This is a genomic window from Ruegeria sp. YTSC002 (genome assembly GCF_059609845.1).
Genome location: NZ_JBXWML010000003.1, coordinates 166,924 through 224,594 on the forward strand (window position 1 = coordinate 166,924; position 57,671 = coordinate 224,594).

General features: G+C 59.2%; 51 protein-coding genes and 1 riboswitch (2 of these 52 only partly in view). Of the genes, 18 read left to right on the forward strand and 33 right to left on the reverse strand.

The genetic code is table 11. The annotated features are described in order from the left end of the window. On the forward strand, positions 1-896 hold the 3' portion of the coding sequence (locus AC2FFD_RS08430; protein WP_257600206.1) for a tyrosine recombinase XerC. Its footprint begins 25 nt before the window's first position; the window shows 896 of its 921 coding nt (coding positions 26-921); the start codon falls outside the window, past its left edge; its stop codon occupies positions 894-896. A gap of 68 nt (positions 897-964) precedes the next feature. Continuing rightward, the gene (locus tag AC2FFD_RS08435; RefSeq protein WP_170344959.1) at positions 965-1,660 is read left to right on the forward strand and encodes a CDP-alcohol phosphatidyltransferase family protein; all 696 of its coding nucleotides are present in this window, start codon (positions 965-967) and stop codon (positions 1,658-1,660) included. Between the two features lie 21 nt (positions 1,661-1,681). On the opposite strand, the gene AC2FFD_RS08440 is transcribed toward AC2FFD_RS08435, so the two are convergent. Together AC2FFD_RS08440 and AC2FFD_RS08445 are read right to left on the reverse strand one after the other, a co-directional pair. After that, positions 1,682-2,149 (reverse strand): hypothetical protein, encoded by a 468-nt coding sequence (locus AC2FFD_RS08440; RefSeq protein ID WP_170344958.1) that lies wholly within the window; start codon positions 2,147-2,149, stop codon positions 1,682-1,684. A gap of 76 nt (positions 2,150-2,225) precedes the next feature. Further along, the gene (locus AC2FFD_RS08445) at positions 2,226-2,681 is read right to left on the reverse strand and encodes a methylated-DNA--[protein]-cysteine S-methyltransferase (protein WP_496872817.1); all 456 of its coding nucleotides are present in this window, start codon (positions 2,679-2,681) and stop codon (positions 2,226-2,228) included. 134 nt (positions 2,682-2,815) lie between these two features. Between AC2FFD_RS08445 and AC2FFD_RS08450 the strand changes: the two genes are divergently transcribed. After that, on the forward strand, positions 2,816-4,774 hold the full coding sequence (locus AC2FFD_RS08450; RefSeq protein WP_496872818.1) for a lipase family protein: 1,959 nt from the start codon (positions 2,816-2,818) through the stop codon (positions 4,772-4,774). Between the two features lie 42 nt (positions 4,775-4,816). On the opposite strand, the gene ileS is transcribed toward AC2FFD_RS08450, so the two are convergent. The 6 genes from ileS to AC2FFD_RS08480 form a co-directional block, all read right to left on the reverse strand. After that, complete coding sequence (ileS, locus tag AC2FFD_RS08455) at positions 4,817-7,729, reverse strand: isoleucine--tRNA ligase (protein ID WP_496872819.1); 2,913 nt, start codon at positions 7,727-7,729, stop codon at positions 4,817-4,819. A 165-nt stretch (positions 7,730-7,894) separates the two neighbouring features. After that, the gene (locus tag AC2FFD_RS08460) at positions 7,895-10,603 is read right to left on the reverse strand and encodes a DUF2339 domain-containing protein (protein WP_496872820.1); all 2,709 of its coding nucleotides are present in this window, start codon (positions 10,601-10,603) and stop codon (positions 7,895-7,897) included. A gap of 178 nt (positions 10,604-10,781) precedes the next feature. Continuing rightward, on the reverse strand, positions 10,782-11,492 hold the full coding sequence (locus tag AC2FFD_RS08465; protein ID WP_496872821.1) for a VIT1/CCC1 transporter family protein: 711 nt from the start codon (positions 11,490-11,492) through the stop codon (positions 10,782-10,784). A 60-nt stretch (positions 11,493-11,552) separates the two neighbouring features. Next, positions 11,553-12,542 carry a YcjF family protein gene (locus AC2FFD_RS08470; protein WP_425079804.1) on the reverse strand — a complete coding sequence of 330 codons (990 nt, stop codon included), beginning with the start codon at positions 12,540-12,542 and terminating at the stop codon, positions 11,553-11,555. Further along, on the reverse strand, positions 12,535-12,990 hold the full coding sequence (locus tag AC2FFD_RS08475; RefSeq protein ID WP_496872822.1) for a GNAT family N-acetyltransferase: 456 nt from the start codon (positions 12,988-12,990) through the stop codon (positions 12,535-12,537). Before AC2FFD_RS08475 ends, AC2FFD_RS08470 begins: the two co-directional genes overlap by 8 nt. Beyond that, positions 12,987-14,402: a YcjX family GTP-binding protein gene (locus AC2FFD_RS08480; RefSeq protein WP_496872823.1), complete on the reverse strand. Its 1,416-nt coding sequence runs from the start codon at positions 14,400-14,402 to the stop codon at positions 12,987-12,989. Before AC2FFD_RS08480 ends, AC2FFD_RS08475 begins: the two co-directional genes overlap by 4 nt. Positions 14,403-14,509: 107 nt before the next feature. Between AC2FFD_RS08480 and truA the strand changes: the two genes are divergently transcribed. Then, complete coding sequence (gene truA / locus AC2FFD_RS08485; RefSeq protein ID WP_496872824.1) at positions 14,510-15,277, forward strand: tRNA pseudouridine(38-40) synthase TruA; 768 nt, start codon at positions 14,510-14,512, stop codon at positions 15,275-15,277. A gap of 1 nt (position 15,278) precedes the next feature. Here the strand turns inward: truA and AC2FFD_RS08490 are convergent, their stop codons facing one another. From AC2FFD_RS08490 to AC2FFD_RS08505, 4 genes are all read right to left on the reverse strand, one after another. After that, the gene (locus tag AC2FFD_RS08490; RefSeq protein WP_496872825.1) at positions 15,279-16,214 is read right to left on the reverse strand and encodes a nickel/cobalt transporter; all 936 of its coding nucleotides are present in this window, start codon (positions 16,212-16,214) and stop codon (positions 15,279-15,281) included. Next, positions 16,199-16,846 carry a DUF1007 family protein gene (locus AC2FFD_RS08495; RefSeq protein WP_496872826.1) on the reverse strand — a complete coding sequence of 216 codons (648 nt, stop codon included), beginning with the start codon at positions 16,844-16,846 and terminating at the stop codon, positions 16,199-16,201. Before AC2FFD_RS08495 ends, AC2FFD_RS08490 begins: the two co-directional genes overlap by 16 nt. Before the next feature lie 72 nt (positions 16,847-16,918). After that, positions 16,919-17,725 (reverse strand): thioesterase family protein, encoded by an 807-nt coding sequence (locus tag AC2FFD_RS08500; protein WP_496872827.1) that lies wholly within the window; start codon positions 17,723-17,725, stop codon positions 16,919-16,921. A gap of 56 nt (positions 17,726-17,781) precedes the next feature. After that, complete coding sequence (locus tag AC2FFD_RS08505; RefSeq protein ID WP_496872828.1) at positions 17,782-17,961, reverse strand: hypothetical protein; 180 nt, start codon at positions 17,959-17,961, stop codon at positions 17,782-17,784. Positions 17,962-18,091: 130 nt separating this feature from the next. Here AC2FFD_RS08505 and AC2FFD_RS08510 point away from each other — a divergent pair, with 130 nt between their 5' ends. Next, positions 18,092-19,027 (forward strand): 2-hydroxyacid dehydrogenase, encoded by a 936-nt coding sequence (locus AC2FFD_RS08510; protein WP_496872829.1) that lies wholly within the window; start codon positions 18,092-18,094, stop codon positions 19,025-19,027. A gap of 15 nt (positions 19,028-19,042) precedes the next feature. Here the strand turns inward: AC2FFD_RS08510 and AC2FFD_RS08515 are convergent, their stop codons facing one another. Continuing rightward, positions 19,043-19,399 carry a hypothetical protein gene (locus AC2FFD_RS08515; RefSeq protein ID WP_257600193.1) on the reverse strand — a complete coding sequence of 119 codons (357 nt, stop codon included), beginning with the start codon at positions 19,397-19,399 and terminating at the stop codon, positions 19,043-19,045. A 326-nt stretch (positions 19,400-19,725) separates the two neighbouring features. On the opposite strand from AC2FFD_RS08515, the gene AC2FFD_RS08520 reads away from it, so the two are divergent. The 4 genes from AC2FFD_RS08520 to AC2FFD_RS08535 all read left to right on the forward strand — a co-directional run bounded on the left by AC2FFD_RS08520 (position 19,726) and on the right by AC2FFD_RS08535 (position 27,132). Further along, on the forward strand, positions 19,726-20,049 hold the full coding sequence (locus AC2FFD_RS08520) for a hypothetical protein (protein ID WP_496872830.1): 324 nt from the start codon (positions 19,726-19,728) through the stop codon (positions 20,047-20,049). A gap of 54 nt (positions 20,050-20,103) precedes the next feature. After that, on the forward strand, positions 20,104-21,090 hold the full coding sequence (locus tag AC2FFD_RS08525) for a type I glyceraldehyde-3-phosphate dehydrogenase (protein WP_496872831.1): 987 nt from the start codon (positions 20,104-20,106) through the stop codon (positions 21,088-21,090). A gap of 193 nt (positions 21,091-21,283) precedes the next feature. Next, entirely contained in the window at positions 21,284-23,047 is a 1,764-nt protein-coding gene (locus tag AC2FFD_RS08530) for an autotransporter assembly complex protein TamA (protein ID WP_496872930.1), read from the forward strand. Beyond that, positions 23,044-27,132, forward strand: coding sequence for a translocation/assembly module TamB domain-containing protein (locus tag AC2FFD_RS08535; protein ID WP_496872832.1), 4,089 nt, complete (start codon positions 23,044-23,046; stop codon positions 27,130-27,132). The genes AC2FFD_RS08530 and AC2FFD_RS08535 overlap by 4 nt, the downstream gene beginning before the upstream one ends. A 269-nt stretch (positions 27,133-27,401) precedes the next feature. Here AC2FFD_RS08535 and fdhF read toward each other — a convergent pair whose 3' ends face one another. The 3 genes from fdhF to AC2FFD_RS08550 form a co-directional block, all read right to left on the reverse strand. After that, on the reverse strand, positions 27,402-30,185 hold the full coding sequence (gene fdhF, locus AC2FFD_RS08540) for a formate dehydrogenase subunit alpha (protein WP_496872833.1): 2,784 nt from the start codon (positions 30,183-30,185) through the stop codon (positions 27,402-27,404). Positions 30,186-30,198: 13 nt separating this feature from the next. Next, positions 30,199-31,902, reverse strand: coding sequence for an NAD(P)H-dependent oxidoreductase subunit E (locus AC2FFD_RS08545; protein WP_425079816.1), 1,704 nt, complete (start codon positions 31,900-31,902; stop codon positions 30,199-30,201). Positions 31,903-31,987: 85 nt separating this feature from the next. Next, positions 31,988-32,869, reverse strand: coding sequence for a LysR family transcriptional regulator (locus AC2FFD_RS08550; protein ID WP_170344938.1), 882 nt, complete (start codon positions 32,867-32,869; stop codon positions 31,988-31,990). 214 nt (positions 32,870-33,083) lie between these two features. On the opposite strand from AC2FFD_RS08550, the gene AC2FFD_RS08555 reads away from it, so the two are divergent. Further along, positions 33,084-33,476, forward strand: coding sequence for a GFA family protein (locus tag AC2FFD_RS08555; protein ID WP_374041595.1), 393 nt, complete (start codon positions 33,084-33,086; stop codon positions 33,474-33,476). A 78-nt stretch (positions 33,477-33,554) separates the two neighbouring features. Here the strand turns inward: AC2FFD_RS08555 and ychF are convergent, their stop codons facing one another. Then, positions 33,555-34,652: a redox-regulated ATPase YchF gene (gene ychF / locus AC2FFD_RS08560; RefSeq protein WP_170344936.1), complete on the reverse strand. Its 1,098-nt coding sequence runs from the start codon at positions 34,650-34,652 to the stop codon at positions 33,555-33,557. A 202-nt stretch (positions 34,653-34,854) separates the two neighbouring features. Between ychF and AC2FFD_RS08565 the strand changes: the two genes are divergently transcribed. The 7 genes from AC2FFD_RS08565 to AC2FFD_RS08595 all read left to right on the forward strand — a co-directional run bounded on the left by AC2FFD_RS08565 (position 34,855) and on the right by AC2FFD_RS08595 (position 40,883). Next, positions 34,855-35,343: an acyloxyacyl hydrolase gene (locus AC2FFD_RS08565; RefSeq protein WP_257600188.1), complete on the forward strand. Its 489-nt coding sequence runs from the start codon at positions 34,855-34,857 to the stop codon at positions 35,341-35,343. Between the two features lie 78 nt (positions 35,344-35,421). Beyond that, complete coding sequence (gene trpA / locus AC2FFD_RS08570; protein WP_170344934.1) at positions 35,422-36,213, forward strand: tryptophan synthase subunit alpha; 792 nt, start codon at positions 35,422-35,424, stop codon at positions 36,211-36,213. 147 nt (positions 36,214-36,360) lie between these two features. Further along, complete coding sequence (locus AC2FFD_RS08575; RefSeq protein ID WP_480685335.1) at positions 36,361-37,527, forward strand: alpha-hydroxy acid oxidase; 1,167 nt, start codon at positions 36,361-36,363, stop codon at positions 37,525-37,527. Positions 37,528-37,776: 249 nt separating this feature from the next. Then, complete coding sequence (locus AC2FFD_RS08580) at positions 37,777-38,430, forward strand: 50S ribosomal protein L25/general stress protein Ctc (RefSeq protein WP_170344932.1); 654 nt, start codon at positions 37,777-37,779, stop codon at positions 38,428-38,430. Between the two features lie 141 nt (positions 38,431-38,571). After that, positions 38,572-39,252: an aminoacyl-tRNA hydrolase gene (pth, locus tag AC2FFD_RS08585; RefSeq protein WP_170344931.1), complete on the forward strand. Its 681-nt coding sequence runs from the start codon at positions 38,572-38,574 to the stop codon at positions 39,250-39,252. Positions 39,253-39,335: 83 nt separating this feature from the next. Continuing rightward, a complete protein-coding gene (locus AC2FFD_RS08590; RefSeq protein WP_257600186.1) occupies positions 39,336-40,499 on the forward strand; it encodes a serine hydrolase domain-containing protein in 1,164 nt (387 codons plus the stop codon). 9 nt (positions 40,500-40,508) lie between these two features. Further along, positions 40,509-40,883 (forward strand): DUF2237 family protein, encoded by a 375-nt coding sequence (locus AC2FFD_RS08595; RefSeq protein ID WP_170344929.1) that lies wholly within the window; start codon positions 40,509-40,511, stop codon positions 40,881-40,883. A 52-nt stretch (positions 40,884-40,935) separates the two neighbouring features. Here AC2FFD_RS08595 and AC2FFD_RS08600 read toward each other — a convergent pair whose 3' ends face one another. The 10 genes from AC2FFD_RS08600 to AC2FFD_RS08645 all read right to left on the reverse strand — a co-directional run bounded on the left by AC2FFD_RS08600 (position 40,936) and on the right by AC2FFD_RS08645 (position 51,101). Next, complete coding sequence (locus AC2FFD_RS08600; protein WP_496872834.1) at positions 40,936-42,588, reverse strand: Ig-like domain-containing protein; 1,653 nt, start codon at positions 42,586-42,588, stop codon at positions 40,936-40,938. 282 nt (positions 42,589-42,870) lie between these two features. Then, on the reverse strand, positions 42,871-43,221 hold the full coding sequence (locus tag AC2FFD_RS08605; protein WP_496872835.1) for a hypothetical protein: 351 nt from the start codon (positions 43,219-43,221) through the stop codon (positions 42,871-42,873). A 45-nt stretch (positions 43,222-43,266) separates the two neighbouring features. Beyond that, positions 43,267-44,514 carry a tryptophan synthase subunit beta gene (gene trpB / locus AC2FFD_RS08610; protein WP_170344927.1) on the reverse strand — a complete coding sequence of 416 codons (1,248 nt, stop codon included), beginning with the start codon at positions 44,512-44,514 and terminating at the stop codon, positions 43,267-43,269. A 235-nt stretch (positions 44,515-44,749) separates the two neighbouring features. Then, complete coding sequence (locus AC2FFD_RS08615; protein WP_496872836.1) at positions 44,750-45,391, reverse strand: phosphoribosylanthranilate isomerase; 642 nt, start codon at positions 45,389-45,391, stop codon at positions 44,750-44,752. 11 nt (positions 45,392-45,402) lie between these two features. Beyond that, positions 45,403-45,753, reverse strand: coding sequence for a lipopolysaccharide assembly protein LapA domain-containing protein (locus AC2FFD_RS08620; protein ID WP_496872837.1), 351 nt, complete (start codon positions 45,751-45,753; stop codon positions 45,403-45,405). 7 nt (positions 45,754-45,760) lie between these two features. Next, positions 45,761-46,045: an integration host factor subunit beta gene (gene ihfB, locus AC2FFD_RS08625; protein ID WP_050603110.1), complete on the reverse strand. Its 285-nt coding sequence runs from the start codon at positions 46,043-46,045 to the stop codon at positions 45,761-45,763. Between the two features lie 270 nt (positions 46,046-46,315). Further along, positions 46,316-47,992, reverse strand: coding sequence for a 30S ribosomal protein S1 (gene rpsA, locus AC2FFD_RS08630; RefSeq protein WP_170344924.1), 1,677 nt, complete (start codon positions 47,990-47,992; stop codon positions 46,316-46,318). A gap of 232 nt (positions 47,993-48,224) precedes the next feature. Beyond that, the gene (locus AC2FFD_RS08635; RefSeq protein ID WP_496872838.1) at positions 48,225-48,656 is read right to left on the reverse strand and encodes a DUF6525 family protein; all 432 of its coding nucleotides are present in this window, start codon (positions 48,654-48,656) and stop codon (positions 48,225-48,227) included. Between the two features lie 14 nt (positions 48,657-48,670). Beyond that, on the reverse strand, positions 48,671-50,356 hold the full coding sequence (locus tag AC2FFD_RS08640) for a tryptophan halogenase family protein (protein ID WP_170344922.1): 1,686 nt from the start codon (positions 50,354-50,356) through the stop codon (positions 48,671-48,673). Positions 50,357-50,564: 208 nt separating this feature from the next. Continuing rightward, positions 50,565-51,101 (reverse strand): hypothetical protein, encoded by a 537-nt coding sequence (locus tag AC2FFD_RS08645; protein ID WP_257600183.1) that lies wholly within the window; start codon positions 51,099-51,101, stop codon positions 50,565-50,567. A 217-nt stretch (positions 51,102-51,318) separates the two neighbouring features. On the opposite strand from AC2FFD_RS08645, the gene AC2FFD_RS08650 reads away from it, so the two are divergent. Beyond that, the gene (locus AC2FFD_RS08650; RefSeq protein ID WP_171726659.1) at positions 51,319-51,795 is read left to right on the forward strand and encodes a YHS domain-containing (seleno)protein; all 477 of its coding nucleotides are present in this window, start codon (positions 51,319-51,321) and stop codon (positions 51,793-51,795) included. A gap of 23 nt (positions 51,796-51,818) precedes the next feature. Here the strand turns inward: AC2FFD_RS08650 and cmk are convergent, their stop codons facing one another. The 6 genes from cmk to AC2FFD_RS08680 form a co-directional block, all read right to left on the reverse strand. Then, entirely contained in the window at positions 51,819-52,436 is a 618-nt protein-coding gene (gene cmk, locus AC2FFD_RS08655) for a (d)CMP kinase (RefSeq protein ID WP_170344919.1), read from the reverse strand. Next, on the reverse strand, positions 52,433-53,779 hold the full coding sequence (aroA, locus tag AC2FFD_RS08660; RefSeq protein ID WP_170344918.1) for a 3-phosphoshikimate 1-carboxyvinyltransferase: 1,347 nt from the start codon (positions 53,777-53,779) through the stop codon (positions 52,433-52,435). Before aroA ends, cmk begins: the two co-directional genes overlap by 4 nt. 68 nt (positions 53,780-53,847) lie before the next feature. Next, on the reverse strand, positions 53,848-54,558 hold the full coding sequence (trmB, locus tag AC2FFD_RS08665) for a tRNA (guanosine(46)-N7)-methyltransferase TrmB (protein ID WP_496872839.1): 711 nt from the start codon (positions 54,556-54,558) through the stop codon (positions 53,848-53,850). A 97-nt stretch (positions 54,559-54,655) separates the two neighbouring features. Continuing rightward, positions 54,656-55,837, reverse strand: coding sequence for a methionine adenosyltransferase (metK, locus tag AC2FFD_RS08670; protein ID WP_496872840.1), 1,182 nt, complete (start codon positions 55,835-55,837; stop codon positions 54,656-54,658). Between the two features lie 5 nt (positions 55,838-55,842). Further along, positions 55,843-55,892: riboswitch (SAM-SAH riboswitch) on the reverse strand. Positions 55,893-55,933: 41 nt separating this feature from the next. Then, a complete protein-coding gene (lnt, locus tag AC2FFD_RS08675; protein WP_496872841.1) occupies positions 55,934-57,439 on the reverse strand; it encodes an apolipoprotein N-acyltransferase in 1,506 nt (501 codons plus the stop codon). Next, positions 57,436-57,671 carry the 3' portion of a hemolysin family protein gene (locus tag AC2FFD_RS08680; RefSeq protein ID WP_170344914.1) on the reverse strand. 652 nt of this gene lie beyond the right edge of the window, so the window shows 236 of its 888 coding nt (coding positions 653-888); its start codon lies beyond the right edge, outside the window; the stop codon is at positions 57,436-57,438. The genes lnt and AC2FFD_RS08680 overlap by 4 nt, the downstream gene beginning before the upstream one ends.

Below are 57,671 nucleotides of genomic sequence, written 5' to 3' on the forward strand. Positions count from 1 at the left end.
GCGACGCGCTTCAGCATTGGCTGGACAGCCTGGGCGCACTTGCCGGACGATCCGAGAACACGCAAAACGCCTATCGAGGCGATGTCGTCGAGTTTCTGTCGTTCATGACCCTGCATCACGCCGAACGGCATGGCCTGAAAGCGCTGGAACGGATCACGGTGTCGGATATGCGCGCCTGGATGGCGGATCAGCGCGGCGCAGATGTCAGCGCGCGGTCTTTGGCGCGCAAACTGTCGGCGGTCAAAAGCTTCTACCGTTGGCTGGCAGAGCGTGAGGGGTTCGAGCCCACCGCCGTTCTGTCCACCCGCGCGCCAAAATTCACCAAGAAACTGCCCCGTCCACTGGCCGAAGACGCAGCCCGCGCCATGATCGATACAGTGGAACTGCAATCCACGTCGGACTGGGTCGCAGCCCGCGACGTCGCGGTTGTCACGCTGCTTTATGGATGCGGACTGCGCATATCCGAGGCACTGTCCCTGACCGGTTCGGACGCACCTTTGCCCGCCACGCTGCGCATCGTCGGCAAAGGCGACAAAGAGCGGGTCGTACCGGTTCTTCCCGCGGCTCGGGAAGCGGTCGACAGATACCTGAAGCTATGTCCCCATCCACAAGCACAGGACAAAGCCCTGTTTCGCGGCGTCCGAGGAGGGGCACTGAACCCGCGCGCGATCCAAGGGGTCATGGCCAAGGCACGTATGCAATTGGGCCTGCCATCTACTGCAACGCCCCACGCCATGCGGCACAGCTTTGCCACCCACCTGCTTACAGCCGGAGGCGACCTGCGTGCCATTCAGGAACTTCTGGGCCACGCCTCCTTGTCGACGACGCAGACCTATACGGCAGTGGACACAGCGCGGTTGATGGAGGTCTACAACCGCGCGCATCCCAAAGCCTGACTTACCCATCATTCGAAAACCCGGGCTTTTGGTTTGCATCTCGGACGCGCATCGGTCATGACGCTTGCATGACACTCAGATTTAAAGCTCTTTCCGTTCATCTCTTCACTGCAACAGGCGCTGTTTTTGCCATGCTGGCCATGCTGGCTGCCGTCGAAGAGAAATGGAGCCTTATGTATCTTTGGCTGGTCGTGTCTTTCATCGTGGACGGTATCGATGGCCCGCTGGCGCGACATTATCACGTCAAGCACAACGCGCCCGAGTTCGACGGCGTTCTGCTGGACCTGATTATCGATTACCTGACCTATGTGTTCATCCCGGCCTTTGCCCTGTTCAAGTCGGGGCTGATGGACGGCTGGACCGGATGGTTCGCGATCATCGTCATCACCTTTGCCAGTGCGATGTATTTCGCGGATACACGCATGAAGACCAAGGACAATTCCTTTTCCGGCTTTCCCGGGTGCTGGAACATGTTCGTCATCGTGATCTTCGCGCTGGAGCCGAATTTCTGGATCATCCTGCTGCTGGTCACGCTGCTGTCGCTGGCCATGTTTCTGCCACTGAAATTCGTTCATCCCGTCCGCACCGAGCGCTGGCGCAGCCTGACCTTGCCGATGGCGCTGGCATGGACGTTCTTCGCGGGTTGGGCCGCCTGGGTCGATTTTCACCCCGAAAGCTGGGCCCATTGGGGGCTGGTCATCACCAGCCTGTACCTGACCTTCGCAGGCATCGCCCAACAGGTTGTTCCGCAGCGCCACGCCTGACGCAGCGCTGCCCGTCCCGTTTTACAGAACGTCCTGAACCTCGAATTCGGTGCCGTTATGGGTAAAGACGTCGCCCTTTTGCAGACCTGCCATCGCCAGATAAATCGGGCTTTGGGTTGAAATGCCCATATAGGTCTTGCCGTCCACCTCGAACCGCGTCGTCGAAACACACACGACAAATCTGCGGTTGTTGAACTTGATCACGGCACCCGGCTTGACCGTGTCGGTCAGACTGAAATCGGTGTTTTCGATGACGTCAATCTTGGCATGATGCGCATGGACCGGGGCGTCAAAGGCAGCCGCCAGATCGGCGTTCTCACGCGATGCGGCAATGTCATCCTTGTCGTGACCTTCCCGGTCGTCCAATTGAGCATCTTTCAAAAACGCGTCGTAATGCGCCTGCGCTGTTGCAAGCTCTTGCGCTTCAAGCGACATCAACCGGTCGATAATGGCCTTCTTGCGGGCTGCACGGTCTTGTTCAGTGGTCATGCAATGCGGTCCTTCAAATTCAGCAACGGTTACAAGTTGTGTCTGCAAAAAGCGGATTGCAACCGAATTTCGACGCTCAGATCAAAAGACCTGCCGCCCGCTCATGCCGCAACAGGGCAACTTTCGTCTCAACACCACCGTCGCCCGAGAAACCACCCAGGCCATTTGCGGCCAGAACCCGGTGGCAGGGAATGATCACGGGAATGGGGTTTGCGCCGCAGGCCTGGCCAACCGGCTGGGCGGGCCGCCCCAGTTCTTTGGCGATATCGCCATAGGTGCGCGTTTCTCCTAGAGGGATGGCATACATCAGGTCACAGACCTGCTTTTGAAACTCTGATCCGTCAATGCGATACGGCAGATCGAAACGGTCAAGCCGCCCTTCATCATAGGCCGTCAACTGGGCGGCGGCTTCGCGCAGCAGCGCGGTCGGCTCTCCTTCGTCCCTGCCGTTCCAGACAAGCCGCGTAAGGGCCCCGTCTGTTTCTTCAACACCAAGTCGCCCGAACCGGGTTTCAACGGAAATCATCGCCATGGACCGACGGTTTCAGATCAAAGCGCCCAGCGCAAGCGCGGGAGCGTGCAAGGCTACGCAAAACGTCATTTTTGGGCATTGGTGCCATTCATGATATGCTTCTGTCGTTACTTAAAGAGATTTTGGAGAACGCAATGGGTCGGCATTTGATCCTCACGGTACATGGAATCGGTGAACAAAAACCCGGCGAAACCGTCGACCAGGTGGTCGGCGCGGCCACAACCTGGCTGGATGGAAACCCCAGACCACCGATCGAAGTCGAACGCGGCATGATCGAACTTGCCGAATCCACCTTCGACGGAAATCCAAGAAATGCAGAGCTGTTCGAAGTCAATCTGCGCACGGTGACCGACCCGGCCGTTCCTCAGGATAAGGCCCTGTTTGCCGAAGTGTATTGGGCTGATCGCTCTCCGGCCCCGAAAGGAGCGATCAAAACCGTGCTGGATCTGATCTGGGTCGTTCTGGCGTTGGGATATCTGGCGATGGACAATGTCGAGCAAACCCACAGCCGCAGGGGCGTTGCCTCGGACCAACCAAATGGCAGGAATACACTGGCGGCACAGCTGGTACATCTTTTCACATGGATCTTCTTCGGTGCGGTTGCGACGCTGAACGTCTTTTTGCTGATCGGTGCCGCAGCGGTCATGACCGACCGGATACCTGTCTCGGTTTTCCAGAACCCTACCCTGTTGTTCTGGCTGCTGTTCGGGCTGTACGCCGGCGGGGCCATCGTCGGGCTGGGGCAAGGCCGATCCGCGCCGACCTATCTCTGGCGGGTTTTCTGGCGCGGAATGCTCGGAATAGGAACAGCACTGACCCTGTGCCTGGTCATTGGACCGCTGGGCCTGAAATTGTGGGCCTGCGTCCCTTCCGACACGGAAAGCTGCCCACCGGCCCTGGAGCAATTCGTGGCTTTTCAGGTTTTTCTGCTGTCCATCTTCTGGGCTGTACTTATCTTCCTGACGATCATCCTTTACGCGCTGTCTCTGGCGAAACTTCAGATCAATGATACGCTAACCGAGCACAGGCGCCTGTACCCCAGCATATGCGCAGGCATGCTGGTTTTCTGGATGTTCTTCATTTCCGGTCTCTGGTTGACCATAGAGCAATTGCTGGAAACTGTTACGGGCCTGTCCGGCGGTCAACTGCAACGTCTTTTTGAAAGCAATTTGAACGAGTCCATCGAAACACTCAGCGTGGCCTTTGTGGCCATCGTTCTGTTGGGGTTCGTTGGCGTCGGGCTTTTTGCAGGCCGCAAGACATACAAGGCCAACCTTCACACCCGCAGCGGTCTGATCAGCCGGGCGATTGTGAACCGGCTGGCACAGTGGGTCTTTCTGTTTGGTACAATCGTGCTGGTTCTGGTCACGATCCGAGAGATCGCGGCCAACCAGAATTTTGAGGCCGCATGCAACGTGGGAATAGGTGAAACCAACCTGATCTCTTGGGCTTTGGACAGGTTGGCCTGTTCGCAGGGCGAAATCGGCCTGGTCGTTCTTGGTGCAACTGCATTGATGTACCGGTTTTCTGATTTTGTTTCCGCCGGGCTGGGCGTGGCACGGGATATCGTCACCTACGCCATTCGCGACAAGTGCTATCTGGGAAAAGACCTGGAAACGCGGCAACGCAACTATCCGGATCGCAAGGCGATAGACGAGCGTTTCTATCGCACCTTGTACTATGTTCTCGATATCTTTCCAGCGGATCATATCACGGTGATATCCCATTCGCAGGGCACCGTGATTGCCACACAGATGCTTACGGACCCACGTGTCCAAAAGCGTATTGGCAACCGACCTCTGACTCTCGTTACGATGGGTTCCCCGGTCACGCATATTTATCAGCGCTATTTTCCCGAAATGTTCACACTTGCGGCCAGTCATCTGAACGCCGCGTGGTTCAACATCTTCCGGCAGGACGATTTTGTTGGAACGGAAATCGAGGGGGGGCTGATTTTTGCGAACCGGAACATCCCGGTCGATCCCGGAGGGCATACCGGCTACTTCACGGATTACCAGGTTTGGAAAGCGCTGACGGACCCTGCCATTGGCTTTGATCTGTTCAATCCTGTCCCGCAGGCAGTGCAGACATAGGCAGGAAAGCCCCCCCGAGTGAACCCGAGGGGGCGAATTGACTCATCCAAGCGCTTCGTCACAGCGCCCGCAGACGCCCGCGTGGGTGTGACGGCCCACATCAGGCAGGATTTTCCAGCAGCGCTGACATTTCTCGCCTTCTGCTTTTTCGAATACGACGGCAACGCCTTCGATTTCCGGCACACGGAACGCCTCGGCCGGGGCGGGATCGCCGGTCACCGTCAGGCCCGAAGTGATGCACATGTCGTCCACGTCGAACGTGGCCAGCAGATCGCGGGTATCGCCATCCTCGACATGCACGATCGGTGCCGCTTCGAGGCTGGAACCGATCACCTTGTCCTGACGCTGAACCTCGAGCGCGGCGGTCACGGCCCGGCGCACACGGCGCACCTTGGCCATGTTGGCCTCAAGCTCGGCATCGCGCCAATCGGCCGGTGTGTCCGGGAAGTCCACCAGATGGACCGAACTGTCATCGCCCGGGAACCGTTCCAGCCAGACCTCTTCCATGGTGAAGACCAGAACCGGGGCCAGCCAGGTGGTCAGACGGTGGAACAGGATATCCAGAACAGTGCGCGCGGCGCGGCGGCGTGTGCTATCCCCGTCGCAGTACAAAACATCCTTGCGAACGTCGAAATAGAAGGACGACAGGTCTACGGTGGCAAAGTTGAACACCGCGCTGAACACGCCCTGGAAGTCGAACGCGGCATAGCCCTTGCGGACCTGTTCGTCCAACTCGGCCAGACGGCTGAGTACCCAGCGTTCAAGGCGCGGCATGTCTGCGGGATCAACCCGATCTGCCTCGGTGAAGTCGGCCAATGATCCCAGCATGAACCGCATGGTATTGCGCAGGCGGCGATAGCTGTCGGCGGTGCCTTTCAGGATCTCCGGCCCGATCCGCTGGTCTGCGGTATAATCGGTCTGGGCCACCCACAGGCGCAGGATATCGGCGCCATATTGCTTGATGACCTCTTCCGGCACGATGGTGTTGCCCAGCGATTTGGACATCTTGTTGCCTTTGGCATCCAGTGTGAAACCGTGAGTCACCACGTTCCGGTACGGTGCGCGGCCCTTGGTGCCGCAGGCTTGCAGCATGGACGAATGGAACCAGCCGCGGTGCTGGTCGGTGCCCTCCATGAAAACATCGGCAATGCCATCCTCGGTCCCGTCCTCGCGATCCCGCAGAACGAACGCGTGGGTGGAACCCGAGTCAAACCACACATCCAGAACGTCAAAGACCTGATCGTAGTCGTCAGGATTGACGATTCCGTCGAGGATCTTTTCCTTGAAGCCGTCCGTGTACCAGACGTCTGCGCCGTCCTTTTCGAACGCCGCCTTGATGCGGGCGTTGAGTTCGGCGTTGCGCAGCAGGTAATCCGCATCGGTGGGCAGAGCGCCCTTCTTGGTGAAGCACGTCAGCGGCACACCCCATGCACGCTGGCGCGACAGAACCCAATCCGGGCGTGCTTCGATCATCGAATACAGACGGTTGCGGCCGGACTGCGGCGTCCACTTCACCAGCTCGTCAATCGACCGCAGGGCACGTTCGCGGATGGTGTCGCCCATCTCTCCCATGCCGTCATCCAGCTTGCGGTCGACGGATGCGAACCACTGAGGCGTGTTGCGGTAGATGATCGGAGCCTTGGAGCGCCACGAATGTGGATAGCTGTGCTTGATCTTGCCGCGCGCCAGCAGCCCGCCGACCTCGGCCAGCTTGTCGATGACCGCCTTGTTGGCGTCACCCTCGCCGCCCTTGCGGGACAGGATGTATTTGCCGCCAAAGAACGGCAGGTCAGCGCGGAACGAGCCGTCATTCATCACGTTATAGGTGATGACCTGCTCCAGCATGCCCAGATCACGGTACAGCTCGAATTCCTCCATCCCGTGGGACGGTGCACAATGGACGAATCCGGTGCCTTCGGTATCGGTCACGAAGTCAGCGGCGCGGAAATCGCGGATGTCGTCCCATTCACCGTTGCCGCCTTCGGCCCCAGCCAACGGGTGAAGCAGTTGAACGCTCTCCAATTCGTCAGCGGTCACGTCGCGCACACGGGTCCACTGATCGTCGTTCAGACGGGCACGGCCCAGTACATCGGCGGCCAGGTTGTCGGCCAACAGGAACCTGTCGCCCACTTTGGCCCAGCATTCCTCGGGCGTGTCAGTAACTTCGTAGAGACCGTAGGAAATGTCCTTGCCATAGACGACGGCCTTGTTCGACGGCATGGTCCATGGGGTCGTCGTCCAGATCACCACATAGGCATCATCAAGATCGCCCGCATTCACGACCTTGAACTTCACCCAGATGGTGAAGCTTTCCTTGTCGTGATACTCGACCTCGGCCTCGGCCAGCGCCGTCTTTTCGATCGGCGACCACATAACGGGTTTCGAGCCCTGATAAAGCGTGCCGTTCATCAGGAACTTCATGAACTCGTCCGCGATCACGGCTTCGGCGTGATAGTCCATTGTGATATAGGGATCGGCCCAGTTGCCGGTGATGCCCAGGCGCTTGAACTCTTCGCGCTGGATGTCGATCCAGCCTTCGGCGAACTTGCGGCATTCCTGACGGAAGTCGACGATGTTCACCTCGTCCTTGTTCTTGCCCTTCTTGCGGTACTGTTCCTCGATCTTCCATTCGATCGGCAGGCCGTGACAGTCCCAGCCGGGGACGTATCGCGCGTCAAAGCCCATCATCTGATGGGAGCGCACGATCATGTCCTTGATAGTCTTGTTCAACGCGTGGCCGATATGCAGATGACCATTCGCGTAAGGGGGGCCATCGTGCAGGGTAAAGGGTGTGCGGCCCTTTTTCTCGCGCAGGCGGTCATAGACGCCGATGGTCTCCCACCGTTCCAGCCATGCGGGTTCGCGTTTCGGCAGGCCGGCGCGCATGGGGAAATCGGTTTTGGGCAGGTTCAACGTGTCTTTGTAGTCAGGTGTCTGGATCGTGTCGGCGCACATTTGGGGCGTCCTTTGGATGATCTGGTCGTCTATTGGATCGAAGCGGTCGGTGCGAAGTCTCAAACACCTTTGCCCGGCGTCTCGCGATATCAGAGCGCCGGGGATATAATTCGAATAATGATGGCCATCCGGTCATGCATGGCCGCGCTTATATGACGCCTGCACCTAATGGTCCAGAGGTTCTGCCCGCTGCGGCGAATGGCGCAGTTTCGCCCACCGGTTCAGCCACGCAAGACCGGCCAGCGCAAGGCCCAGCGCCAACAGCGAAAACACCCGGATCAGCCCCCCCAGACCGGCGATGTCGATCAGGAAGACCTTGGCAACCGCCAACCCGATCACTGCCAGCCCGGCCTTGCGCATAAGGTCGGATCGGCGGGCCAGAGATTGATAGAACAGAGCGGCCCCGATCAGCAGTAGAACGATGGTATAGGTGTAGAGCTCGGGCTGCGTGACGCCGTTGCCTTCATACATACCCGCCGCGCCCTGCCAGACGTGACGGATCGTCAAACCCAACCAAACTGCGGCCAACACCCCTGCAACGGCAAAGCTTGCTTGCATGATCGGTCTCGGCATTTCCCGGATCCTCCAGGCCGAACCGCCGATGGCCAATGCGGGCAACAGATAGGCAACGGCCAGCGTATTCAAAACCGGCGGCCCAAGCACCGGATCTGCATTCGGATCAAACAAGGGGTTCTGGTCCGCCAATGCCAGCAACAGATAGAATAGGCCATGAGCCGCAAAGAACAGAGCAAGCAGGTATCGCAGGTAGTTCAGTTTGCCACCCAGCCCGAACCTCTGCACCTGCGCGAACGCAAGCAAAAGCCAGATGACGGCCAGCAGACCCAGGCCCCAATGGCTGTTGTCAGCGCCGCCCTCTCCGAAGCCTTCGAGCCAACGCAGCAGCAGCAATGAAAGCAGGATACCCGCTGTCGCCCAGGCCGCGCTTTCCAGCAGCAGCGCCGCCAGAGGGCGCTTCAACGGACGCAAAAGCCACCAGCCCACGACAAATCCCAATGTGGCCGCGCCATAGACCATCGCCATCTCAGACACCGGAGCGGAATTGGCCCAGTCCAGCCCGGGATCAAGCACCAGACGCACCGTGACGGTAAAGACACCCGCCCAGATGAACCAGCTCATCGGCGGCAGGATGAACCTGCGGTCCAACGCTGCGGCAACCACGACACTGGCGACCAGAGCAACCGTGAGCGCCGATGAACTGAGCACGATGACGCAAGCGAACACCAGACACGACAGCGCGGACAGAGTGGCCAGAGCCGCTCGCATCCGGTCATCGCCGTCAACACGGGCAAAACGTTCTGCCAGAACCACCATCAGCACCGCCAGTGCGATCGCATGGAGCGCCCAGGGGTAGGCTCCTATCACCGAAGCCGGATGCCAGCCTATTTCCAGCGCGATGGCCAGCACAGGGGCAAAAAGCGCGGCTCCTCCGGCCCAGACGGCGCGATACTGGCTTGTCGTGAATGACCGCCAGGCCATCAGGGCCGACATCAAACCTCCCAAGGCGACCAGAACAGTCACCACCATCGGATAGTCGGCCTCGGGTGTTTCCGCGTAAGTGTCCGCGAACCTGTCCAGAACCGCGCCGTTCTCAAGCCCGTGAGAGGCGACAAAGACCACCAGACCGGCCGCAGGCAGGACAGTCAGGTCCCGGAGGGCCGGTGCATCCTTGGCCCATAGGAGCAACGCCAGAACGAGGGTGGACAACAGGCTGACGCCCAACCAGAATTCGGGTTCCGTATCCGCCCAATGCCAGGACAGGATCACCGTACTTGCCGCGATGGCCCCGGCAGCCAGACGGGTTGGGAATTCGGGCCAGGGGCGAACCTTGGGATGGCGGATCATCTCAGACAGCATGGGGCCCGCGTGATTAGGCCAAATGCGCCGCACCGGGATGGCGGTTGCCAAAAGCGCCAGCACCGTTGCGGCGATCAGGTATCCCGATTCCGTACTCGGCGCCCCGGTCACCAGAAGCAGGTTCGCCGCATAGGCCCCGAACAGCGTCAGGACCGAGATCCATGCCCAGCGCCGTACCGTGTCGATACCCAGCCCCAAGACGGCAACCAGCAGGAAATACGCATAAAGCCAAGAGGGATCATCAGACGCGCCCCCAACCAGGAAAGGAGCGGCAAAGGCTCCGATCAGACCGACCGCAGCCAGCAGCGGACCGTGGAACCACCCCAAAACAAGGCCCACCAGCGCGACAACGACCATCCCTGCCAGTGCCGTTTCGGCACCGATCAGGTTGTACAGCTGGCGCGCGGACAGGATGGCCCCGAACAAAGTGACAAGCCCGGCACCGGAAAAGACCGAGGGCAAATAGGCAGTGGCCGCCGCTTCGTCATCCCCGAATTTACGGCGCAACACCTCGCCTGCAAGGATCAGAACAGCGCCGAAACCCAGGGCCGCTAAAACACGGGCCGCCGGAGGCAGCAAACCGTTTTCGACGCCGTATTGCACAAGGAAAATACCGGCCAGCGCCAGAGACAGGGCCGAAACCACATAAAACCAGTTCTCGCGCAGCCACGCGCCCAAAGCCGCAAACCTGTCATGGCGAAACACGACAGCCGGAGAAGAAACCTCTGCATCCTGAGCGTCGGCACTGTTGTCTTCCTGCCGCTTTGGTGCTGACCAGGGTGCCGGCCTGCGCGGCTTCTCTTCAGCAGCAGGTTGCGGTGCAGGCGTTTCCTGTTCCGGTTGCGGCAGGACGGTCGCATCACCTGAGGCCAAGGCGTCGATTTGCGCTTCCAGCTGCTCTACCCGGCGCCGCAAACGGGAATGCCCGACCAAAAGGGCAATCAATGTCACAGGGATGGCCAGAACAATCAGGCCAACAAGAACAAGCAGCGATTCCAACCGAGTCTCCGATCCTTTTGAAGGTCAGGCTATCTTGAGCCGTCCGAAAGTGACAGTCAGGAAAGCTGTGACCCGATCTAAAACACCGAAATCGTCAGGCGCGCGATCGTTGGCCTGAAAAGGTCCGGGATCTCCGGTAACGCCTGCCGCAAGAACCGTCATCCCAGCGCTGCAAAACTCATGGGTGGAACAGGGACCCGACGAGATACGCGATCAGCGCGGCCAGCCCGCCGATAAAAAACGTCTCGATCCCCGACCGCCACCAGGGGGCCAGTGACCACCGGCTTTTGAGCGCGCCAATCGCAAAGAATACAGCCATGGTCATCCAGGCCGAGATCGCAAATGCGTTTGGCAAGGACGCCAGGAACGGCAGCAAAGGGATCATCCCCGCCACCAGAAACGCAAAGAAGGTAGCCAATGCGGCTTTCATTGGATGCGGGTCGACACTGCCCAGACCATATTCACCTTCGATCATCAGGTTGATCCAGTTTTCGGTGCTCGAGGTGATCTCTGCCGTGGCCTCATTCAGAATGCCGCCAGACAGCCCTTTTTGCGCAAGGATCTCTCGCACTTCTTCGCGCTCGCCATCCGGGTACAACGCAATGTGGCGTTCCTCGACCGCGCGGATGCGGCGAATGTTGTCCAGTTCGGCCTTGGTGCCCGAATAATTGCCCGCAGCCATCGAAAACCCGTCAGCCAGAACATTCGCCAGGCCAAGCGCCACGATAACGAACGGGGAAAGACCTGCCCCTGCAACGCCTGCCACAATGGCAAATGTGGTGACGGACCCGTCGATGCCGCCATAGACGACATCGCGCAACACACCTCGTCCAGGCGGTGCGTTGATCCGTTCGGCGATTTCCTGCGGGCTGTGACCGTGATCCGTCATGGCTGGCTCCTTTGACACTTTCAGTGTGTCGAAGCGCAGGCCGGGGCGCCTTGCTTTGGATCAACCCTTGGAAAACAGGCCCTGCAAGGCGCGTTTGATGATGCCCCGCGTCGAAGGTTTGTGCCTGTCCGAGAAGGGCAGCGGACGGCACACCTCCATCGCGGCCACACCCACACGGGCGCTGAGCGCCCCGTTGACCAGACCCTCTCCGAACCGGCGGGACAGTTTGCTTAAAACGGAACCGCCCAGGACAGGCTCCAGCAGATCATCGCCGACGGCCACGGCCCCTGTCGCCACCAGATGCACAAATACACTGCGGGTCAGACGCCAGCCGCCCAGCGCACCCGCACGCCCGCCATAGATTTCCGCAACCCGGCGGATCATCCGCAACGACGCGGCCAGCGCGGTTATCACATCCGCAAGCGCCAATGGCACCAATGCGGTTACGGTTGCAACTTGCCGGGCCGCGGCCTCGACCTCGCGGCTGGCTGCTTGATCCAGAGGGGCCAGCAGTTCATCTTCGGCAAGTTCCAGCAGAGCTGACGCATCGAACTGGTCCGCCATCCGCTCGGTCAATCGTTCGCGGCCCCAGCGCGTGTCTTCCCGGCCTTTGTAGAATGCGATGATACGGTTGGTGACCGCACGGGCCTGAGCCAGATCGTCCTCGGCCAATGCGGTGTCTGCGGCCCGACGCAGGCCATCTACGCGGGACAATCGCCCCAATGCGGCCAGTTCACGGACAGCGATCATAAGCGCCACAAGAACCAGCGCGGCGATCAATCCGGTTACGATCCAACCCAATACAGGTGTCCGCGCCACCAGCGAGGTTGCAAAATCCCACGCGGCCACCGATACGGCCGCCCCGACCACTGCCAGGGCCAGCCCCCAGAACCAGCGTGCCAGAGCCGATGGTTTGCGCGCCGCCAGCCGTGCCGCGCTTTGCATCGCCTGCCCTTGCGGTTGCGCGATGTCCGGCACCGGCGGGGCCTTGGCGACATCGGCAGGGGGCTCATCCGTTTCAAGATCGATCAAAACCGGGCCTTTAGCCATGGATCACACCCTCACTGCGCCAGACAAACAATATGTCCGGCAGGTTTTCGTCATTATCCGCCCCATCGCTGCGGGCCACCTCGGCAAAGCCGTTACGTTCATAAAACCGGCACGCTCGGGCGTTGTCCTGAAACGCGTACAAGCTCAGCTCTGAGCGGGCCGATTTGGCATGATCCAGCAATTGCCGGCCAATCCCGCGGCCCCGAACCGAAACATCCAGATAAAGCGAATGGATTTCACGACCGTCGAGCGCCAAAAAACCTACAACGCCGGCCTCGGTTTCAGCCACGGTCACCCATTCCTGATCAATCATTCGACCGCAGAAGGCGATGGTCTCGGCGCAGCTGTGCAATTCAGGCATCCAGTCGTTTTCCAGGGCGAAGCCATGCAGGATTGTCCCGATGGTACCTGCATCCGTTGGGCGTGCGGGACGCAGAAGTACCGTCACAACCGATCTCCAATCAAAAACTGGGCGGCACGGTCCAGTCGGATATGCGGCGGGCCGTCACCGGGTTTCATGGTCAGCCGGGCCGGGGCAAAGGCCATGAAGCCGTAGTCTTCGCCCAACCACGTATCAGCCCCATTTCGGGCCGGGCCCAGCAGATGCGCTGGATCCTCGGGCAATTCACCGGGGTAGAAGGCAGCCTGTTTCCCATTATCCAACAAGGTACCCCGAACGCATGGCAATTCTGTCCCGTTGTGATTGCGCAATTCTTCGGTCGTTGCGCGCAGCGATGCCAGAGACAGGGCCTCGGTCCGGGCCCCGGCGAAACTCGCCCGATCGCGCGCCTCGCGCGTCAATGCTTCAATGATCGCGGTCAGGCGGGGATGCTGGGTGTGATGCAAATGGTCGGCTTTTGTCGCCGCAAACAAAATGCGTTCGACCCGCTTGCCCAACAGCAATTGGCTGAGCCACGCATTTCGGCCGGGGCGAAAGGCCGACAGGATATCAGCCATGGCGCGGCGCATATCCTCGACCGCCTGCGGTCCCTTGTGAATTGCGCCCAGCGCGTCAACCAGAACCACCTGCCGGTCGATCCGCGAGAAGTGATCCCGAAAAAACGGTTTCACGACCTGCGCTTTGTAAGCTTCAAATCGCCGTTCCATCTCGCGCTGAAGCGTTCTGCGCCGCGACGGGCCAGACACCACCAACGGCGCAAAGGTCAGAACCGGAGAGCCTGCCAGATCGCCCGGCAACAGGAAACGCCCGGGGGTACAGTCGTAGTACCCCGCTTCACGCGCCTGATTGAGATAGGTCGTGAAAGACGATGCCAGCGCTTGCGCCGTCGGCTCGTCATGTGCGCCGGACGGGTCTGCGGCATTGACCTGGGCCAGATACCCGGCAGCCTCCGAGCGGGCCTCGATACGTGTCAGTGTTTCCCGAGACCAGTCTGCATACGACTTGTCCAGCAAGGCCAGATCCAGAAGCCATTCGCCGGGGTAATCGACAATGTCCAGATGAACGGTGCGCGGTCCCTGCAAGCCAGCAAGCAAGCCGGCTGGGCGGGCTTTGAAGGACAGGCGCAGTTCTGACACCGCGCGCGTGCTGTCCGGCCAGTGCGGTGTCGGACCGGTCAGGGCGGACAGGTGCGTTTCATAATCGAACCGGGGCACGGTGTCATCGGGCTGCGGTTGCAGATAGGCGGCGTTGATCCGTCCTTCCTGCTGCGCAACCAACCCGGTCATACGCCCCCGATCCAGCAGGTTCGCCACCAGCGAGGTGATGAAAACCGTCTTGCCCGACCGCGCCAACCCGGTGACACCCAGGCGGATGACAGGCTCAAAAAACGTCTCGGAGACGCTGTCGCCGATGGTTTCGACGCCGCGCACAAGACTGTCTGCCAGTGATGAGATGACCAATCCGTCGCCCCGCAATTATCGTTTCACCCAAGATAGGTAGAGGGTACCGCACATACCAGCGCTTTCGCCCCCTTGCCCGTTCCCGCGCCGCGCTGTACCAGCGGCACATGCCCAGATACGCGTTGAAAGTCGAATACCAGGGGGAGCCGTTTGCCGGATGGCAGCGGCAAAAGGATCAACCGTCCGTGCAGGGGGCAATCGAACAGGCCCTGTCCCGCATTCAACCGGGTGCGCATACGATTGCTGCCGCAGGGCGCACCGACGCAGGTGTTCATGCATTGGGACAGGTTGCTCATTGCGACATGGCCAAGGACTGGAATCCGTTCCGCCTGTCCGAGGCGCTGAACTATCACCTCAAACCGCAGCCGGTGGCGATTGTTGAGGCAGCACGGGTCGACGCGGATTGGCACGCCCGGTTTTCGGCGGTCGAACGGCAATACCTGTTCCGCATCCTGATGCGGCGCGCGCCTGCAACCCATGACAAAGGGCAGGTTTGGCAGATCAATCATCCGCTGGATGTCGAGGCCATGCAGGAAGGGGCGAACATGCTGCTGGGTCGCCATGATTTCACGACCTTCAGGTCGTCGATTTGTCAGGCGGCCAGCCCGGTCAAAACTCTGGATGAGTTGCGGGTTGAACAGGTTCAGGGATTTTCCGGCCCCGAGGTCCATTTCCACGTTAGGGCACGGTCATTCCTGCACAATCAGGTGCGCAGTTTCGTCGGAACCCTGGAACGTGTGGGCGCCGGCGCGTGGACCCCGGAAGATGTTCGCGAGGCGTTGGAAGCCGCCAACCGTGCGGCCTGCGGGCCAGTGTGCCCGCCGCAAGGGCTGTATCTGGCGCGGGTTGGTTACCCGGAACCGGTATTCGACTGACCTAAATCGCTCGCAGAAGCAAGCCACTTGCGATCACGGCAATGATCAGCCCGGCGACCAGTTCGATGGTTGGGGCCAACACCGATGCGAACCGTGTGGCCGAGGCTGAGGCCAGCAGACCTCCGCGAAGGCCAAAGGACGTCCATCCCACCAAGGTCGTCACCAACGCCGTGCCCAATGCCATGGCAAAGGCCCCGGCGATACCGACCATCGCGATGCCCATCTGCCACGTCAGGATCAGCACGAACAAAGCCCCTGTGCACGGTCGCGCCGCGATGCCCGCAATCAGGATCAGGGCCTCGCGCAGTGAACCCACATTTGCAATTTCCTGCGCGGTGGGGCCATGGCGGTGACCGCAATCTGAGCAGACCTCTCCTTCGTGGTGGTGATGATGCGTGTGATCGTTTTCACGATGATGGTGATCATGGGACGACGCGGTTTTCCGTCTCCTTGCGAAACTGAGCAAGGACCGGACCACCAGCCAAAGACCGATAAGGGCAATTGCACCGTAGCTGATCGGAGCCATGACCTGTTCCGTCGTTCCAACAAGGCTTTCGCGGGACATCTGGAACACCAGCACCCCGGCATAGACCAGTACGACGGCCGTCACCGCCTGCCCGAGGCTGGACAATACACTGATCGCCGATAGCCTCCAGAAAGCAACACGCCGACCCAAACCGTAGCCCCCGATCAGGACCTTTCCGTGGCCGGGGCCGATGGCATGAAAGAACCCGTAGGCGAAACAGACCGTCAGCAGCGTTGCCACCGCCTCGGGCTGCTCGGCGCGCGCGGCACGCAAGGACCGGGCGATCTGGTTCTGGAATTCTCGTTGCTCCCCCGCGGCCCAGGCCGCAAGACTGTCAAAACCACCGCTGCCCCAGAACCAGAGCAGCAAACCGCAGGCAAGAGCAACCGGAACAATCAGGTAGCGGGACATGAAACACGGATCTCGGTCGCGAAGCTTTCACCGACCAGAGGAATATCGTTTTCCTCGAGGTCATAATCTGCGTCCAGTGTCAGCAGGAACGCCTGCATCTGCGCAAGTTGCCCGTCGATGTCCGGGTCAAACCGATCCATCCGGCACGCAACAGGGCCTGTGACGGTCACGGGCCGCGTCACCTCGTAGGCGGTGTAAAACGTCTCATCAAATGCCTTTGCGGACAATGCCGTGGCAGGCACGGCACCGGCTTCCACCGCCCTGAGATGCGTGGTGACAACGCGCCCGTCTTCAACTGTCGCGTGCGCCTCCATCGGACCGGAAAGTGCAACCGGGTTTCCGTCTGCGGTAACGACAAGATCGCCGTTGTATCCTTCCACCCACTGCGTATCGAACCCGGTCAGGAACCGTTCTTCGCTTTGTGTCAGAACGCCGTCGGCATCCTGATCCAGCTTCATGTCTTCCAGAACCAGCAACGAGTAGAATTCGTCATACGCCCAGGTCACGCGGACATGGGTCAGTTGACCAGCGTCATCCACGATGAATTCCAGCCCGGTATCAATGAAGACATGCGGGTGGGCGTTGGTCTGCATCGGCAAGCAAAGGATCAAAGTGGTTATAAGGTAACGCATGAGATCAAGATAGGTCTCCCTCCGTTTGGCGGCAACGACATTTTCAATCCCGATGCGAAATCCGGCCCGACATCAGGTCGGCGGAAACAGAACCAGTGTTTGCAGCGCAGTACCCACTGGACCTTGCGTATCAAAGAGCACGGACTGAGACATGCCGATGCCGGAAGGCTGCCAATGCGAAACCGACTCGGATGCCAGCCAGTCCGAAACCGGTTCACGGTGGATATGCACGGTCAGGTCGGTGTTCATGAACCCCATTTCCGAGGTTGGCGCGTTCCACGAGATACCGTTGCCACAATCCGCCAACGGGCACAGGGCCTGTATGGGCGACTGATCCTCGCCCTGCAAAAGCTGCGGAGTGCGCATCCAAATTGTTTTGGGCCCGGCACCCTGTTTTCCCCCTGTCGGATAGCGAATATCGCTGTAATGGGCGAAACCGGGCAATTCGTGGCGAATTTCACCTATCGGAAAAGGGCCCTCGACAACGTCCTCTATCCTCGGCGCATCTATCTCGACATTCGGCACCTGCCCCAGATCGCGCCGCAAAAGATGCATCGTGGTGGCCGTGGCGCAGAGCGTGTCATCAAGATCGTGTACCGTGACCCGCGTGGTGCCCAGCGTCTTGGTATGGCGCGTGGTCTCTGCCGCGACACGGAGCCCGGCCAATGGAAGTGGCCGCAACAAATCGACAGTCAGTCGGGTCAGCATCTTTTCGGGGCCGATTTCGGTTTCTGCGGCCCGTACGATCAAGCCGCTGACCGGCCCCGCGTGGCAATGTGCGGCAGACCACGGCCCGCGCGCGGCATCGTTGCCAATAAAGGCCCCGTCATCGCGCTGATGAAAATAGGTCTTGTCCGTAAAATCGAGCGCTTCCGCCATGTGTTCCTCGGGTCTATTCTTGTGCAAATCGTTTCAATTCATCTGGGCCCGGGTGTTTAACCACTTTCGCCATTCCGACGGCGGGGGGCGAAAATGTTGGACACACCGGCCTTGCGATCAGTTTCGCTTTCACCTCCCGGGAAACACGTGCCCTCCAGCCGCATGATCTCGAACCCGGTCATATCGGCAACGTCTTGCAGATGATCATGAATTTGCGGGGCCAGGCTGAATGTCATGTTTTCGGAATTGTCCCTGTCAAGCACCGGGTCCGGGCTATACTTTTGCCGCAAGGATGGCTTAACTGCCCGGGCCCTGTCCACCGTAGTGACGGGACGTCACCGCATCAAACCTAAGCAGGAGCCGTACATGGCGTTGTTGATCGAAACCGGGCTGTCCAACTGGATAAGTGATGACGAAATTGCCCGCAGTTTACGGGCGGTGTTGCCGGATGCGGATATTCGCACCGCGGAAACGTTGGGAAACCCGGATGACATAACGATGCTGGCCGTGGTTGATATGCAACGTGACCACCCGACGCGACTGCCCAACCTGAAACTGGTTCAAAAGCTGGGCGCAGGAGTTGAAACCATTGTCAGCCATCCCGGTCTGCCCGGTCATGTTCGCATCGCCCGCCTGAAGCCCGACGCGCCGGCGCAAGGCATTGCCGAGTGGTTTCTGGCCTATATCCTGCGCTCTCAGCGACACATGGCATTTCACGAAGCGGCCCAATCCCGCGCCGAGTGGTCCCCGCGCGCACCGGTTTTTACCCCAGACACCGTGGTCGGCGTTCTGGGTCTTGGCCACATCGGTGCCCGCACCGCGCGGATGCTGCGCGCCGTGGGCTTTCAGGTGATGGGCTGGAGCCGTACGCCCAAGGTCATTGACGGCGTAACTTGTTTGCATGGGCAGGACGCGTTGCCCGCGCTTCTAGGACAATGTGACCACGTTTGCGCGATCCTGCCCTCGACCCCTCAAACCGCTGGCCTGTTTGATGCCCGGATGCTGGCGGCGATGAAACCCGGCAGTCAGTTGCTGAACGCGGGGCGCGGAAATCTGATTGATGAGGTCGCCCTGATCGCGGCACTGGACGCAGGTATTCCGGGGCATGCCGTGTTGGACGTCACCTCGCGGGAACCCCTGCCACAAGACAGCCCGCTGTGGCGCCACCCCGGCGTGACGATCACGCCTCATGTTTCAGGCTGGCATCTGGGCGATGCGTTGTCGGATGTGGCTGAAAACTTCCAACGACTCTGTTCCGGCGCGCCCTTGCTGCATGAAGTCAATCGCGATCAGGGCTACTGAAATCTGACCTGATGATCAGGGCGTAAGGATCCAATTGCCGTTGCCGTCGTTGCAGCGGCGGGTTCGGATTTCCCTGCTTTGATCACCACCGTCCGGCTGAATCACATGCTGAAGGCCAACGCAATTTCCCTGTACCGATTGCACCCGGATTGTACCCTTGGAACCCGTGTCGTCATTCTTCCATGACCGTTCCTGACCTACGGATGGTGTGCCACTGGTCAAAAGCGCGTTCGAGGCTGCGTTTACCACTTCGAAATCTGCCGGAGACAACCCCATCTCGGCTATGATTCGGGACAGAGGCTTGGCCTCGACCACGGTGTTCATCAATAGAATGCCGCATGCGGCGACGGCGGTAAAAAATGTGGCATTCATGGCGGCCTCGCAGAGCTGAAATCATTTGTGGTCAAGGTTATACCCCTAACCCGGCAGGGCCAAGCCCCTGAGGCGAACCTTCAAAACACCCCGGGCAGCCCTGTCTGCGAGACTTCTGTTCGCAAGCCCGCAACGCGGGCGATCCGGGGTGGTTCAGGCATTGGCGGCACAAGGGCTGCAACCGGCATTTGCCATTGCCCACAGCTTGCCGGGAACACCTGGCCGACGGGGTGGCGCCGCATATTTCTGACCTTGGGGCTTCACAGGCGGGCTGGAATTTGCTGAAATCCAAGTAAATTCTGATTTTGAGCACTGGAGATTGTTCCATGAAACTACGCCCTGCCCTGCTGGCCGTCGCAGCACTCGCTTCATCCGCGGCCCTTTTTGCATCCCCCATCTCGGCCAAAGAAGAAACCAAATCCGTCTTCGTCATGAGCCGCACCTGGGCGGTGACACAGGTTTCCGACGCGCCGGTCGTCTATCGCGCCACGCGTGACAACAACAACCTCAACCCCTTCGGCCAGCCGCCGCGCCTGCGCACCGTTCAGGCCATCGCCGCGATTCAGCAGGCCACCGGGTGCAAACCGATCGTGGCCAGCATGTATCAGAACATTTCGGGCCAGTTTTTCTCGCAGGTCAGCTGCAACTGACACGGCGTCAGATCAGGCATTGAGGTCGCCCGACCGGCCTGCCATAGCTTGCGCATGAAACTCGCGATTAACGGATTCGGCCGCATTGGCCGCACGATCCTGCGGCAGGTTCTGGCCCTGCCGGAAGGGGCAGATATCAAGTTGGTGCTGATCAATGACATCGCGCCGCTGGAAACCTGCGCATACCTGTTCAAATACGACAGCACATTCGGCCCCTATCCCGGCGATGTGTCCGGGGGGGACGCTGCGCTGATCGTGGATGGACGCGCGATTCCCATGACCCACAGCGCCGATCTGTCCCGCGTTGATCTGTCGGGCGTTGACGTCATGCTGGATTGTACCGGTATCGCCCGCAGTTCGGACGTTGCGCGTCGCGGGTTGACCGCGGGCGCAGGCAAAGTGCTGATCTCGGGCCCCTCCCCCGCCGCTGATGTCACCATCGTTCTGGGTGCGAACGAAGACCAGCTGGGCAGCGCCCGGATTGTGTCAAACGCATCCTGCACCACCAACGGATTGGTGCCACTGGTCAAGGTCATAGACGAGATCGGCGGCGTCGCATCGGGGCACATGACCACCATCCACTGTTATACCAACAGCCAGCCAATGGTAGATGCCCCGCGCGGCGACCTGGCCCGTTCTCGGGCGGGGGCATTGTCGATGGTGCCGACCACATCGAGTGCGATGCACCTGATCGATGTCGTCCTGCCTCATCTGGCCGGGCGCATTTCGGGCGCGGCTGTCCGCGTTCCCACGGCAAGTGTGTCAGCCGTGGACCTTGTGGTCACATTGCAGCGCGGCATGAGTGCCGAAACCTTCGATCACGCCCTGAAGCAGGCCGTTGCTGCATCGCCTGTGCTTGGCTGGACTGACTTGCCGCTGGTCTCGTCCGACCTGCGGGCCCGCCCTGAATCGCTGGTCATTGCCGGGCCCGAGACCCGTATGGTGGGTGAAAATCAGGTCAGGGTCTTTGGCTGGTACGACAACGAATGGGGGTTTTCGGCGCGAATGCTGGACGTGGCCCGCCTTATGGCAGCCGAATAGCCGGGCGGTGACGTCAACACAATTTGGCCCAAAAAAACGCGTCTCATGCATAATTCCTTTCCCCATCCGCATTCAGATGCTCTAACCTGAATTCAAACGACCGTGCATGACGCGGGCAAGAGAACTGGAATTGGGACAGTTGGGGCAATTCATGCGAAGGAGCAAGCGGCAATGCCGTCTGGGGCGCTGGCTGATGGCCGCAGTCGTGACTTTGGCCCCAACCACATTGGCGGCGCTGGAAACCTCACTTTACGCCCCCGGCGCATCTAAAGAACTGGTTGAGCGCCTCGAAAAGACATCCTCGGTAACCACGGCTGAAGAACGCGGCCTCGACACCCCGCTTGAAATCCTCTCGGGAGCCTTGTCGGATTACCGAACGATTGTGCAAATCCTGTACGACGAAGGGTATTTCAGCCCGGTCGTCAGCATCAAGCTTGATGGACAGGAAGCGGCCGAGCTGAGCTCTCTCACGGTGCCTGCACAAATCAACCGTGCTGCGATTACCGTCGAAACCGGGCCACGCTTCAAATTCGGCACCGCCACAGTTCAGCCCCTGGCCCCTGAAACGGAACTGCCCGAGGACTTTGCCCCAGGGAAACTGGCGACGACCGGTGCCATTCAACAGGCCTCCTCGGCCGGTGTTCAGGGCTGGAGGGACGCGGGTCACGCAAAAGCCGGAATTGCGGGTCAGACAATCATCGCGCGCCACGCCCAGGCCCGCCTGGATGCTCAGATCGATCTTGACCCCGGGCGCAGGCTGACATTTGGCAAAATGTTCATCAAGGGCAATTCAGACGTGCGCCACAGATCCATCGAAAAGATCGCCGGCTTCCCCAGTGGCGAGGTCTATTCGCCCGAGAAAATTCAGAAGGTGGGAACACGGTTGCGCCGGACCGGCACGTTCAACGTGGTCTCGTTGCAGGAACGAGAGACGCCGAATCCGGATGGCACACTGGATTTCGATGCCACGTTCGAAGACCTGCCCAAACGTCGGTTGACCTTTGGTGTCGAACTGGCCTCTCGTGATGGTGTGGATGTGACCGCGACGTGGACCCATCGCAACATGTTCAGGCGCGCAGAACGTCTGCGCTTCGAAGCGGCGGTCCGAAATATTGGCGGTGCAGAGGATATTGATGGCCGGATCGGATTGCGTCTGGATCAACCCGACCGGCTTGGCCCTGATGACAACACCTTCTGGAGCGCCCTGCTGGAACGCCGCAACACGGAAAACTACAATGTGACGGTGGCGTCGCTGGCCTATGGTGCGCGCCGAACGTTCTCGGACAATCTTTACGCCGAGGCATCGGCCGGATTTCAGTGGTCGGATGCAGATGACGCATATGGCAGCGGGCGCAAGTTCAGGTATTTCATCGTGCCGTTCCGATCCGAATGGGATGAGCGTGACAGCAAAGTCAGCGCCACGCGCGGTTTCTATCTGGATTCCCAGATCATGCCTTTTGTCGGCTTTTCCGGCAGCGACACTGGAATTCGTCTGTTTTTCGATGGCCGCGCCTATACCAGCCTTGGCACCGGAGGAAGGATTGTACTGGCGGGGCGGGCGCAATTGGGATCCGTGATTGGCCCACCCGCAGACGGTGTCACACCTGATTTTCTGTTCTTTTCCGGTGGCGCGGGAACCGTGCGCGGGCAGCCGTATGAAAGCCTCGGCATTCCGGTCGGGACCGGCGTCGCAGGCGGCAAGTCATTTATTGGCTTGTCCGGTGAGATCCGAGGCAAGGTTACCGACAGCCTGTCGCTGGTCGGGTTTTATGACTACGGTGTCGTCGATACGTCTTCCTTTGTCGGCAGCGGCGCGGAAGACCACTCGGGCGCCGGTATCGGCGTAAGATATGATCTGGGCGGGTTTGGCCCCCTGCGTCTTGATCTGGCCTATCCTGTCAGCGGCCCCACCGGGGACGGGCTACAGTTCTACATTGGGATCGGACAGGCATTTTGAGACGGTACCTTTCATACCCTCTGCTGATCGGCGCGCTGGCGGTCGTGCCTGTGGCCGGACATCCGCAGGAGGACCAAGGCGGTAGCATGATCGAGCGGTTCCTACAGGATACACTGTCGGGCGACGATCAGAACGTCACCGTCAAAGGCCTGCAAGGTGCGCTGAGTTCACGTGCCACGATTGCCGAGATCACGGTTGCCGATGACGAAGGGGTCTGGCTGACCATAAAGGATGCCGAACTTGACTGGAACCGGCTGGCTTTGATCCGTGGGCGGTTCTCGGTCAATGCCTTGACTGCACAAGAGATCGACGTCGCCCGCGCGCCGGGCACCACCACCAAAGATACGCCGCCGCCAACCGCAGAGGCAAAAGGTTTCCAACTGCCTGAACTGCCCGTTGCCATCGAAATCGGTGAAATTCGTGTCGACGAGCTGGCTTTGGGCGAGCCTCTGATCGGAGTGGCCGCAGAACTGGCGGTCAATGGCAACCTGTCACTTGCCGACGGGACGCTGGACACCGATCTGGATATCACCCGGCTGGACCGGGCGGGCGATGAAATCAAGCTGGCAGCGGGCTTCCAGAATTCAACCAGCCAGATCGATCTTGACCTTCAGGTGACAGAGGCAGCGGGCGGCCTGATCTCGGCCGCTCTGAAAATTCCGGACAGTCCACCGATTGGGTTGACCGCGAAAGGGTCCGGACCGGTGACCGACTTCACCGCAGATATCGGCCTCAGCAGCGATGGTCAGCCTCGGGTGACAGGGCAGGTTCGGTTACGCTCGGCCCCGACTGCCGCGGCCAGCGCAGAAGATGGCATTGCGTTTACTGCCGATCTCGGTGGTGATTTGACACCTTTTGTCGCCGAAGAAATGGATACGTTTTTCGGTGCCAAAACACAGCTCTATGTGGATGGGCGAACCCAACCTGAGGGTGCGCTGGAAATTGACGAGCTTGAGATCTCGTCACAAGCACTGAACCTGAAAGGCCAGCTACAATTGGCGGCGGGTGGGCGATTGCAACTCGCGGCCCTGCAAGGACGCATAACGCCACCAGAGGGTGAAAGGGTAACTCTTCCAGCCTCGGGCGGTGACACGTCCGTTGGAGCAGCACAGATTTCGGCGCTGTACGACGAAAAAAATGGCAATCATTGGGACTTGAGTCTGACAGCAGATGCCGTGCAGGCCGAGCAGGTTGAATTGGAGCGCGCGCAAATTACTGCTCACGGGACCCTGGAACAGGGCGCAGCGCTAAAAATCAATGGCAACCTGCAGGCCGCGTTGGACGGTATTAGTCTGGCGGACGAGGCCCTGAATGCAGCAATAGGCGACCTCGTCACTCTGGATGGCACTTTCGAATATGGCAGTGACCAATCCCTGAACCTGACAGGTCTCGAACTGGTCGGTTCGGATTACGAATTGGGCGTCGACGCATTGGTCAGCGGCCTGTCCTCCGGTTTGGCCGTCGACGGCACCGCCACTTTGAAAGCCACGGATCTGTCCCGGTTTTCGGAACTGGCGCAACTGGAGTTGGGAGGCGAGGTCTCGGCCAAGGTGACCGGTCGGGGCTCGCCACTGGAAGGCAGTTTCGACGGCAAGCTGGAGGTCGAAGGAACCGACCTCTCGACCGGGCGTGATGACATCGATCCGGTGATCAAGGGCAATACAACGATAACGCTCGACGCCAGGCGCGGCGCAGATGGCGTAACCATCCGAGATTTCACCCTGATCGGAGATACCATGCGCGCCCAGGCCGACGGCACGGTAACGACCCCTGATGGCAACGTGACGATCGATGGTCAGGCGACGGTCAATTCCCGGGACCTGTCCGTGTTTTCCGGCCTTGCCCAACGCGAACTCGGAGGTGCAGTGCAAGCAAAACTGAACGGAAAAGGAACCGTTCAGACGCTGGAGTTTGACGGCACGGCCAGCGTATCGGGCCGGGGCATCAAAACCGGCCTGACCGAGATTGATCCGCTGTTGGCCGATCGCAACGAGATCACATTCGACGGTGCGCTGAACCAGGAACGGATTGTGATCCGCGACGCGACGGTGGACGGTTCTGCCCTGACCGCCAAGGTCTCTGCCACCATAGACGATCCAAAGAATGCTTTGGCTATTGACGGGCAGGCCAATCTGAACATCCCGGACCTGTCACCGTTTTCAAACCTTGCCAAACGCGATCTGGCTGGGGCGATCCGTGCCGATGTTGCCGGCCAGGGCGCGGTCGGCAGCAAGGCGTTCGACGTAAAAGGCAATTTGGCTGCGGACGATATCAAAACCGGGATCGACGCCGTTGACGACCTGATCCAGGGGCGAACGAACCTGACCGTGGACGCGGTGAACAACGACGAAGGCCTGAACATCCGCACGTTCCAACTGATTGGAACCGCCCTGTCGGCAAATGCATCAGGCAAGTTGGACCGAAACGCTGGCGGCTTGGACTTTTCCGCCAAACTGGATGACCTTGCTCGTCTGTCGCAAACCTTGTCCGGCCCGCTTAACCTGAGCGGGAACGTCGCTCCGACCAGTTCTGGGCTGGAAGGCACTGCCCGCCTGGACGGACCTGACAGCTCATACGCCAGCCTTCAGGGAACGGTTGAGCGGGATGGGTCTGCCGACGTCGACTTTGACGCCAAACTGAACCAGATCGAGCGGTTTGTTCCAGAGTTTCCCGGCACCGTTGCAGCAACAGGGACGGCCCAGCGCGACAATGGAGTCTGGACGATCGACGCCAAGGCGCAAGGGCCCGCCGACATAGACACCACCTTGGCCGGCACCTTTGATGAAACCCGCAGTCAGGCGGATCTGACGGCTCAGGGCGGCATAAACCTTGGAATCGCGAATGTCTTCATCACACCAAACAAGATCGACGGGTCGGCGCGCTTCGATCTGGCACTCAAAGGTGCTCCGGCGCTGGCGTCGCTGAGCGGATCGATCACCACTTCGGGCACATCTCTTGCCGTTCCGGGTGCTGGCCAGACCATTACCGGGATCAGTGGTCAGGTGGATCTGGCGCAAAGCCGCGCAACCATCACACTGAATGGCGGAGTTCGGGCGGGCGGCAACTTTACCGTCGACGGACCTGTTGACCTGACCCCTCCGTTCAACGCCCAGATTACCACCACTCTGAACGACCTCGTGCTGACGGATCGGTTGCTCTATGAAACCACCCTGAACGGTCAGATTGCCATGACCGGGGCGTTGGCCAGAGACAGTTCTTTGGCCGGTCAGATCACGTTTGACGAAACCAACATCAACCTTGCAGCCGCGTCCGGCGCCGTGGGCGCGGCACCTATCCCGGACATCCAGCACATCAACGAAAGCCGTGCCGGTTTCATCACGCGAGAGCGTGCCGGATTGGTCGTGACCGAAGGATCCGAGAAAAGCGCGTCACGTATTGCGCTGGATATCAGCCTGCTTGCACCCAAGGCGGTTTTCGTCAGAGGGCGAGGCGTGAATGCAGAACTGGGCGGTCGGATTCTCATCGGCGGCACCACAGCATCTGTTGTTCCGTCCGGTCAGATCGAACTAATCCGGGGGAATTTCGACATTCTGGGCCGCAGATTGGCGCTGACCAAGGGGATCGTCACGTTGCAGGGCGACCTGACCCCGTACATCGAGTTCGAATCCTCGGCCAGCACGTCTGACGGCACGGCAACAATCGAAATTGCGGGTCCGCTGGATTCACCAGAAGTCGATGTGTTTTCCGACCCCGAACGCCCGGCTGAAGAAGCGCTGGCGATGTTGCTGTTCGGGAACCGGTTTTCAGAAATCTCGCCGTTCCTGATCGCGCAGATGGCGGCATCGCTGGCGCAGCTCAGCGGTGCGGGAGGTGATGCAACCAAAGGCCTGCGGGACTCCACCGGAGTGGATACGGTTGACATAGGTGCTACGGAAAGCGGCGCGGGCCGTTTGGGCGCAGGCGCGTATCTGGGTGAAAACCTTTATACAGACTTCACCGTGAACACCGAAGGTGACACCGAAGTGAACCTGAACCTTGATGTCACGGACAATTTCACGGTGCGCGGTACGGTGGATGGCCGAGGAGAAACCGGCGTGGGTGTGTTCTTCGAGCGTGACTATTGACCAACCGTCAAAAAAGCCGAGGTGAGCCATCCGTTTGTTTCGCACGATCCGGTGACGGGTGTTCAAATTGCCAAATGGACGCCTGGTTCCGATTTCGTTGGTGGTCGCGATGCCATCGCCAGTGCTGAAACTTGCGTGGTGCTGCGGCCAATTGAAAACCCAACGAATTGCCGGGGCAAGTCAGATGGGGCAATCGATTGAACGACGGCGCGGCAAAGAAAAAAGCGGCCCCCTGCCAGAGGCCGCCTTTGCTCAGTCTGGCCGCGATCTTATTCCGCTGCCATCGCATCCTCGATCTTTTCGACACGAATGGCCGAGAATTTGAACTCGGGGATCTTGCCATAAGGGTCGATGGCCGAGTTCGTCAGGATGTTCGCCGCCGCCTCGACATAGGCGAAGGGAATGAACACCATGTCCTCGGCAATGGCCCGGTCAGCGCGCACCATGATTTCAATCGAACCGCGACGCGTGGTCAGGCGGATCATTTCGCCCGGATCAATTCCCATCAGCTTCAGAGTGCGCGGGTTCATCGAGCAGTTGGCCTCGGGCTCGACCGCGTCAAGAACCGTTGCCCGGCGGGTCATTGAACCGGTATGCCAATGTTCCAGCTGACGGCCGGTGGTGGCAATCATCGGGTATTCGTCATCGGGCGCCTCATCGGGCGGGATGACGCTGGCCGGTGTGAACCTTGCTTTGCCGCCCGCGCGGGGGAAACCATCACCGAACACGATTGACTGGCCGGGATCGGTTTCGCTGAGCGAAGGATAGGTGATCGTCTCGGTTTCCAGCCGTTCCCAGGTGATATTGTCCAGCGACTCCATGGTCAGTTTCATCTCGGCAAAGACCTCAGACACATCGGAATAATCCCAGTTCAGACCGATCCGTTGTGCCAGTTCGACTGTGATCTTCCAATCCTCGCGTGCCTCACCCGGAGGTGCCACGGCCGGACGGACACGCTGAACCTGACGGTTGGTGTTCGACACCGTGCCGTTCTTTTCATACAGCGCCGAGGCCGGCAGGATGATGTCCGCATAGTTCGCGGTTTCGGTCAGGAAGATGTCCTGCACGATCATCAGGTCCAGCTTGGCCAGCGCCTCACGTGCGTGGCCGACATCCGGATCGGACATGGCCGGGTTTTCACCCTGAATGTACATGCCCTTGATGTTGCCCGCATAGGCTTGGTCGATGATCTCGGTGACGGTCAGGCCCTTCTCGTTCGAGAAGTCGTCCGAGTTCCAGACACTGGTGAACTGCGCGCGAATGCTGTCATCGGTAACAGTCTTGTAGTCCGGCAGGAACATCGGGATCAGACCTGCGTCCGACGCGCCCTGCACGTTGTTCTGCCCCCGCAGCGGGTGCAGACCCGCGCCCGGCTTGCCCACATTGCCCGTCATCAGGGCAAGGCTGATCAGGCAGCGCGAATTGTCGGTGCCGTGGATATGCTGGCTGACGCCCATGCCCCAGAAGATCAGACCGGCCTTGGCCTGCGCAAAGGTGCGCGCAACGCGGCGCAGCTGATCCGGTTCGATGCCGCAGATCGGTGCCATCGCCTCGGGCGTGAACTGGCGCAGGTGCTCTTTCTCGGCCTCCCAGTTCTCGGTCCAGCGGTGGATGTACTGGCTGTCATATAGCTCTTCCTCGACGATCACGTTCATGATTGCGTTCAGCATCGAGACATCGGCACCGGGCCGGAATTGCAGCATTTCGTCGGCAAACTTGCGCATACCAACGCCGCGCGGGTCCATCACGATCAACTTGCCGCCGCGCTTAGCGAACTGTTTGAAATAGGTCGCCGCGACGGGATGGTTTTCAATCGGGTTGGCGCCGATGATGATAACCACGTCCGAATTTTCGACCTCATTGAACGTCGCGGTCACAGCACCCGAGCCGACATTCTCGATCAGAGCGGCAACAGACGACGCGTGGCACAGACGGGTGCAGTGGTCGACATTGTTGTGCTTGAAACCCTGACGGATGAACTTCTGGAACAGATAGGCCTCTTCGTTGGTGCATTTGGCCGAACCAAAGCCCGCAACGCTGCGCGGGTCTTCGTCGCGCAAGGCCATCAGCCTGGTTGCGGCCAGATCCATCGCCTCTTCCCATGATGCTTCGCGGAAATGGGTCGACAGGTTGCCGGGATCGACGTTCAGCCCCTTCTCGGGCGCGTCCTCGCGCCGGATCAACGGCTTGGTCAGACGATGCGGGTGGTGGATATAGTCGAACCCGAACCGGCCCTTGACGCACAGACGGCCTTCGTTTGCCGGGCCGTTGATACCCTCGACATACTTGACCTTGCCGTCCTTGACCTTCAGCGAAACCTTGCAGCCCACCCCGCAGAACGGGCAGACGCTTTCGGTCTCAGAGTCGTAATCTTTGCTGTCGCCCTGCTGTTGGTCGTCCAGCACGGTTGCAGGCATCAGGGCGCCGGTCGGGCAGGCCTGAACACATTCACCACAAGCGACACAGGTTGAATCGCCCATCGGGTCGTTCTGGTCGAACACCACCTGAGCGGTATGCCCGCGACCAGCCATGCCGATCACGTCATTCACCTGCACGTCGCGACAGGCGCGGACACAGAGGTTGCAGTTGATGCAGGCATCCAGATTGACCCGCATTGCCACATGGCTGTCATCCAGCAGCGGAATCTTCTCGGGCTCTTTCGCCGGGAAACGGCTGTCGCTGACATCGTTCAGCTTGGCCATGTCCCAGAAGTGGCTCGATTTGTCATGCGCCACCTCGGGCTGGTCGGCCACCAACAGTTCCATGACCATGGCGCGCGATTTCTCGGCGCGGTCACTGTCGGTCTTGACCACCATCCCGTCAGCAGCCGGGCGGATGCACGAGGCGACCAGCGTGCGCTCGCCTTCCACCTCGACCATACAGGCGCGGCAGTTGCCATCGGGTTTGTAACCCGGCGCCGGTTTGTGACACAGATGCGGTATCACCAGCCCACGGCCATTGGCCGCTTCCCAGATGGTGGTGCCTTCGGGCACGGTGACGTCATCGCCGTTCAGGTTGAAGGTGACGGTTTTGTTTGGGCTTGCATCAAGCATGGCTCTGTCTCCCTCAGATCTCATTGGCGAAATGTTTCATGACCAGGCGGATCGGGTTCGGGGCCGCCTGCCCCAGGCCGCAGATCGAGGCATCGCCCATCACCTGGCACAGATCTTCCAGCAGATCAGTGTCCCACGTGTCGGCCTGCATCAGCTTCACCGCCTTTTCGCAGCCCGCCCGGCAGGGGGTACATTGGCCACAGCTTTCGTCCTCGAAGAACCGCAGCATGTTCAGCGCCGCATCGCGGGCGGTGTCCTGATCGGACAGAACCACAACCGCAGCAGACCCGATAAACGTGCCCAGCGGCTGTAGAGTGTCAAAATCGAGCGGGACGTCGTCGATGCTGGAGGGGAGAAGACCTGACGACGGCCCGCCCGGTTGATACGCCTTGAACACATGACCTTCGGCCATGCCTCCGGCTGCATCAATCACGTCAAGAATGGTCGACCCTGCCGGCAGCAGGTAGACGCCGGGTTTCGCCACCCGGCCCGAGACCGAATAACTGCGAAGCCCCTTGCGACCATTCTTTTCAACAGAATTGAGGATTTCCGGGCCTTCCCGGCAAATCTTGGATACCCAGTAGAGCGTCTCGACATTGTGCACCAGCGTCGGCCGGCCGAATACGCCGACCTGTGCCACGAAAGGCGGGCGGTGACGCGGCAGGCCCTTCTTGCCCTCGATCGACTCGATCATCGCGGATTCTTCACCGCAGATATAGGCGCCTGCACCACGGCGCAGGTCGATATAGCCAGGCTCAACAATTCCGGCATCTTCCAGCGCGGCGATCTCGCGGCGCAGAATTTCCAGAACCGCAGGGTATTCGTCACGCATGTAGATAAAGCAGGTCTCAGCCTCGACCGCCCAGGCGGCGATCAACATGCCTTCAAGGAAGACATGCGGGGTGCGTTCCAGGTAATAGCGGTCCTTGAACGTGCCGGGTTCGCCCTCGTCCCCGTTCACGGCCAGGTAACGCGGGCCGTCATTCATGCGGACAAAGCCCCATTTCTTGCCCGACGGGAAACCTGCGCCACCCAAACCGCGCAGGCCCGAGGCCAGAACCTGTTCCTGAACCTCTTCCCAATCGCCGCCCTCGCGCAATTCATTCAGCTTGGCGTAACCGCCATTCTCGACATAGGCCGAGAAGGTCTCGTAATCAGGCAAATGGGCATGGGTGTCATCCGCAGCAATCGCGGCCTGCACCTTTTCGAGGGTCGCGTGGTCGATATGGTTGTGACCGATTTCCAGCACCGGCGCGGTGTCGCAGCGCCCCATGCAGGGCGCGCGCAGAACGCGCACTTCGGACGGGTCCAGCCCATCCTCCAGCGCTTTTTTCAGCTGTTGCGCGCCGGCCATTTCGCAGGACAGGGAATCACAGACTCGAATGGTCAGCGCGGGCGGCGGTGTTTCACCTTCTTTCACCACGTCGAAATGGGCATAGAAAGTCGCGGTCTCGTAGATCTCGGCCTGCCCGATCCGCATCTCGACGGCCAGCGCGGCGATATGGTCGGCGCTGATATGACCGTGCGTGTCCTGAATCAGGTGCAAATACTCGATCAGCAGGTCGCGGCGGCGTGGGCGGTCGCCCAGCAAGCGTGCAATTTCAGCCTGCGCCTCATCCGTGAACTGACGACCTTTGGGCGTATGCCGCCCCTTGCCTTTACCTGACTTCCAGACGCCCTTGGGTGCGCCTGATGGCTTGGTGTCTAATGGTGCCATGATGCCCTCCGATTCAGGCCCCGTGTCTCATCAGGCTAGCATATCGTCAAATCGCTTTTTGCAATCACACGATAACGACATCTTATCACCGTAAAGACGTCACCACAGCGCGCAGCGCCTGCACCGTTGGCAGTTCTGGATCGCGGCTTCGTGTCGCCAGACAAATCGGTTTGCTGACAATGGGCTCGATCAGCGGCAGCACCTTTGTCCCTTTCAACTCGCCCAATGCCCGCACAAGGACACGGGGCACAACCGTGGCGGCCAGCCCCTCGCGTGCCATCACCATCGAAGCGGTAAATCCGCTGGTTTCGGCAACCACGTCCGGGTACAAACCCTGATCTTCGAATACATGATCCAGAATACGCCGGTTCTGCATCTGGGGCTCGAGCAGACTTAGCGGGAATTCGGCCACGCGCGCCCAAGGTATCGGACCGGTTTCGTCCGTCATGTGCGACGGGACCAGCAAGACATAGGTTTCCTCGTACAAAGGTTGCACCTGTCGCAGGTCGGTCCCGATGCTGTCGCCATATGTTATCCCGGCATCCAGGCTACCTTCATCCAGCCGGTGTTGAATGGCGGTGGCAGACATGGTTTCGATGCGCGTAACGATGCGCGGATGCGCTTGCCGAAAGCGTTTGGTGAGGCGCCCGGTAAAGGCGATGGCCGTCGGAATCACGCCAAGGATCAGCGTACCGGTGATCTCGCCCCTGGTGGCCAGCACCTGCTGCTCGAGTGCCTTGGTGTCGTCGAGGATGCGCCGCGCCCGCTGGACGATCATCTCGCCCTCTTCTGTCAGGCCCTGAAACCGGTTGGCGCGGCGGACGATGGACACGCCCAGCCGATCCTCGAGGTTGCGTATGCGCATGGAAAAGGCGGGCTGCGAAATCCCGCATTCCTCTGCCGCCTTGGCAAAATGCCGATGCCGTGCCAAGGCACTGAGCAATTGCAGGTCGCGAATTTCGATCATCTCAGGGCGTTCCTGTTGGCAGGTCGTTCGTCAGAGTATCGGATATTCGACGGAGGAGAAAAGAGCACAAATTTTGCACCGGCTGCGACTTGTGATTCCCGAACTCAAATCATTTGCCATGCAGGAACAGTTAAACGCATGATGGCCTCAACCAAGCGAAACAAAGCTGACAAAATCCGGAAATTGTCTTAGCTTCCAGAGGCGGAGGTTCAGGATGACGGAACGAATAACAGGTGGGTGCAAATGTGGTCTGGTTCGCTATGCAGGCACCCGACTGAATGTGCCAATGTTTCGTTGTCACTGTCGCGACTGCCAGCAACTCACAGGTTCGGGGCATTCAGAGATGATGCCACTGGTCCTTGGCTCTTTTGAAGTAAGCAATGCTTGCAAAACGTACGAAATGCTGGGCGGGTCGGGCAAACCAACGTTCAGCGGCTTCTGCCCGAACTGTGGAGCGCAGCTTACAAGGCGCAGCAGTCTTATGAATGATCGTATCTATGTTCACGCATCGTCGTTGGATGATCCGCGAAAATACAATCCAGAAAAATCAATCTATCAGGAGTCTGCGCAATCCTGGGATGCAACCTCAGTCGTCGGACAGACGTAAAAGCACAGGACAGTTCAATTCCTGATTTGAGTTGGCGGGCCTCGATACACCAATGCGATTGCGGGTTGTGACGCAATCTCAGGTATTGAACAGGAAATGCATCACATCGCCATCCTTGACGATGTAGCTTTTTCCTTCGGCCCGCATTTTTCCTGCCTCTTTCGCCCCTTGCTCGCCGTTGCAGGCGATGAAGTCGTCATAGGCGATGGTCTCGGCGCGGATGAAACCCTTTTCGAAATCACCATGAATGACACCAGCCGCCTGCGGTGCGGCAGTGCCGGTGCGGATGGTCCAGGCGCGGGCTTCTTTCGGACCGACCGTGAAATAGGTTTCCAGCTTGAGCAGGTCGTAACCGGCACGGATCAGACGGTCGAGGCCAGGCTCTTCCAGACCCATTTCCTCAAGGAACATCTGCGCCTCGTCCGCTTCAAGCAGGCTGATCTCTTCTTCGATCTTGGCGCTGATGATGACATGAGAGTTGCCTTGGGCGGCAGCCATCTCGGCGACCTTCGCCGAATATTCGTTGCCTTCAGCGGCTTCTTCCTCGGACACGTTGCAGACATAAAGAACCGGCTTGGTGGTCAGCAGCTGCAACATCTTCCAGGCCTTGGTGTCCTCGTCCGAAACCTCGACCAGACGCGCAGGTTTGCCGCTCTCCAGCATCTTTTGCGCTTCGGCAAGCAGGCGGTCCTGCTGTTGTGCCTCTTTGTCGTTGCCTTTCAGCTTGCGCACCAGGTTGGCACGGCGCTTTTCGATGCTTTCCAGATCGGCCAGCATCAGCTCGGTCTCGATGGTCTCGGCGTCGGCCACTGGATCGATGCGGCCTTCTACATGGGTCACGTCGCCATCTTCGAAACAGCGCAACACATGGGCGATGGCATCGACCTCGCGAATATTTGCCAGAAACTGGTTCCCCAGCCCCTCGCCTTTCGAGGCCCCTTTCACCAGACCGGCGATATCCACGAATGTCATGCGCGTCGGGATGATCTGTTTTGACGATGCGATTGCGGCCAACTTGTCGAGCCGCTCATCCGGTACGGCCACATCGCCGACGTTGGGCTCGATCGTGCAGAACGGGAAGTTCGCGGCTTGCGCGGCAGCGGTTTTGGTCAACGCATTGAACAGGGTCGACTTGCCCACGTTCGGCAGACCCACGATTCCCATCTTAAAGCCCATAACGGCCTCCTGCATAGAATACGAACGCAGCTTCTATGCAGGTCCGCATCAATGCGCAAGTGATTGCCGGACTACTTTGTTCGAGTCCCTTCGGCCACATCACGAAATTGTTCTCAAATCGTGTTCTTGTCGGTGCTCAAAAACGAAGGGTAGGATAAACAATTAACATAGCGCGACCAAATAAAATGGCAGAAAGACAATAATGGAAAAGCTCCTTCTTGGGGCCGTATTGACGGTCTCCACATTTGCTGCGGCCCAGGCTCAAACGGTTGTTTTTGGTGCTGGATATGCTGATTATTCCGAAGACACATCCGAGGATCAGGGCCTGATTTCACTTGAATATCAGCACAGCCCGTTTCACCAGGCAGCCCGGTTCAGCGCGGGTTGGGGGGCCGCATTGTCGGTTGATGAAAGCGGGAATACACATGTCGGCGCAGGCCTGATCGGCCTGTATTCGCTGAACGAGCGGTGGTTTGTCGAAGGCAGCGTCATGCCAGGCTATTATCACGCCAGCGATGACAAGAACGACCTGGGCGGAGACTTTCAGATCCGCAGCCTTCTGGGCCTTGGATACAGCCTGAACAACGGCAACAGAATGTCGGTTGCGATCACGCATAAATCCAACGCCAGCACCAATGATGAGAACCCTGGTGTAAACGCGGTTCTGCTGCGGTATCATCTGGGCTTCTGACCTATTCCTGCGTTGGCGGGATTGATTTTCGGTCAAAGTTTCTGCACACGGGTCCAAACCCGAGTGCAAGGACATCCGATGACCCGTATCGACGCTAAGTTTGCCGCCCTGAAAGCCGAAGGAAAGAAGGCTTTTGTTGCCTATGTGATGGCAGGGGACCCAGACTATGACACCTCGCTCGACGTGGTCAAAGGCCTGCCCGGTGCCGGTGTGGACATTATCGAACTGGGTTTGCCCTTCACTGATCCGATGGCGGATGGCCCCACCATTCAGGCGGCGGGCCAACGCGCGCTGGATGGCGGGATGACGTTGCAGCGCACATTGGATCTGGCCCGCGCGTTCAGGGAAACAGACGACACAACGCCAATTGTCCTGATGGGGTACTACAACCCGATTTACAGCCGGGGTGTTGAGGCCTTTCTGGCCGATGCCAAAGATGCCGGTATTGACGGGCTGATCATCGTCGATCTGCCGCCCGAGGAAGACGAAGAGCTTTGCCTGCCTGCTCAGGCGGCCGGGCTGAACTTCATTCGTCTTGCAACACCTACCACGGATGACCAGCGCCTGCCGCGCGTTCTGCAAAACACCTCGGGCTTCGTGTACTACGTCTCGATCACCGGCATCACCGGTGCGGCCGAGGCGCAGGCAACGGATGTGGCCCCCGAGGTTGCCCGCATCAAGGCCGCGACCGAACTGCCGGTGATCGTGGGCTTTGGCATCAACACGCCCGAGAAATCCCGCAATATCGCGTCTGTGGCAGATGGTGCCGTAGTCGGATCGGCAATCGTCAGCCAGATCGGTGCAGGCAAACCGGTCGACGAAGTGCTGGGTTTTGTAAAGTCCCTGTCGGATGGCGCCCACAGCGCCTGATCCGGCGGTTAAAACAACACGCTCGAAAGCCTGCCGCAGAGTGCTCTGCGGCAGGCTTTTTTGACCGCCCGACACAAGGCCAGATCATTGCAGCCTTTGACATGCATTGGTAAGGAAAACGAACCAGTAAGTTCGGAGGTCTGAGTCATGCCTGTGATAACCAATGTTGAAGACCTCAGGCGCATTTACGAGCGTCGCGTGCCGCGGATGTTCTATGATTACGCTGAAAGCGGCAGTTGGACGGAACAGACATTCCGCGAAAACAGTTCCGACTTTGAAAAGATTCGCCTGCGCCAGCGGGTTGCCGTTGACATGTCCGGACGTTCGACTGCCTCGGAAATGATTGGGCAGCAGGTCTCGATGCCGGTTGCGCTGGCTCCGGTTGGTTTGACGGGGATGCAGCATGCGGACGGAGAGATGAAGGCTGCAAAAGCTGCCGAAGAGTTTGGAGTACCCTTCACCCTTTCAACCATGTCGATCAACTCGATCGAAGACGTGGCCGAGCACACCGAAAAACCATTCTGGTTCCAGCTCTATACGATGAAAGACGCTGACTATGTCAGCCGTCTGATACAGCGGGCCAAGGACGCCGGGTGTTCGGCGCTGGTGATCACTCTGGATCTGCAGATTCTGGGCCAACGGCACAAAGACCTGAAGAACGGCCTGTCCGCACCACCCAAGCTGACCGCAAAGACCATCGCGAACCTGATGACCAAATGGGCCTGGGGCATTGAAATGCTGGGGGCCAAGCGGCGCGAGTTCGGCAACATCGTGGGACATGTGCAAGGTATCTCGGACGCGTCTTCACTGGGGGCCTGGACCGCTGAACAGTTCGACCCCACCCTCGACTGGAGCAAAGTCGAAAAACTGATGGAACAGTGGGGCGGAAAGGTGATCCTGAAGGGGATACTCGACGCGGAAGATGCCAAAATGGCGGCCAAGCTTGGGGCCGATGCCATTGTCGTGTCGAACCATGGCGGACGTCAGCTGGACGGCGCGCTCAGCTCGATCCGGGTATTGCCCGAGATCATGGACGCTGTTGGCGATGATGTCGAAGTGCATCTGGACAGTGGTATCCGCTCGGGCCAGGACGTGCTCAAAGCGTTGGCGCTGGGGGCCAGGGGGACGTATATCGGCCGCGCATTTGTTTATGGGCTGGGCGCCATGGGCCAGAAAGGCGTCACCACCGCGCTGGAAGTGATCCAGAAGGAACTCGACACAACAATGGCGCTGTGCGGTGAAAAAACCGTCGGCGCGCTGGGGGCGCACAATCTTCTGGTACCTGAAGATTTCGGTGGTCGTTGGCAAGGTTGATTCCGCGGGAGTTTTGGGGCTCTGCCCCCGCCGCCCGTTCCGGGCGCCTCCCCCGGGATATTTCTGGCCAGATGAAGCAGCGGACCCTTCACTGATCTGGCGAAGAACACTTCGGAACGCGCGGCTGAGCCCCACAATACGGCAAGCTGTGAATTACCCCTTTCCAAACCGGATGAATCGAGATAAGGACGCGGCTTCACGCGGGTATACAGCCTTGGAGGATACCCGCCCTAACATTGGAGAATTATCATGGCTGGAGAGATTCCTGATCTCGTAGCTCTGGAACGGACGGGGACAGGCAAGGGCGCCGCTCGCAAAACACGCCGCGAAGGCATGGTTCCGGGCGTTGTGTTTGGCGGCGACAAAGATCCGCTGCCGATTCAGATTCCGTTCAACGAACTGTTCAAGCGCCTGAAGGCCGGTCGCTTCAAGTCGACCCTGTGGAACCTGAAGGTCGAAGGCCATGAAGACGTTCGCGTCATCTGCCGCGACGTTCAGCGCGATGTCGTCAAAGACCTGCCGACCCACCTGGACCTGATGCGCCTGCGCCGGACCACCAAGATCGCACTGTATATTCCGGTTGAATTCATCAACGAAGATGAAGCCCCCGGCATCAAGAAGGGCGGCGTGCTGACCGTTGTCCGCCCGGAAGTCGAGCTGTTGTGCACCGCAGGTGACATTCCTGAGAAGATCACCGTTGATGTGGCCGGAATGAACATCAACGACGTCGTCACCATTTCGTCGGTTGACCTGCCCGAAGGCACCAAGCCGACCATCGACCGCGACTTCGTAATCGCAAACGTCTCGGCACCGACCGGTCTGTCCACGAGCGACGACGAAGAAGGTGAAGAAGCGGAAGTTGCAGCCGATGAAGTCGAAGTCGTCGGCAAAGAAGAAGAATAAACCCGGATCAAACGTCTGGATTTTGAAACGGGGTTCTGACGAGCCCCGTTTTTTTATGGTCAACACACGCAGCGCTGGCTGGATTTCCATGGCAATTCCGGGCATCACATAGCCTCGAGGCTACAGAGGCGGAGCATGGTCATGAAACTCTTTGTCGGATTGGGAAACCCGGGACAGAAATACGCCCGGAACCGGCACAACATCGGGTTTATGGCCGTGGACCGGATTGCGGAAGATCATGGGTTTGGCCCATGGAAATCCAAGTTTCAGGGCGAAATCTCGGAAGGGCGGTTAGGGTCTGAAAAAATCCTTTTGCTGAAACCGCAGACCTTCATGAACCGGTCCGGTCAATCCGTGGGTGAAGCGATGCGGTTCTACAAGCTCGAGTCCACTGATGTTGTCGTGTTCCACGACGAGTTGGACCTCGCCCCGGGCAAAGTGCGGGTAAAGGCGGGCGGTGGACATGCGGGGCATAATGGCCTGCGTTCGATTCACGACCATATTGGTGCCGCCTATGATCGTGTCCGGCTTGGGATCGGACATCCGGGGCGCAAGGAGATGGTCTCGGCTTATGTCCTGAGCGACTTTGCGAAATCCGAGGCGGACTGGCTGGATGACGTCCTTCGGGGTGTTTCAGACGGAGCGCCCCATCTGGCGCGGGACGATGGTGGAAAATTCATGAACGCGGTGGCCTTGCGCACTGCGCCGCCCCGGTCGTCCAAGACGGCTGCCCCGAAAGCCGAAACCGCGCCTAAGGCACCTCCTGAACCACCGGCCGACGAACGGTCCGCCATGCAAAAGCTGTTGGACAGGTTCAAATAGCGCGGCGCCCTCTTTCCGTTACGTCGGCGTTGCGAAAGCGGGACGTCCGCGTTCCAATACCCGCAAACAAGGGAGGCTATGCGATGCGGTCCATATTGAAGTGGGTTCTGCGCATTGTGCTGGCGTTGGCTCTGGCCGCCGCTGCCGTTGGGCTTTGGAAACGCGAAGAGTTACAGCGCCTGATGGCGGTGAACTCTCTGTTTGCCGAGGACAGGATCGTTCACAACTTTTCCCACATGGATGAAGCATTTCTGACCGTGGATCTGCCACGCGGAAACGCCCCAACATGGGAACTGCCCTACGGCGAAGGTTTCGATCTTCCTGAAGGCACCGACACTTGGATCAATGAACGCTCTGTCACTTCTTTGCTCATCATGCACAACGGCAAGATCCGGTTCGAGGAATACTATCTGGGCACCGGTCCCGATGACCGCCGGATTTCCTGGTCAGTGGCAAAAAGCTATCTGTCGGCGCTTTTCGGCATTCTCCTGCAAGAGGGCGCAATCGAGTCGTTGGATGATCCCGTCGTCAAATACGCCCCCAAACTTGCAGACAGCGCATATAACGCGGCGACAATTCGGAACGTTCTGAACATGGCCAGCGGCGTCATGTTCGACGAGGATTATCTGGACCCGAAGTCTGACATCAACAGGATGGGCCGTGTGATTGCCCTGGGCGGTGAACTGGACGATTTCGCAGCCTCATTGCAGGACAGTTTCGCGCCGCCCGGTGAAACCTGGCAATACGTTTCCATAGACACTCATGTTTTGGGCATGGTGATACGCGGGGCGACCGGTCGCAGTGTTGCGGATCTTTTGACGGAAAAAATCCTTCAGCCCCTGGGCCTTGAGCGCGACGGATACTATGTCACCGACGGCGCTGGTGTCGCCTTCGTTCTGGGTGGTTTGAACTTCACGACACGTGACTTTGCGCGGTTTGGACAAATGATCCTGCAAGATGGGGTACTGAACGGTCGGCAAGTGGTGCCCGCCGACTGGATATTCGAGGCAACTCAACCCAGCGCCCCGACCGCTCAGGGGAAGATTGGGTATGGGTATCAGTGGTGGATTCCACGCGGCGCGCACGAGGGAGAGTTTCTGGCCCGGGGCGTGTATGGGCAATACATCTATTTCAATCAACCTCGCGGCGTTCTGATTGTGTCTACCGGCGCTGATCGGAAATTCCGCGACACTGGCGTAAATGACCAGAATATCGAAATGTTCCGCAAGATCGCAGAAAGCCTGTAAGGTGCCTTCATGCAAAAGCAAGACAGTATCAATGTACTTGGCGGTGTTCTGGCGCCCTGCTCACGCGACCCTCTGACCGGGTTCTTTCGGGATGGTGCATGCAATACCTGCCCCGAGGATCAGGGCAGCCATACCGTTTGTGCCGTGATGACGGCCGAGTTTCTGGCATTTTCTAAATACGTCGGCAATGATCTGAGCACCGCTCGGCCCGAATTCGATTTCCCGGGCCTCAAGCCCGGTGACAGCTGGTGTCTGTGTGCCGGCCGGTTCCTACAGGCCCATGACGAAGGATGCGCCCCAAAGGTTCACCTGGAGGCGACGCATCAACGCGCGCTTGAGATTGTGCCGCTTGAGATCTTGCTTCAGAACAAGGCGAATGCCTGACGGCCATTGCGCCCGGGCGAGACCTGATCCGCGATCCAGTCTCGCCCCAAGATCAGAACGCCATTTGCCAGATCAGGCTGATGCTGTAGTTTTCGAAACCGCTTTCACCGATGCCATCGTAGAACACGTTTGCTGCAAGCAAACTGTTGTTTTCCAGCCGGTAATCCAGGCCCAGATCCGCGCGGGCGCGGGCGGTGTCGCCAATCGGTGTCACGCCCGGGGCGGTGCCGGTACCGGAAGTCGTGCTCCAAATCCCTGAAAGCCCGCCCGTCAGCATCATCTCTCCGCGTGACACTTGCAGCGGGTGGCTGAAATCCATACCCAGCCGCGCCGTCGTCAAACTGAAATCCTGCTGTGGGATCAGATTGCCCAGACTATCGGTATAAGCTTTCTGATCGTCACTGGCATAGCTTACATCCAGCAATGGCATCAATGTCAGGGCACCACGCTTTATCTCACCGGTCACGCGCGACTGGACCAGCCAGCGATCACTGTCGAAACTGTCCTCGTAGGTGCCAAACGGTGAGATGTTGTTGTCGGCTTGTCCATAAAGAACACGCCCCTCGAAAAACACGGCATGATTGGGTATTTTTGCCACCACATAGGGACCAACCAGCCAGCCCGTACCATCCACGCTGGCCGGGCCGTTTTCCGTTTCGGCATAGTCGAACTGAAGCATGGCTCCGATCAACAGGTTCGAACTGACCTGACGATGCGCCCCGACAACAGCCAGTGCATAGGAGCTATCAAAATCATCCTGCGAGCTCCAGTTGCCGGTCACACTGAACCAGACGGGACGCGACGGATCACTGGCGAAATTCAGATACCCTGAGCCCTGCGTGACAGACGTGTCCAGAACACCCGACCCGGAACGTTGCAGAAACTGGGTCAGTTTCGGCTGGTTCGTCACAAGGCTGTTGGCCCGGGCGTTCTGAAACGCCTGAATCTGACGTTGAGCATTTGTCACGGCCTGAAGCGTGCTGACCCTGTTTGATTCCAGGTTCAGATTTCCAGCCGCGTCCGAGAACACCCCTGCGGGAATGAATAGCTCGATGGTGCCGTTGTTCTGGGGCGTCAAAGTGGCGACATAGCTGGTGCCGGACCCGGTCAGAGTGGCCGTTGCATTGGTGACGGACAGGTCGCCCACGGTGAAATCGGTGCTTGGTTCGCTCAGCGTAATGGTTGCTTGAAACGTTCCGCTGCCGGTCGGCGTCAAGGCTCCGATCGCTGCGGTCGGCTGCGTGGTATCCACCAGAACGCGCGTGTTGACGATTTGGGTGTTTGTTACACCGGACAACGCGATCTCATAGCGATAAAGCGGCCCGCCGACGGATTCGCGTGCGGTGAACGTAACTCCCAGATACCCGTCAGCCGCATAGGTGGAATCCGCGCCATCCTGGCTGAGAATGGTCGCGCCGATATAGCCCAGAGAAGCAAGGCCGGCAGGCGTGATTGCAGTCAGGTTCAGAATGCTGTTGTTGAAATAGAAACTGCCGCCGGGAACCTGCCCCGATCCCCCCAGGGACACAAAGGCAGTGCCTGAAGGCGGGATATTGTTGAAAAAGATACTTCCGCCGTTCGGTGTCGGAATCGAGGTTATGATGAAGCCGCCCCCAAGGGCCGCGCCCTGTTTCGCACTTCCGATCATGAGTGCTGAAATCAGAAAACAGAGGCACAACAGCCTCGAAATAACGGACCTAACCATTTTACCTCCTACAACACCGCGAGGGTGCTAAACACCAGGGTGTCCGGGCAGTTTTACTGTGCCCCGAACCGCGTCATCCATTGTCCCATCCATTGCAGAGACGCCCCTGAACCGGCCGCAACACCGCCAGTTACCCAATAGTTAATTCAATTTGGAGACGCTGTATAGAATTGGAAACGACTCAACTTTGGCGTGCGGGCCACATGGCCGTGCACAAACCGCAAGGCAAAGGTCAAAAAAATTCCGTAAAACACTTCGGACCCCGGTGTTTTCAGGGTGTCTTCACGGCGAAAGGTCACGACAAGCCGTGACTGTGCAAGTCACAAGCTCAAAATGTGCCGGTGACAAATTCTCGGCTTCTGCCGGGGTATTCGCAACAATCTCAGGTAGAGATAGCAACTGGCAGCCGTCGGGAAACAAAATGCGCGCACAATGAATGATCCAGGTTTCACGGCAGGCGGCGATTCCTCCGGCTTCTGACGTGTCTTCACATGCATCTTGGCGGCGATCTTTGTTGCAGGGCAACCTGCTTTCGGCGGACATGTCACATGTTTGACTACCCTGCCCGTCCTGCTTTGGACATTCAGGACGTTTCGCCTTAAAAAAAATTGTTTTCAAGGCTGCTTGAGCCATCGATCCCAAGACAGAGCAACCGGGACATGCCGCCCCGGTTTCCAATCAATCTGCCGAACGGCCTTCGGTATCGGACATGTCGAAGTTCAGATATTTGGCCACGGTCTGAACGTCCTTGTCTCCGCGACCACACATGTTCATGCAGATCAGATGATCTTTGGGCAATTCCGGTGCGATCTTCATCACATGGGCCAATGCGTGGCTTGGCTCGAGCGCCGGGATGATCCCCTCGGTTGCACAGCACAGCTGGAACGCCTCAAGCGCTTCCTTGTCGGTGATCGAGACGTAATTCGCACGGCCAATTTCGTGCAGCCAGGAATGCTCGGGCCCGATGCCCGGATAGTCCAGCCCGGCCGAGATCGAATAACCTTCGAGAATCTGGCCATCGTCATCCTGCAACAGATAGGTCCGATTGCCATGCAGCACGCCCGGCCGACCGCCGGTCAGGGAAGCACAGTGTTCCATTTTCTCGTTCACACCTTTTCCGCCCGCCTCGACGCCTATGATATTGACGTCCTTGTCGTCGAGGAACGGGTAGAACAGGCCCATCGCGTTCGAACCGCCGCCGATGGCCGCAATGATCGTATCGGGCAACCGGCCCTCGGCCTTCATCATCTGCTCTTTCGCTTCCTTGCCGATGATTGACTGGAAATCGCGGACCATTGCCGGATAGGGGTGCGGGCCAGCCACGGTGCCGATGCAGTAGAACGTGTCACGCACATTTGTCACCCAATCGCGCAATGCATCGTTCATCGCGTCCTTGAGCGTGCCGCGACCCGAGGTCACAGGGATCACCTCGGCCCCCAGAAGACGCATGCGGAATACGTTCGGGGCCTGACGCTGTACGTCATGTGCGCCCATGTAGACGATGCATTTCAAGCCAAACTTGGCACATACGGTGGCAGTGGCCACGCCGTGTTGCCCTGCCCCGGTTTCAGCAATGATCCGGGTCTTGCCCATGCGCCGCGCCAGAATGATCTGGCCCAGCACGTTGTTGATCTTGTGTGCGCCGGTGTGGTTCAACTCGTCACGTTTCAGATAGATCTTGGCGCCGCCCAGATGCTCGGTCAGGCGCTCGGCATGATACAGGGGCGACGGACGCCCCACATAGTTTGCCCACAAGTCATCCATCTCTGCCCAGAAGGTCGGATCATCCTTGGCCTTGTTGTATTCCTCTTCCAGCGACAGGATCAGCGGCATCAGTGTTTCACTGACAAAACGCCCGCCGAAGATGCCGAAACGTCCCTGTTCGTCAGGGCCGGACATGAAGGAATTGAAAAGATCGTTGGCCATGGGTGTCTCCCTCGTCGTATCTGTTGTTCATAGGTGGTGGCTGCGGGATTTGCCATGGGCAAAACGCATCATTCTGCCGCCTGCGTGCATTGACGCCAGACCTGTATCGCCTGCTCAGAGCTGGCGATATCGTTCCATGGGTAGTAGTGAAAACTGTGCATATCGGCCAAGCGGTCTGTTGCCAGCATACCCCATCCCTCCGTTTCGAGAGATACGCAGCAAGTTGTGTATCAGATCACCCAAGAGCGGTTGCAAAGTCGCGGATCAAGTCCGCGTCTTTCACACCCGGCGCACTTTCAACACCGGATGACACATCCACCTGACGGGCACCTGTCATCCGGACAGCTTCGGCAACATTCAGGGGTGTCAGGCCACCGGCCAGCAACCAAGGGCGCCGCCAGTATTTCCGCCCGGCCAGCAGCCGCCAGTCAAAGGCCAACCCATTGCCGCCCGGCAATTCGGATTCTCTGGGCGGTTTTGCATCGATCAGCAGTTGATCGGCCACTTCCGAGTAAAGATCGATGGCCGCCAGATCCTCGGCCTCGGCCACACCGATGGCTTTCATCACCGGCAAACCAAATCGCTCGCGAATTTCGGAAACCCGTTCGGGCGATTCCCTGCCATGCAGTTGAAGCATATCAAGCGGTACAGTCGAAACGATCCCGTCCAATTCTTCGTCAGTGGCATTCACGACCAAAGCCACCTTGGCAACGCCAACTGGGACCAGATGCGCCAGCTCTACGGCACGGGAAACATCCAGATTGCGCGGCGATTTCGGGAAGAAAACAAACCCGACATAGCCTGCCCCGGCTTCGGCCGCTGCGCGCACGTGATCAGGTGCGGTCAGGCCGCAGATTTTGAACCGAACATCAGGCATAGCGATCAGGCTCAGCTCGCCTCATCCAGAAGGGCAAGAACGTCGTCCTTGCCTTCGTTTTGCTTTTTCTTGAGTTTCTTGACTTCGCGCTCAAGCTTGCGCACTTCGGTCTTCTTCACGGTCGCATCGCGGCGGTGCTTGTGTTCCCGCAGCCATTCCCACAGGAAGCCAATAACCAATCCTGCTGCCACACCGCCCAAAACCACCAGAAACAGCGGCAGTGACGCGCTGAGGTTAAAACCCAGAAGCTCGGCCAGAGCATCCGGCATCAGTTTCAGTTCAACAGACTGAACATTGGCAAGAGACACGGAAATCAGAACGATCCCGAGGGCCGCCAGTAAAGCATATCGAAGGTAACGCATCATGGTGTCAGGCTTTACCGTTCAATCGATCCCTGAGCAACTTCCCAGTTTTGAAAAACGGTACACATTTTTCTTCGACCTGCACCGTTTCACCCGTGCGCGGGTTGCGCCCAACACGTGCGTCGCGTTTTTTCACGGAAAAGGCACCAAAGCCCCGCAGTTCGACACGGTCACCGCGCGCCATGGCGTCCGTGACTTCTTCGAATACGGTGTTCACGATCCGCTCCACATCACGCTGATAGAGATGCGGGTTTTCGTCAGCGATTTTCTGAATCAATTCTGAACGGATCATGCGTGATACCCTCCCAGGCAGCCGGTGTGACAGGTCTACTGTTTTGACAGTATAGGAAAAAACCCGGAAGGGGGGAACGGATACTCTGAGTTTTGAGGCTTTATTTTGCCACATTCTCGCGCGAAATTTTACCTGTCAGGCCAATTTCCACACTTAATGCGCGAGCAATACCACGAACAAGCCGATGAATTGGAACATATTGATTCGCAACAAAAACGGCCCCGCGCGGGTGCGCGAGGCCGTAATTCTTGTTCGGGATTGCACCCGAGCTTAGTCGCCGGATTTCAGCGCTGCACCCAGGATATCGCCCAGCGATGCGCCCGAATCGGAGGAGCCGTACTGTTCCACGGCCTCTTTCTCTTCGGCGATCTCGCGCGCCTTGATCGACAGGCCCAGACGACGGGTCTTGCTGTCGACGTTGGTGACGCGGACGTCGACCTTGTCACCGACCGAGAAACGCTCGGGGCGCTGTTCGGCACGGTCACGCGACAGGTCCGAACGACGGATGAACGACTTCATGCCTTCGTATTCGACCTCGATGCCGCCATCTTCGATCGCGGTGACTTCGACGGTGATGACCGAGCCACGCTTCACGCCGCCCACGGCTTCGGCGAACTTGTCACCGCCCAGGGCTTTGATCGACAGCGAGATACGCTCTTTTTCAACGTCAACTTCCGAGACGACCGCCTGAACGACGTCGCCCTTGCGGTAGTTCTGGATGGCATCCTCGCCACGCTCGTCCCAGGACAGGTCGGACAGGTGAACCATGCCGTCGATGTCGCCTTCGAGGCCGATGAACAGACCGAATTCGGTGATGTTCTTGACTTCGCCTTCGACCTCGGTGCCCTCGGGGTGTGTTTCTGCAAACACTTCCCATGGGTTGCGCTGAGTCTGCTTCAGGCCCAGAGACACGCGACGCTTGGCGCCGTCGATTTCCAGAACCATGACGTCGACTTCCTGGCTGGTCGAAACGATCTTGCCGGGGTGGACGTTTTTCTTGGTCCAGGACATCTCGGACACGTGCACCAGACCTTCGACACCGGCTTCCAGCTCGACGAACGCGCCGTAGTCGGTGATGTTGGTGACGCGACCCTGATGGACCGAGCCCAGCGGGTACTTGGCCGCAACCAGATCCCACGGATCTTCCTGCAACTGCTTCATGCCCAGGCTGATGCGGTGGGTCTCTTTGTTGATCTTGATGACCTGAACCTTGATGGTTTCGCCGATCGACAGGATCTCGGATGGGTGGTTCACACGGCGCCATGCCATGTCGGTGACGTGCAGCAGGCCGTCAACGCCGCCCAGGTCAACAAATGCGCCGTATTCGGTGATGTTCTTGACGACACCCTCGACGGTCTGACCTTCGGACAGGTTGCCGATGACTTCCGCACGCTGTTCGGCACGCGATTCTTCCAGGATTGCGCGACGCGACACAACGATGTTGCCACGGCGACGGTCCATTTTCAGAATCTGGAACGGCTGCTTCAGACCCATCAGCGGGCCGGCGTCGCGCACGGGGCGCACGTCAACCTGGCTGCCGGGCAGGAATGCAACTGCGCCACCCAGATCAACGGTGAAACCACCTTTGACGCGACCAAAGATTGCACCTTCGACGCGCTGGTCGTCGGCATATGCTTTTTCCAGACGGTCCCATGCCTCTTCACGGCGGGCCATCTCGCGCGAGATGACGGCTTCGCCACGGGCGTTTTCTGCGGCGCGCAGGTATACTTCGACCTCGTCGCCAACAGCGATTTCAGGGGCTTCGCCGGGATTTGCGAATTCTTTCAGATCAACGCGGCCTTCCATTTTGTAGCCGACGTCGATGATGGCCTGGCCGGCTTCGATCGCCAGAACCTTGCCTTTGACAACAGAACCCTCTTCGGGCGTGTCCATTTCGAAGCTTTCATTCAGGAGGGCTTCGAATTCCTCCATGGATGCGTTAGCCATGTGGCGTTGTTTTCCTTTACAATACGTTTTTGCTGGCCGAGCGGTTGTCTCCGCCGGTCTTGTTTCATGATGTCTTCAGGCGTGATCCGGTGCGCCCCTGAGCAAACAAACACAAAGGGCCGAGGTAACCCGGCCCTGCTCAGAAACGTCATCCGGACGTTGACCGCCCGTGTATCGACAGCGCGTCGTATAGGCGGATTCCCCGGTATGTGCAAGGGCAAAGCCCATATTTTCAAGGTTTGGCGGCCCTGTGCCCAGGCGCGTTGCCGGTTTTGAAACTCCAAACCCCGGCATCGCGCCGCAGCATGGCCTGTTCGATTGCGTCCAATCGCATCAACGCTGCGGAAGGATTGCACGCACCTCCAGCCCGGTTCCAGATTTTCTGCGCAGAAACGGGGCTCCACGGCAAGCTTGCCGAGGCCAACCACTGGCGCAGCCCTGACGGCAGAGAGTCGTAAACCTGCATAGGCGATGCCTTTCGTCTCCGACGTTTGAGGGTGCTCCGCAAGTTCCGCCCCCTTGTTTGCCCTTGTTTCTTCTGTTGTCGCAATACGGCCGCCTTTCGTAGTTTATATGTAATTACATTACATATCGACAAAGCAGGCGGAAGCAAAAAGGACGGGGAGTTTACGCCCCGCCTTTCCTGCAAACACTCCCTGCGCAACGGGCAGGAAGCATTCAGAACAGTTGCAGATCCTTTTTGCCGCTTTGAATTTCAGCAAAGTTCGGCATGTTCTCGATGACAACAGGGGCTGGTGCCGTGCCCGGCATCGCCACTGTCGGTTTCATTGCCGCGGCCATTCCAAAGGCAGGTTGCTCAAGCTCCCCCCGGATATCGCGCAACAGTGTTTTGTGATCCGGCATCGACTTGATGATTTTCGCCAGATCCATTTTCGCGTTCTTCATGCCCTGGAACCAGATCGGTTTCTTCAACGGTCGAAGTCGATCACGGATGCCTGAACCATAGCCGGTATCATAGACCTGTTTGCCCAACAGAACGGTTTGATAAACGCGGCTGTCAAACAATGTGGCGAACTCGATATCGTGGTCCATCGGCAGGCGATACTGCCACAATTCAAGATTTTCGGCCAACCGATCCGGTATCTTCATCTCGGTGCGCGCATCGATCCAGTATTGGTCATCGGTACGGTTGCCCAACCGATAGTGCAAACAGATGAATTCCAGAACCTCGTTATAGAGCTTGTCCATCTGCCGATTGTATCTGTCCCTCAGCGAAGGCTCGATGTCTCGCGTAGGCAAATGCTCGGCGAACCAGCGTATCGCATGGTCAATCATATGGATCGCCGTGCTTTCCAGCGGTTCAATGAACCCGCCGGACAGGCCTATGGCCACGCAATTCTTGACCCAGGCATTGCGCACGCGACCGACCCGCATCGGGATCACGCGCGGTGTCAAACCTTTGCCGCTGTCACCCAGCCATTCAAGGTATTCGTCCGCGGCCTGATCATCCGTGCGGTGTGCCGACGAATAGACATATCCTGTGCCCACGCGGTTAAAAAGCGGCACGCGCCATGTCCAACCTGCGCCCAAGGCAGTGGATCTTGTGGCGCTTTCGATCTTGTCAGGATCCGGATGTTCGATCTGCAACGCCATGGCCCGATCATTGGGCAAGTAGTCAGAGTAATCCAAAAATGGCTCACCGAGTGCCTTGTTGATGATCAGCCCGCGAAACCCGGTGCAATCCACGACCATCTCAATGTCATGGCGGCCTTTTGCCTCGAGCATGAGATGACTGACATTGCCCTGTTCATCCAACTCGACCGTTTGCACCTCATCCCGGATATGCTCCACTCCGCGCTTCGTGCAGACCCTGGTCAGCATGCCTGCAAACTTTACGGCATCCAGGTGATAGGCATACCCAAACCGTTGCTCGAATTCCGGCTGGCCCAACGGACGCGCGCCTTTGCACAAACGGGCCAGATCATCATGCGGTGATATGGACTGCGTGAAATCCCTGTCGCCATTGCCGAAGCGCAGGTAATACTCGGCGGCCTCCAGCCCCTCAAGCATCTGGCCGTGCGCAAAGGGATTCATGTAATCGATGCGATTGCCCTTGGCGTCATTGTTCCAGTTGCAGAATTTCACGCCCAGCTTGAAGGACGCGTTGGTCTCGCGGAAGAAACTCCGCTCTGAAATGCCCGCCTGACGCAGCGTGACAGGCATGCGCGGAACCGTAGCTTCACCCACCCCCACGGTCGAGATATTCGGGCTTTCGATCAGGCATATTTTCGGTCGATCCTTGGGCGCTGACGTACGGGAAAATACCATGTCCAGGATCAGCGCGGTCATCCATCCAGCCGTACCGCCACCCACGATGGTGATTTTGTTCAAACGATTGTTCATGTAGTTTTGTCCCTGTTGGCTTGGGAGTTTTTTGCTGCGCCCCCGTTTTATGTGCGGGTTGTGTCGCAGCTTTCCCTTTTCGCTGGGAAGAAACTATAACAGCTTTCCCGAATCCATCTAGGGCCTATGACGAACCGGACTGAAGACCCGGCCGTGCAACGACGGCCAGTCCGCTGGCGTCACGCCAATCCCAAATTCACGGTGCCGCTCAGATCTCTTCGCCTTTCTTCAGCAGCTCTTCAATCAGCTCTCGTTGCAGATCGGTGCTGTCGCCGCCTCCGAACTCTGCCGCGCCGCCGGAATACAGGGTGCCATATGTCCTGGCGATGTTCACAGTCTGGGCCAGCCCCGAGATCAACTGGTCTTTTTCCAACAGGGACAACGGATGGATAAACGCAGCCCACAAGGTGCCATTGGCGATCGCGTACCGGGCATCCAGCGTACTGTCGAAATTGGCCTGCATCATTCGGATCAAGTCTTCCTCCGACAGGGCCTCGGCGCTGCGGATCGGGACCATGGCCCGCATCCGATCCGCATTGGTGTCGGTGATGACCAAGACCTGCACCCCTGCAATCGTCAATTGAAACCCGGGACCGCTCGGCTCCGCTTCGGGGTCAAGTGCAAAAAGAATGTTGCCCAGCCGTTCATACGTCATCGGCGGTTCAGCTTCGGGTGGGCTTTGCACTGTCTCTTGCGCGGCAAGGCTTCGGGCAATGAAAACAAGAATGAGGGCTAATCGGATCATGATGACACTCCTGCGGGCATTCTATCAGCATAGGTGCGAAAACCCGCACTGACCAAACAAAGCTTGGTGAATGCGCCTTCCCTCAATTCAGATACTTGTACGATCTGCAATATCTGATGGCCTATCTGCGATTACACGTCCAACTTTCATCCCCTAACTATGTTTCACCGGTCGACGATCCGATCGACCCGAACCCAGAACCAAAAGGAAACGTGTAATGAAAACCATCGTCTTCACCGCCCTGGCAGCTGCTATCGCCCTGTCCACTCCGGCTTTTGCCGCCGACGAAATCAACGTGTCGAACGGCATCTCGGCCGCAGGCGCCCCGCTTGCCGCACATGGGGTCGATCTGGTTGCATTGGTCAATGATGGCAACCCGGTCGAAGGCTTCGCCACCCACTCGGCGACCTATGATGGCGCATCCTATTACTTCACCACCGCCGCCAACCTCGAAGCGTTCGAGGCGAACCCGGCGGCCTACCTGCCGCAGCATGGTGGGTTCTGCTCGTTCGGGGTGTCAGTCGGCAAGAAGTTTGACGGAGACCCGGATCAGTACCTGGTAGCAGATGGAAAACTGTACCTGTTCCTGAACGCCGAAACCCGCGCGGCCTTCCTGAAGGACGTTCCCGCCACCGCAAAAACGGCGGATGAACAGTGGGCAAACATCAAAAGCATCGCCGTAGGCGAGCTGTAAACTCCGCCCCCCTGCCTGCGACGTCAGCGCGTCGCGGGCAGTTTCGCGCTGATGATTTCAAGCGCTTTGGCCAATGCAGCCTCGATGCTGAGGTCTGTTGTATCCAGTTGCACTGCATCCTCAGCTGGCTTCATCGGCGCAGCGCTGCGCTCTGCGTCCCGCGCATCCCGCTCTTTGACATCTGCCAGAACCTGTTCGCGCGTCACGTCAGCCCCTTTTGCGCTAAGCTCCAGAAACCGGCGTTCGGCTCTTACCTCCGGGCTGGCCGTTACAAACAGCTTCACCTCGGCATTGGGACAAATCACCGTCCCGATGTCGCGCCCATCCAAGACCGCCCCGCCTGACCTTCGGGCAAAGGCGCGCTGAAAATCCACCAAGGCAGCGCGAACCTCGGGGATCACCGCCACTTTGGAGGCGGCCTGCGCGATTTCAGCCGTGCGCAGATCACCCTGCTCAAGCTCTTCGGCGGTCAGGGCCTGCGCAGCTTCAAGCGCACCAAACCCTTCGAGGGTACGCCGCCCGACGGCGCGATACAGCAAGCCGGTGTCCAGATGTGCGAACCCGAAATGCGCCGCAACGGCCTTGGAGATCGTGCCCTTGCCCGCAGCCGCAGGTCCGTCAATCGCGACAGTGAAGCTCACCTGCGCTCTACCTTTGCACCAAGCGACGCCATCAACGGCTCAAAAATCGGGAAGGAGGTCGCGATCGGGCCACCATCATCCACGCTTACCGGGTTCATCGCGCCCATGCCCATCACCATGAAGGACATGGCAATACGGTGATCCAGGAAGCTTTCGCACGTTCCGCCACCCGGAACCTTGCCGATGCCCAACCCTTCGACCGACCACCAGTCGTCACCCTCGTTGACCGTGACGCCGTTGGCGCGCAGACCGCGCGCCATGGCATCGATGCGGTCGCTTTCCTTCACCCGGAGTTCCTTCACTCCGCCCATCATCGTGGTGCCCATGGCGTTTGCGGCAACCACGGACAAAACGGGGTATTCGTCGATCATCGAGGCCGCGCGTTCAGGCGGCACGTCAATGCCCTTCATGTTTGGCGAGTATTTCGCGCGCAGATCGGCAACTGGCTCGCCGCCCTCTTCGCGTTCGTTTTCATAGGTCAGGTCGGCACCCATCTCGCGCAGCGTCGTGAACAGGCCCGCGCGCGTGGGGTTCAGGCCGATACCCGGCACCAGAACGTCCGAACCGGGCGTGATCAGCGCCGCGCAAACCGGGAAGGCCGCGCTGGACGGGTCGCGCGGTACGGCGATGACCTGCGGCTTCAATTCGGGGCGCCCCGTCAAAGTGATGACCCGGCCTTCATCGGTGTCTTCCACCGTGATTTCGGCACCGAACCCGGACAACATCCGCTCGGAATGATCGCGGGTTGCCTCTTTCTCGATAACCACGGTTTTGCCGGGGGCATTCAGCCCCGCCAGCAGGACGGCGGATTTCACCTGGGCCGAGGGCACCGGAACTTCGTACCGGACCGGAGTCGGGTCCGCCGCACCGACGATCGTCATTGGCAAACGCCCCCCCGAGCGGCCCACGGCCTGCGCACCAAACAACGCAAGCGGATCCGTTACCCGCGCCATGGGACGCTTGTTCAGGCTGGCATCCCCGGTAAACGTTGCCACAATCGGCGAGGTCGCCATGGCACCCATGATCAGTCGCACCCCGGTGCCGGAATTGCCGCAGTCAATCACCTGATCCGGTTCGGCAAACCCGCCGACACCCACGCCATGCACGGTCCATTCGCCGCCGCCATGATCTGTGACTTCTGCCCCGAATGCCCGCATTGCCTTTGCGGTGTCCAAGACGTCCTCACCTTCGAGCAATCCCGAGATCCTGGTCTCGCCCACGGCCATCGCACCAAGGATCAACGACCGGTGCGAAATCGACTTGTCGCCCGGCACCTCTGCCGTGCCGGTCAGCGGGCCGCAGGGATGCGAGGTCATCGGGATGGGCGTTCCGTGTCCGGACATGGGGGCTCCTTTTGCGCTATCAGTGCTCAAGCCGATTAGCGAATTGGCACCGGTTGGTCCAGCGGCAATCAGTCTTTGCGGCGGAAGGTCAGGTAATGGGGCGTGCGACCTTCACGCAAGGCCTTCTGCTCGTAGCGTGTGGAAATCCAGTCTTCCCACGGCTCGCGCCAATCTGCGGGGCGTTCGGCCAGCCACTCGAACCCGGCGCGGGGGACTTCCTCCAGCGTCTGCCGCACATAGTCGGGGATGTCCGTGGCGACCCGGAAGATCGATCCGGGCTTCAGGACCTTCGCCAACGGTTCAAGATGTTCCGGTGTCACGAAACGGCGACGGTGATGCCGGGTTTTGGGCCACGGGTCAGGATACAGAAGGAAGGCGCGCGATATACTGGCCTCTGGCAGCACGTCGAACAGGTCTCGGGCATCGCCGGGATGCACAGCAAGGTTATCAACCCCCGCCTGCCGAATTTTGCCCAACAGCATGGCAACGCCGTTGATATAGGGCTCGGCCCCGATGATGCCGATGTCGGGGTTGCTTTGCGCCTGATGAACCAGGTGTTCGCCGCCGCCAAAGCCGACTTCCAGCCAGACCGGCTTGCCGCCGAACAACGTGTTCAGGTCCAACGGCCTGCGGTCGGGGTTTGTGTCCCAATCCACCGCACCGGGCGACAAAGCCGCCAGATCTTCGTTCAGATAGGTCTTTTGGCTGGGCTTCAGGGTCTTGCCCTTGAAGCGGCCATAGAAGTTTCTGCGCGGGCGTTGTGGGGTCTCGGTGCTCATGGCGGTCGCCATACTGCGCGCCAGAGAACGTTGCAAGGGCGCGCGGTACGCACAAGGAAAAAGCGCGCCCTGAAAGGCGCGCTTTGTGTTGTTCAGATCAGACTGCGGCTTTCAACGCATCGACCAGATCGGTGCGCTCCCAGCTGAAACCACCATCATCGCTCGGCTGGCGACCAAAGTGGCCGTAAGCAGCTGTGCGCTGATAGATCGGTTTGTTCAGTTGCAGATGCTGGCGAATGCCGCGCGGTGTCAGATCCATGACCTCACCCACAGCTTTTTCGATAACCGCATCCGCCAATTGGCCGGTTCCATGGGTGTCGGCGTAGATCGACAGCGGCTTGGACACGCCAATCGCATAGCTCAGCTGAATCGTGCAGCGTTCGGCCATGCCCGCCGCCACGACGTTTTTGGCCAGATAGCGTGCTGCGTATGCTGCCGAGCGGTCAACCTTGGTCGGGTCTTTGCCCGAGAACGCGCCGCCGCCATGCGGGGCCGCGCCGCCATAGGTATCCACGATGATCTTGCGCCCGGTCAGGCCCGCGTCACCATCCGGTCCGCCAATAACGAACTTGCCGGTCGGGTTGACGTGCCATTCGGTTTCTGCCGACAGCCAGCCGTCGGGCAGGGTTTCACGGATGTAAGGTTCTACGATGGCGCGGATATCATCAGAAGACAGCGCTTCATCCAGATGCTGCGTAGAAAGAACGATCGAGCTGACACCAACCGGTTTGCCATCCTGATAAACGACCGACAACTGCGACTTTGCATCGGGGCCCAAAGCAGGTTCGGTGCCGTTCTTGCGTACTTCCGCCAGACGCCGCAGGATAGCGTGCGAGTACTGGATCGGTGCAGGCATCAGCGCCGGAGTTTCAGTCGTGGCATAACCAAACATGATGCCCTGGTCGCCGGCGCCTTCGTCCTTGTCATCCGCCGCATCAACGCCCTGAGCGATATGGGCGGATTGTTCGTGCAGCAGGTTGGTTACTTCGACGGTTTCGTGGTGAAACTTGTCCTGCTCGTAACCGATGTCTTTCACACAATCACGAGCGATCTGTTCGATGCGCCCCATGTAGTCGTGCAGCTTGTCTTGATCAGACAGGCCTACTTCGCCACCGATCACAACCCGGTTGGTTGTTGCAAAGGTTTCGCAGGCCACACGGGCTTCTGGTTCTTCGTTGAGAAATGCATCAAGGACAGCATCCGAGATACGGTCGCAGACCTTGTCAGGATGCCCTTCGGAAACGGATTCCGAAGTAAATGTATAGTTCTGTCGGGACATAAATGCGCTCCATTAGGGGTTTCTCCGCCACGCCAGGAAGCCGTTGTGACAGGTCACAGACGCATACGCGCGCTTCAAGATGGGGTCAATCTCTAATTATTTGGTCAGGCGGCTGATGTTGAACCACGCCAATGCAGCAAGAAACAATAGCGCGGCAAGAACGGGGCTGTCCCCGATGCGGGAATAAACTGTTGGCCGTTGTGGCTGCGGCAGGATCGCATCCACGTATCCCGCCTTGCCCAAAGCCAATGAGGCCGTGATCTGACCCAGCGGGTCAATCATGGCCGATATGCCGGTATTGGCCGAACGGATCATCGGCAGACCCTGCTCAATCGCCCTCATCCGGGCCTGCGCCAGATGCTGAAACGGTCCGGAACGCGTTCCGAACCATGCGTCATTGGTGATCTGCAACAGAAAGTCTGCCCGGCCCGGCGCACCGTTCACATCCTGCGGGAACACGGCTTCGTAACAGATCAGAGGCAACGCCTTTCCCAATTCGCCAAGGTCCAAAAGATCAGGCCCCGGCCCCGCGCTGAATCCATGCCCCGTCGTGGCCGCCATCCCATAAATCCCAAAACGGCCCATCAACTCGCCAAAAGGCACATATTCCCCAAAAGGGGCCAGATGGTGTTTGTCATACAGACCGCCCTGCTGCCCGGCTTCATCCAGATAGACCATCGAGTTGAAGATCCTCGGGCCGTCTCCGCGCTGGATCCCCAAAACCACGGGCGTCCCCTGAGCGGCATCCGCGATGGCCGTCAAATACGGTTGTGCGCTGCCCAGCCAGGCTGGAACTGAGGTCTCGGGCCAGACGATCAGGTCCGGTCCGGGCAAAGCGGCTGAATACTCAATCTGGCGGGCGAAAAACAAGGGCGCAAAAGCCGGGTCCCACTTTTGATGCTGCGGCGCGTTGGGCTGAACAACACGAACTGTGTGCGGGCTGTCCTGAACCGTTGGCCGCATCGACCCATAGCCAATCGCCAGCACCGCCGCCGCAACCGCAAATCCCAGCGGCCGGACCAGTGCACGCACGCGTCTTTCCTGAACCAGTGCCGCCCCTATCGGAAACGCCACGGCAAATGTCAGCGCATTCAAGCCATATGGCCCCACCAGAGACAGCACTTGCGCCACGGGCGTATTCACCCAGATTTGCGCCACTCCGCCCCAGGGGAATCCGGTCAGCACATATCCCCGTGCCAGTTCGGCCAGCGACAGCGTTGCGATCAGCAAAACGCCTTGCTGCATGGCGGTCGCGCCAACATGCCGCGCCAGTCGAAACGCAACCGCCCAGAACAGGGCGAGCCCGCCGGCCATGAACACCAGCGCGAACGGTGCCATCCAGGCGTGGCGCTCTGCGTCCACCTGAAAGGGCTCGATGATCCAGCTGAGTGCATGTGCAAAATAGCCGGTGGCGAAGAACCAGCCGATCAACCCCGCGCGAGCGCGGGTTTCACTGGCAAGGAAAACCGGAACGATCAAAATCAGCGCAAGAACCGTAGCGCCCCAATACCCATGCGGCGCCTGGCCAAAAGCGCCGACGGCGCCCAGTGCGGCGGCGGCAAAAAATCTCAACGATGACGGCCAGCCCCGGACAGGCGTCATGCAGCCACGTCCGGCAGCATGACGCGCAACCGTTTGATGCGCCGCGGGTCGGCTTCGATCACTTCGAATTCCGGTCCTTCCGGATGGATCACGACCTCACCCCGCGCCGGAACACGCCCGGACAGCATGAACACAAGCCCGCCAAGCGTGTCGATGTCTTCTTCATCCACATCCTCGTGGCTGGTCAGGGATCTGCCGATCTCGGCCTCGAAGTCCTCAAGCGGCACACGTG

Excerpts from the sequence above, each read along its gene's own strand:
- AC2FFD_RS08435 (WP_170344959.1), top strand. The coding sequence starts at position 965 with ATGACACTCAGATTTAAAGCTCTTTCCGTTCATCTCTTCACTGCAACA.
- AC2FFD_RS08440 (WP_170344958.1), bottom strand. The coding sequence starts at position 2,149 with ATGACCACTGAACAAGACCGTGCAGCCCGCAAGAAGGCCATTATCGAC.
- AC2FFD_RS08445 (WP_496872817.1), bottom strand. The coding sequence starts at position 2,681 with ATGGCGATGATTTCCGTTGAAACCCGGTTCGGGCGACTTGGTGTTGAA.
- AC2FFD_RS08450 (WP_496872818.1), top strand. The coding sequence starts at position 2,816 with ATGGGTCGGCATTTGATCCTCACGGTACATGGAATCGGTGAACAAAAA.
- ileS (WP_496872819.1), bottom strand. The coding sequence starts at position 7,729 with ATGTGCGCCGACACGATCCAGACACCTGACTACAAAGACACGTTGAAC.
- AC2FFD_RS08465 (WP_496872821.1), bottom strand. The coding sequence starts at position 11,492 with ATGACGGATCACGGTCACAGCCCGCAGGAAATCGCCGAACGGATCAAC.
- AC2FFD_RS08470 (WP_425079804.1), bottom strand. The coding sequence starts at position 12,542 with ATGGCTAAAGGCCCGGTTTTGATCGATCTTGAAACGGATGAGCCCCCT.
- truA (WP_496872824.1), top strand. The coding sequence starts at position 14,510 with ATGCCCAGATACGCGTTGAAAGTCGAATACCAGGGGGAGCCGTTTGCC.
- AC2FFD_RS08490 (WP_496872825.1), bottom strand. The coding sequence starts at position 16,214 with ATGTCCCGCTACCTGATTGTTCCGGTTGCTCTTGCCTGCGGTTTGCTG.
- AC2FFD_RS08495 (WP_496872826.1), bottom strand. The coding sequence starts at position 16,846 with ATGCGTTACCTTATAACCACTTTGATCCTTTGCTTGCCGATGCAGACC.
- AC2FFD_RS08500 (WP_496872827.1), bottom strand. The coding sequence starts at position 17,725 with ATGGCGGAAGCGCTCGATTTTACGGACAAGACCTATTTTCATCAGCGC.
- AC2FFD_RS08505 (WP_496872828.1), bottom strand. The coding sequence starts at position 17,961 with ATGACATTCAGCCTGGCCCCGCAAATTCATGATCATCTGCAAGACGTT.
- AC2FFD_RS08510 (WP_496872829.1), top strand. The coding sequence starts at position 18,092 with ATGGCGTTGTTGATCGAAACCGGGCTGTCCAACTGGATAAGTGATGAC.
- AC2FFD_RS08515 (WP_257600193.1), bottom strand. The coding sequence starts at position 19,399 with ATGAATGCCACATTTTTTACCGCCGTCGCCGCATGCGGCATTCTATTG.
- AC2FFD_RS08520 (WP_496872830.1), top strand. The coding sequence starts at position 19,726 with ATGAAACTACGCCCTGCCCTGCTGGCCGTCGCAGCACTCGCTTCATCC.
- AC2FFD_RS08525 (WP_496872831.1), top strand. The coding sequence starts at position 20,104 with ATGAAACTCGCGATTAACGGATTCGGCCGCATTGGCCGCACGATCCTG.
- AC2FFD_RS08530 (WP_496872930.1), top strand. The coding sequence starts at position 21,284 with ATGGCCGCAGTCGTGACTTTGGCCCCAACCACATTGGCGGCGCTGGAA.
- fdhF (WP_496872833.1), bottom strand. The coding sequence starts at position 30,185 with ATGCTTGATGCAAGCCCAAACAAAACCGTCACCTTCAACCTGAACGGC.
- AC2FFD_RS08545 (WP_425079816.1), bottom strand. The coding sequence starts at position 31,902 with ATGGCACCATTAGACACCAAGCCATCAGGCGCACCCAAGGGCGTCTGG.
- AC2FFD_RS08550 (WP_170344938.1), bottom strand. The coding sequence starts at position 32,869 with ATGATCGAAATTCGCGACCTGCAATTGCTCAGTGCCTTGGCACGGCAT.
- AC2FFD_RS08555 (WP_374041595.1), top strand. The coding sequence starts at position 33,084 with ATGACGGAACGAATAACAGGTGGGTGCAAATGTGGTCTGGTTCGCTAT.
- ychF (WP_170344936.1), bottom strand. The coding sequence starts at position 34,652 with ATGGGCTTTAAGATGGGAATCGTGGGTCTGCCGAACGTGGGCAAGTCG.
- AC2FFD_RS08565 (WP_257600188.1), top strand. The coding sequence starts at position 34,855 with ATGGAAAAGCTCCTTCTTGGGGCCGTATTGACGGTCTCCACATTTGCT.
- trpA (WP_170344934.1), top strand. The coding sequence starts at position 35,422 with ATGACCCGTATCGACGCTAAGTTTGCCGCCCTGAAAGCCGAAGGAAAG.
- AC2FFD_RS08575 (WP_480685335.1), top strand. The coding sequence starts at position 36,361 with ATGCCTGTGATAACCAATGTTGAAGACCTCAGGCGCATTTACGAGCGT.
- AC2FFD_RS08580 (WP_170344932.1), top strand. The coding sequence starts at position 37,777 with ATGGCTGGAGAGATTCCTGATCTCGTAGCTCTGGAACGGACGGGGACA.
- pth (WP_170344931.1), top strand. The coding sequence starts at position 38,572 with ATGAAACTCTTTGTCGGATTGGGAAACCCGGGACAGAAATACGCCCGG.
- AC2FFD_RS08590 (WP_257600186.1), top strand. The coding sequence starts at position 39,336 with ATGCGGTCCATATTGAAGTGGGTTCTGCGCATTGTGCTGGCGTTGGCT.
- AC2FFD_RS08595 (WP_170344929.1), top strand. The coding sequence starts at position 40,509 with ATGCAAAAGCAAGACAGTATCAATGTACTTGGCGGTGTTCTGGCGCCC.
- AC2FFD_RS08600 (WP_496872834.1), bottom strand. The coding sequence starts at position 42,588 with ATGGTTAGGTCCGTTATTTCGAGGCTGTTGTGCCTCTGTTTTCTGATT.
- AC2FFD_RS08605 (WP_496872835.1), bottom strand. The coding sequence starts at position 43,221 with ATGGCTCAAGCAGCCTTGAAAACAATTTTTTTTAAGGCGAAACGTCCT.
- trpB (WP_170344927.1), bottom strand. The coding sequence starts at position 44,514 with ATGGCCAACGATCTTTTCAATTCCTTCATGTCCGGCCCTGACGAACAG.
- AC2FFD_RS08615 (WP_496872836.1), bottom strand. The coding sequence starts at position 45,391 with ATGCCTGATGTTCGGTTCAAAATCTGCGGCCTGACCGCACCTGATCAC.
- AC2FFD_RS08620 (WP_496872837.1), bottom strand. The coding sequence starts at position 45,753 with ATGCGTTACCTTCGATATGCTTTACTGGCGGCCCTCGGGATCGTTCTG.
- ihfB (WP_050603110.1), bottom strand. The coding sequence starts at position 46,045 with ATGATCCGTTCAGAATTGATTCAGAAAATCGCTGACGAAAACCCGCAT.
- rpsA (WP_170344924.1), bottom strand. The coding sequence starts at position 47,992 with ATGGCTAACGCATCCATGGAGGAATTCGAAGCCCTCCTGAATGAAAGC.
- AC2FFD_RS08640 (WP_170344922.1), bottom strand. The coding sequence starts at position 50,356 with ATGAACAATCGTTTGAACAAAATCACCATCGTGGGTGGCGGTACGGCT.
- AC2FFD_RS08645 (WP_257600183.1), bottom strand. The coding sequence starts at position 51,101 with ATGATCCGATTAGCCCTCATTCTTGTTTTCATTGCCCGAAGCCTTGCC.
- AC2FFD_RS08650 (WP_171726659.1), top strand. The coding sequence starts at position 51,319 with ATGAAAACCATCGTCTTCACCGCCCTGGCAGCTGCTATCGCCCTGTCC.
- aroA (WP_170344918.1), bottom strand. The coding sequence starts at position 53,779 with ATGTCCGGACACGGAACGCCCATCCCGATGACCTCGCATCCCTGCGGC.
- trmB (WP_496872839.1), bottom strand. The coding sequence starts at position 54,558 with ATGAGCACCGAGACCCCACAACGCCCGCGCAGAAACTTCTATGGCCGC.
- metK (WP_496872840.1), bottom strand. The coding sequence starts at position 55,837 with ATGTCCCGACAGAACTATACATTTACTTCGGAATCCGTTTCCGAAGGG.
- lnt (WP_496872841.1), bottom strand. The coding sequence starts at position 57,439 with ATGACGCCTGTCCGGGGCTGGCCGTCATCGTTGAGATTTTTTGCCGCC.